The sequence below is a fragment of the Clostridium sp. AF28-12 genome (assembly GCF_003435225.1).
In the GTDB taxonomy this organism is placed as follows: domain Bacteria; phylum Bacillota; class Clostridia; order Lachnospirales; family Lachnospiraceae; genus Pilosibacter; species Pilosibacter fragilis.
Genome location: NZ_QWGJ01000012.1, coordinates 57,672 through 115,342, shown reverse-complemented (window position 1 = coordinate 115,342; position 57,671 = coordinate 57,672). Strand labels below are relative to the sequence as shown.

Annotated in this window: 48 protein-coding genes and 1 tRNA gene (1 of these 49 only partly in view); 13 read left to right on the top strand and 36 right to left on the bottom strand. The window is 49.6% G+C overall.

Going from position 1 to position 57,671, the window contains the following annotated elements; translation table 11 throughout:
• Positions 1-438: 438 nt before the first annotated feature.
• The 7 genes from DWY93_RS11325 to DWY93_RS11295 form a co-directional block, all read right to left on the bottom strand.
• Positions 439-2,799, bottom strand: a complete 2,361-nt coding sequence (locus DWY93_RS11325; RefSeq protein ID WP_117470651.1) for a UvrD-helicase domain-containing protein — start codon at positions 2,797-2,799, stop codon at positions 439-441.
• 348 nt (positions 2,800-3,147) lie between these two features.
• The gene (gene ilvD, locus DWY93_RS11320; RefSeq protein ID WP_343220745.1) at positions 3,148-4,887 is read right to left on the bottom strand and encodes a dihydroxy-acid dehydratase; all 1,740 of its coding nucleotides are present in this window, start codon (positions 4,885-4,887) and stop codon (positions 3,148-3,150) included.
• 214 nt (positions 4,888-5,101) lie between these two features.
• Complete coding sequence (locus DWY93_RS11315; protein WP_117470649.1) at positions 5,102-6,457, bottom strand: gluconate:H+ symporter; 1,356 nt, start codon at positions 6,455-6,457, stop codon at positions 5,102-5,104.
• A 365-nt stretch (positions 6,458-6,822) separates the two neighbouring features.
• Positions 6,823-7,560: a FadR/GntR family transcriptional regulator gene (locus tag DWY93_RS11310; RefSeq protein WP_117470648.1), complete on the bottom strand. Its 738-nt coding sequence runs from the start codon at positions 7,558-7,560 to the stop codon at positions 6,823-6,825.
• 173 nt (positions 7,561-7,733) lie between these two features.
• Positions 7,734-9,401: a Na/Pi cotransporter family protein gene (locus DWY93_RS11305; RefSeq protein ID WP_015554935.1), complete on the bottom strand. Its 1,668-nt coding sequence runs from the start codon at positions 9,399-9,401 to the stop codon at positions 7,734-7,736.
• A gap of 205 nt (positions 9,402-9,606) precedes the next feature.
• Positions 9,607-10,320, bottom strand: coding sequence for a peptidoglycan recognition family protein (locus tag DWY93_RS11300; RefSeq protein ID WP_117470647.1), 714 nt, complete (start codon positions 10,318-10,320; stop codon positions 9,607-9,609).
• Positions 10,321-10,487: 167 nt separating this feature from the next.
• Positions 10,488-11,144: a Crp/Fnr family transcriptional regulator gene (locus tag DWY93_RS11295; protein WP_117470646.1), complete on the bottom strand. Its 657-nt coding sequence runs from the start codon at positions 11,142-11,144 to the stop codon at positions 10,488-10,490.
• 298 nt (positions 11,145-11,442) lie between these two features.
• On the opposite strand from DWY93_RS11295, the gene DWY93_RS11290 reads away from it, so the two are divergent.
• Positions 11,443-12,198, top strand: coding sequence for a 4Fe-4S binding protein (locus tag DWY93_RS11290; protein WP_117470645.1), 756 nt, complete (start codon positions 11,443-11,445; stop codon positions 12,196-12,198).
• Between the two features lie 120 nt (positions 12,199-12,318).
• Positions 12,319-12,822 (top strand): hypothetical protein, encoded by a 504-nt coding sequence (locus DWY93_RS11285; protein WP_117470644.1) that lies wholly within the window; start codon positions 12,319-12,321, stop codon positions 12,820-12,822.
• A gap of 93 nt (positions 12,823-12,915) precedes the next feature.
• On the opposite strand, the gene DWY93_RS11280 is transcribed toward DWY93_RS11285, so the two are convergent.
• On the bottom strand, positions 12,916-13,740 hold the full coding sequence (locus DWY93_RS11280; RefSeq protein ID WP_117470643.1) for an EFR1 family ferrodoxin: 825 nt from the start codon (positions 13,738-13,740) through the stop codon (positions 12,916-12,918).
• Positions 13,741-14,265: 525 nt separating this feature from the next.
• On the opposite strand from DWY93_RS11280, the gene DWY93_RS11275 reads away from it, so the two are divergent.
• On the top strand, positions 14,266-15,177 hold the full coding sequence (locus DWY93_RS11275) for an Rpn family recombination-promoting nuclease/putative transposase (RefSeq protein WP_117470642.1): 912 nt from the start codon (positions 14,266-14,268) through the stop codon (positions 15,175-15,177).
• A 124-nt stretch (positions 15,178-15,301) separates the two neighbouring features.
• On the opposite strand, the gene DWY93_RS11270 is transcribed toward DWY93_RS11275, so the two are convergent.
• Together DWY93_RS11270 and DWY93_RS11265 are read right to left on the bottom strand one after the other, a co-directional pair.
• Positions 15,302-16,423: a DNA/RNA non-specific endonuclease gene (locus tag DWY93_RS11270; RefSeq protein WP_117472299.1), complete on the bottom strand. Its 1,122-nt coding sequence runs from the start codon at positions 16,421-16,423 to the stop codon at positions 15,302-15,304.
• Positions 16,424-16,590: 167 nt separating this feature from the next.
• Positions 16,591-16,998 (bottom strand): ribonuclease Z, encoded by a 408-nt coding sequence (locus tag DWY93_RS11265; RefSeq protein WP_117472297.1) that lies wholly within the window; start codon positions 16,996-16,998, stop codon positions 16,591-16,593.
• A 412-nt stretch (positions 16,999-17,410) separates the two neighbouring features.
• On the opposite strand from DWY93_RS11265, the gene DWY93_RS11260 reads away from it, so the two are divergent.
• Positions 17,411-17,483 (top strand) — tRNA-Ala (locus DWY93_RS11260).
• 251 nt (positions 17,484-17,734) lie between these two features.
• Here DWY93_RS11260 and DWY93_RS11255 read toward each other — a convergent pair.
• From DWY93_RS11255 to DWY93_RS11235, 5 genes are all read right to left on the bottom strand, one after another.
• A complete protein-coding gene (locus DWY93_RS11255; RefSeq protein ID WP_347466060.1) occupies positions 17,735-18,889 on the bottom strand; it encodes an N-acetylmuramoyl-L-alanine amidase in 1,155 nt (384 codons plus the stop codon).
• Between the two features lie 158 nt (positions 18,890-19,047).
• Positions 19,048-21,216, bottom strand: coding sequence for an SH3 domain-containing protein (locus tag DWY93_RS11250; RefSeq protein ID WP_242990599.1), 2,169 nt, complete (start codon positions 21,214-21,216; stop codon positions 19,048-19,050).
• A gap of 197 nt (positions 21,217-21,413) precedes the next feature.
• Positions 21,414-22,364: a DUF1177 domain-containing protein gene (locus tag DWY93_RS11245; protein ID WP_117472293.1), complete on the bottom strand. Its 951-nt coding sequence runs from the start codon at positions 22,362-22,364 to the stop codon at positions 21,414-21,416.
• A 200-nt stretch (positions 22,365-22,564) separates the two neighbouring features.
• Positions 22,565-23,542 (bottom strand): TAXI family TRAP transporter solute-binding subunit, encoded by a 978-nt coding sequence (locus tag DWY93_RS11240; RefSeq protein WP_181968538.1) that lies wholly within the window; start codon positions 23,540-23,542, stop codon positions 22,565-22,567.
• Complete coding sequence (locus DWY93_RS11235; protein WP_117472289.1) at positions 23,539-24,825, bottom strand: galactokinase family protein; 1,287 nt, start codon at positions 24,823-24,825, stop codon at positions 23,539-23,541. Before DWY93_RS11235 ends, DWY93_RS11240 begins: the two co-directional genes overlap by 4 nt.
• Before the next feature lie 361 nt (positions 24,826-25,186).
• Between DWY93_RS11235 and DWY93_RS11230 the strand changes: the two genes are divergently transcribed.
• The gene (locus DWY93_RS11230) at positions 25,187-26,119 is read left to right on the top strand and encodes a TIGR01212 family radical SAM protein (RefSeq protein ID WP_117472287.1); all 933 of its coding nucleotides are present in this window, start codon (positions 25,187-25,189) and stop codon (positions 26,117-26,119) included.
• Positions 26,120-26,489: 370 nt separating this feature from the next.
• Here DWY93_RS11230 and DWY93_RS11225 read toward each other — a convergent pair whose 3' ends face one another.
• The 6 genes from DWY93_RS11225 to DWY93_RS11200 form a co-directional block, all read right to left on the bottom strand.
• A complete protein-coding gene (locus tag DWY93_RS11225) occupies positions 26,490-27,332 on the bottom strand; it encodes a DegV family protein (RefSeq protein WP_117472285.1) in 843 nt (280 codons plus the stop codon).
• A gap of 429 nt (positions 27,333-27,761) precedes the next feature.
• On the bottom strand, positions 27,762-28,943 hold the full coding sequence (locus DWY93_RS11220; RefSeq protein WP_117472284.1) for an iron-containing alcohol dehydrogenase: 1,182 nt from the start codon (positions 28,941-28,943) through the stop codon (positions 27,762-27,764).
• Positions 28,944-29,133: 190 nt separating this feature from the next.
• Positions 29,134-29,556: a hypothetical protein gene (locus DWY93_RS11215; protein WP_015554951.1), complete on the bottom strand. Its 423-nt coding sequence runs from the start codon at positions 29,554-29,556 to the stop codon at positions 29,134-29,136.
• Positions 29,553-31,103 carry a DNA methylase gene (locus DWY93_RS11210; RefSeq protein WP_242990598.1) on the bottom strand — a complete coding sequence of 517 codons (1,551 nt, stop codon included), beginning with the start codon at positions 31,101-31,103 and terminating at the stop codon, positions 29,553-29,555. Before DWY93_RS11210 ends, DWY93_RS11215 begins: the two co-directional genes overlap by 4 nt.
• A 46-nt stretch (positions 31,104-31,149) precedes the next feature.
• A complete protein-coding gene (locus DWY93_RS11205; protein WP_117470633.1) occupies positions 31,150-31,794 on the bottom strand; it encodes a DUF4317 family protein in 645 nt (214 codons plus the stop codon).
• Between the two features lie 364 nt (positions 31,795-32,158).
• Complete coding sequence (locus DWY93_RS11200) at positions 32,159-32,377, bottom strand: hypothetical protein (RefSeq protein ID WP_015554955.1); 219 nt, start codon at positions 32,375-32,377, stop codon at positions 32,159-32,161.
• 327 nt (positions 32,378-32,704) lie between these two features.
• On the opposite strand from DWY93_RS11200, the gene greA reads away from it, so the two are divergent.
• Positions 32,705-33,187 (top strand): transcription elongation factor GreA, encoded by a 483-nt coding sequence (gene greA, locus DWY93_RS11195; protein WP_015554956.1) that lies wholly within the window; start codon positions 32,705-32,707, stop codon positions 33,185-33,187.
• A 97-nt stretch (positions 33,188-33,284) separates the two neighbouring features.
• Complete coding sequence (gene lysS, locus DWY93_RS11190; protein ID WP_117470632.1) at positions 33,285-35,225, top strand: lysine--tRNA ligase; 1,941 nt, start codon at positions 33,285-33,287, stop codon at positions 35,223-35,225.
• Between the two features lie 182 nt (positions 35,226-35,407).
• On the opposite strand, the gene DWY93_RS17180 is transcribed toward lysS, so the two are convergent.
• The 9 genes from DWY93_RS17180 to DWY93_RS11150 form a co-directional block, all read right to left on the bottom strand.
• Positions 35,408-35,575 carry a hypothetical protein gene (locus DWY93_RS17180; RefSeq protein WP_015554957.1) on the bottom strand — a complete coding sequence of 56 codons (168 nt, stop codon included), beginning with the start codon at positions 35,573-35,575 and terminating at the stop codon, positions 35,408-35,410.
• A gap of 30 nt (positions 35,576-35,605) precedes the next feature.
• Positions 35,606-36,448 carry an LPXTG cell wall anchor domain-containing protein gene (locus tag DWY93_RS11185; protein WP_117470631.1) on the bottom strand — a complete coding sequence of 281 codons (843 nt, stop codon included), beginning with the start codon at positions 36,446-36,448 and terminating at the stop codon, positions 35,606-35,608.
• Between the two features lie 39 nt (positions 36,449-36,487).
• On the bottom strand, positions 36,488-37,492 hold the full coding sequence (locus DWY93_RS11180; RefSeq protein WP_117472282.1) for a hypothetical protein: 1,005 nt from the start codon (positions 37,490-37,492) through the stop codon (positions 36,488-36,490).
• Positions 37,493-37,538: 46 nt separating this feature from the next.
• On the bottom strand, positions 37,539-39,374 hold the full coding sequence (locus tag DWY93_RS11175) for an isopeptide-forming domain-containing fimbrial protein (RefSeq protein ID WP_117470629.1): 1,836 nt from the start codon (positions 39,372-39,374) through the stop codon (positions 37,539-37,541).
• A gap of 76 nt (positions 39,375-39,450) precedes the next feature.
• A complete protein-coding gene (locus DWY93_RS11170; RefSeq protein WP_015554961.1) occupies positions 39,451-40,167 on the bottom strand; it encodes a class C sortase in 717 nt (238 codons plus the stop codon).
• The gene (locus tag DWY93_RS11165; RefSeq protein ID WP_117470627.1) at positions 40,148-40,291 is read right to left on the bottom strand and encodes a hypothetical protein; all 144 of its coding nucleotides are present in this window, start codon (positions 40,289-40,291) and stop codon (positions 40,148-40,150) included. The genes DWY93_RS11170 and DWY93_RS11165 overlap by 20 nt, the downstream gene beginning before the upstream one ends.
• 788 nt (positions 40,292-41,079) lie before the next feature.
• Positions 41,080-41,514 carry an AP2 domain-containing protein gene (locus DWY93_RS11160; protein ID WP_117470626.1) on the bottom strand — a complete coding sequence of 145 codons (435 nt, stop codon included), beginning with the start codon at positions 41,512-41,514 and terminating at the stop codon, positions 41,080-41,082.
• Positions 41,460-41,792, bottom strand: a complete 333-nt coding sequence (locus DWY93_RS11155) for a hypothetical protein (RefSeq protein ID WP_015554964.1) — start codon at positions 41,790-41,792, stop codon at positions 41,460-41,462. Before DWY93_RS11155 ends, DWY93_RS11160 begins: the two co-directional genes overlap by 55 nt.
• Before the next feature lie 244 nt (positions 41,793-42,036).
• Positions 42,037-42,984, bottom strand: coding sequence for a LysR family transcriptional regulator (locus DWY93_RS11150; protein WP_242990597.1), 948 nt, complete (start codon positions 42,982-42,984; stop codon positions 42,037-42,039).
• Positions 42,985-43,116: 132 nt separating this feature from the next.
• Between DWY93_RS11150 and DWY93_RS11145 the strand changes: the two genes are divergently transcribed.
• Positions 43,117-44,496, top strand: a complete 1,380-nt coding sequence (locus tag DWY93_RS11145) for an MATE family efflux transporter (RefSeq protein WP_117470661.1) — start codon at positions 43,117-43,119, stop codon at positions 44,494-44,496.
• A 49-nt stretch (positions 44,497-44,545) separates the two neighbouring features.
• Here DWY93_RS11145 and DWY93_RS11140 read toward each other — a convergent pair whose 3' ends face one another.
• From DWY93_RS11140 to gap, 6 genes are all read right to left on the bottom strand, one after another.
• Positions 44,546-45,451: an RsmB/NOP family class I SAM-dependent RNA methyltransferase gene (locus DWY93_RS11140; protein ID WP_117470625.1), complete on the bottom strand. Its 906-nt coding sequence runs from the start codon at positions 45,449-45,451 to the stop codon at positions 44,546-44,548.
• 114 nt (positions 45,452-45,565) lie between these two features.
• Complete coding sequence (locus tag DWY93_RS11135) at positions 45,566-45,991, bottom strand: PPC domain-containing DNA-binding protein (RefSeq protein ID WP_117470624.1); 426 nt, start codon at positions 45,989-45,991, stop codon at positions 45,566-45,568.
• Between the two features lie 253 nt (positions 45,992-46,244).
• The gene (locus DWY93_RS11130) at positions 46,245-47,129 is read right to left on the bottom strand and encodes a DegV family protein (protein ID WP_117470660.1); all 885 of its coding nucleotides are present in this window, start codon (positions 47,127-47,129) and stop codon (positions 46,245-46,247) included.
• A 533-nt stretch (positions 47,130-47,662) separates the two neighbouring features.
• Positions 47,663-48,412, bottom strand: a complete 750-nt coding sequence (tpiA, locus tag DWY93_RS11125) for a triose-phosphate isomerase (RefSeq protein WP_117470623.1) — start codon at positions 48,410-48,412, stop codon at positions 47,663-47,665.
• Between the two features lie 274 nt (positions 48,413-48,686).
• Positions 48,687-49,910 carry a phosphoglycerate kinase gene (locus tag DWY93_RS11120; RefSeq protein WP_021905278.1) on the bottom strand — a complete coding sequence of 408 codons (1,224 nt, stop codon included), beginning with the start codon at positions 49,908-49,910 and terminating at the stop codon, positions 48,687-48,689.
• A gap of 317 nt (positions 49,911-50,227) precedes the next feature.
• The gene (gene gap / locus DWY93_RS11115) at positions 50,228-51,247 is read right to left on the bottom strand and encodes a type I glyceraldehyde-3-phosphate dehydrogenase (RefSeq protein ID WP_015554972.1); all 1,020 of its coding nucleotides are present in this window, start codon (positions 51,245-51,247) and stop codon (positions 50,228-50,230) included.
• 335 nt (positions 51,248-51,582) lie between these two features.
• Between gap and DWY93_RS11110 the strand changes: the two genes are divergently transcribed.
• The 5 genes from DWY93_RS11110 to DWY93_RS11085 all read left to right on the top strand — a co-directional run.
• Complete coding sequence (locus DWY93_RS11110) at positions 51,583-53,265, top strand: ATP-binding protein (RefSeq protein WP_117470622.1); 1,683 nt, start codon at positions 51,583-51,585, stop codon at positions 53,263-53,265.
• Positions 53,253-53,939 carry a response regulator gene (locus DWY93_RS11105; protein WP_015554974.1) on the top strand — a complete coding sequence of 229 codons (687 nt, stop codon included), beginning with the start codon at positions 53,253-53,255 and terminating at the stop codon, positions 53,937-53,939. The genes DWY93_RS11110 and DWY93_RS11105 overlap by 13 nt, the downstream gene beginning before the upstream one ends.
• 236 nt (positions 53,940-54,175) lie before the next feature.
• Complete coding sequence (locus DWY93_RS11100; protein WP_015554975.1) at positions 54,176-55,426, top strand: sodium/glutamate symporter; 1,251 nt, start codon at positions 54,176-54,178, stop codon at positions 55,424-55,426.
• Between the two features lie 414 nt (positions 55,427-55,840).
• The gene (locus DWY93_RS11095) at positions 55,841-57,091 is read left to right on the top strand and encodes a sodium/glutamate symporter (RefSeq protein ID WP_117470621.1); all 1,251 of its coding nucleotides are present in this window, start codon (positions 55,841-55,843) and stop codon (positions 57,089-57,091) included.
• A gap of 212 nt (positions 57,092-57,303) precedes the next feature.
• Positions 57,304-57,671 carry the 5' portion of a TAXI family TRAP transporter solute-binding subunit gene (locus tag DWY93_RS11085; RefSeq protein ID WP_117470619.1) on the top strand. The gene runs 646 nt beyond the window's last position, so the window shows 368 of its 1,014 coding nt (coding positions 1-368); it begins with the start codon at positions 57,304-57,306; the stop codon falls past the right edge of the window.

Below are 57,671 nucleotides of genomic sequence, written 5' to 3'. Positions count from 1 at the left end.
CATATTCTTTACAGAATCACTGCGCATCCTCGCGGAGCGTTTATCTCAGTCGGAGACCTAACTCCCACTGAGACTAATTTGTTATTACTCACCACCTGAAGAGGTGGAGGCTTCTCGACTGAGATAAACATGATAAAATAAAACTGCTGTCGCACCTCCAGCAGAAAGGAGGCGGTATTTATAGATTACATAAACACTTTCCTTGTCTCTGTCGCGGCAAGCATAGTTGGCTACTATGTTTGCAAATGGCTGGATAGGGACAACCGACAGTAACAGCCTAAACGGTTCGGCTCACCGCAAAGAGCAAGAAAACCCCCGGAGGTGCCACTCCGGGGGTTTTCGCGTACTCATAGACATATAAGCACTTTCCTTAGCTGTTTTTAATTATATGCGATTGCCCCCAAAAAATCAATACTAAATTTCTTTTGGCTAATTTATTTACAGCTTCTTCAGCTTCGCAAAGGAAGCAAACATCTTCCTTGTCCCGATCGCCGCATGATCAAAATCGACTGTGACCTCGAAATCTTTTCCGCCGTCCGCGATGGATTTCACGGTTCCGTCACCAAAACGCATGTGATGGACGCGGTCACCTTCGGAGTAATCCAAAGACTTCGGTTTTTCTACGGTGAACGCCTTTCCGAAGGTCGGCGTGTTCTTCGGCGCCGCAGAAGTCCCGGAGGCATATGGATTCTTATAGGCATCGGATTTCTGTCCAAAAAGACTCACACCCGCCGGACGGTTCTGGAATCTTCCGGTGTGACCGTCAGCCGCTTTTCCGTCCGCGCCGGAAGCCTTCGCCCACGGAAGTCCCGCTTCCTCCGGAAGGTTCCTGTACGCGTCTGCCATTTTCTTCCATCCGGTCTTTGAGTCATCCTGATCCGGACGTTCCAGGCACACATCCGGGATCTCGTCAATAAACCGGCTCGTTCTCGCGTACTGCATCTCGCCCTTCACCATACGGCTCTTTGCGGCGGTCAGCGTCAGGCGCTTCTCCGCCCTCGTGATCCCCACATAGCAGAGACGGCGCTCCTCCTCCAGTGCCTCCGGTCCTTCCATCAGAGACATCATACTCGGGAAAAGACCATCTTCCATTCCCGCAAGATACACATACGGGAACTCCAGACCCTTTGCGGAATGAAGCGTCATGAGGATGATCCGGTCCTCGGATTCGTCCATACTGTCAATGTCCGCAACCAGGGCAACCTCCTCTAAAAATGCAGACAGACTCGGTTCCTCGGCGCTCTCCCAGTAGGAGACTGCCTTGTTGATCAATTCCTCAATATTTTCCATTCTGGACTCGGCTTCCACCTCGCCCTCTTCCTTCAGCTCGTCACGATATCCTGTCTTATCAAGGATCGCCTCGATCACATCCTTGATCGGAGTCTCTTCCTTTAACATCTTCCGGAACTCGCTGATCTGGTCTGTAAATACTCCGATCTTTAACGCCGCTTTTCCGATTCCCGGAACAGCCTGCGCCCTCTCCAGCGCCTCATAGAAACTCATATCGTTTTCCATCGCGAACATGTTCACCCGGGCGACACTCATAGCTCCGATTCCGCGCTTCGGAACATTGATGATCCTCTGCACAGCCAGGTCATCCCGCCCATTGGCGATCGTCTTTAAATAGCAGAGAACATCCTTGATCTCTTTTCTCTGGTAGAAGTTTACGCCGCCCACGAGACGATACGGGAGATTGTACGCAACACATTTCTCCTCGAATATACGGGACTGGGCATTCGTGCGGTAGAGGATCGCGTAATCCTTCCATGGTCCGCCTCTCTTCACGATATCCCGCACGATCCACTCCGCTTCCTCAAAGGAAGAGCTGAACTCCCGGAACACCGGCCGCTCTCCGACCTCGTTCTCGGTCCAGAGCGTCTTATCCTTTCTTCCGGTGTTGTTCCTGATCACCTCATTCGCCGAATCCAGGATCATCTTTGTGGAACGGTAATTCTGCTCCAGCTTGATCACCTTCGCCCCCGGGAACGTCTCCTCAAAGCTTAAGATATTTCTGATATTCGCACCGCGGAACCGGTAGATCGACTGGTCATCATCGCCCACCACGCAGATATTCCGGTATTTTGCCGCTAAAAGGCTCACAAGCTTAAACTGTACCGTATTTGTATCCTGATACTCATCCACCATAATATAGCGGAAACGGTCCTGATAATACTCCAAAACTTCCTGCTTTGACTGGAACAACTCCACGGTCTTTACAAGAAGGTCATCGAAATCCAGGGCATTGTTCTTTTTTAAACGTTTCTGGTACTCCATATAGAGCTCCGCAATCCGTTTCAGTCTCGAATCCCCCTCAGCCTTCGCGCTGAGCATAAATTCTTCCGGACTGATCATCTCGTTCTTTGCGGAGGAGATCACGCCGAGGACACCCCGTTCTTTTAATACCTTTGTATTCACCTCAAGATCCTTGAAGATCTGTTTCATCAGGGTTTTTGTATCATCGGAATCATAGATGGAAAAATCCGTCGTGTAGCCGATGTTCTCAATAAATCTTCTTAAGATCCGCACACAGAGGGAGTGGAAGGTGCTGACCCAGACACTGTCCGCGCCGTATTCCACAAGGCTGTTGACACGGTCCCGCATCTCTCCCGCCGCCTTGTTTGTAAAGGTGATCGCCAGGATATTCCAGGGCTTCACACCCTTTTCCTCTATTAAATAAGCAACCCGGTGCGTCAGCGCCCGTGTCTTTCCGGATCCGGCGCCCGCCAGCACTAAGAGCGGACCTTCCGTAGTGAAGACAGCTTCCCGCTGCATCGGATTTAATGTATCGTAATTGTTCATTCTGTTCCCCTTTCACGTTTCCGGAGGCTGACGGTTCTGCACGTATCTCCCACATACTGAAACCGCCGGTATTCCGACAACAGATACCATCATTCTACCACAGGAACACTCGTTCGTGCAATCTTTATTATATGAAAAGTATGTGTCTGTTCCTGTATGCGGATAGGAATTTTCTGAACTGATAATTCCGTAACAGTACAGTGGCAGCAGTAGATTTTTCCGATTGGGAATGCGAAATGGTAATGATATAAAAACGCCCCGGATCAGAGAGAACTGTCATCTCACGATCCGGGACGCTTCTTTTGCAAGCTGGCAGCCAGCATTTACTGCCAGTCTCATTTTATTTTTTTAGAATTCCAGATATGCACCTTTCATCGGGCTTGCCGCATGCTCACTGAACATACGGAGCACACCGCTCTTGTAGCGGAGCTCTCTCGGCTTCCAGTTTTTCTTTCTCTCGGCAAGGACCGCGTCGATCTCTTCCGGAGTCTTTCGCTCGCCCTTGATACCGATGATGTTTAACTTTCTCTCCATCACATCGACCTCGATAAGATCGCCTTCCTCAACGAGCGCGATCGGGCCGCCATCTGCCGCCTCCGGGCTGCAGTGTCCGATAACCGGACCTGTGGATGCACCGGAGAATCTTCCGTCTGTGATCAGGGCGATGGAACGGCCAAGCTCCTTATCGCTGCTGATGGCCTCGGAGGTGTAGAACATCTCCGGCATACCGCTTCCCTTCGGTCCCTCGTAACGGATGAAGACTGCGTCGCCTTTCTCAACCTTGTGCTTTAAAACGGCATCCAGGCACTCTTCTTCGCTGTCAAACGGTCTTGCCTTGAGGACTGCCTTGAACATCTCCTTCGGGCATGCGGTGTGCTTGATGACCGCACCTTCCGGAGCAAGGTTTCCGCGCAGGATCGCGATGCTGCCGTCGGTTCCGATGGCCTTGTCAGCCGGACGGATGATGTCCTGTCTTGTGATGGAGATTCCGTAGCGCTCGTTGAACTTCTGAAGCCATTTTTCACAGCGCTCATAGAATCCGTTCTCTTTTAATTCCTTTAAGTTCTCGCCGAGAATCTTTCCGGTCACGGTCATGACATCAAGGTGAAGGTGGTCTTTGATCTCCTCCATGATCGCCGGAACGCCGCCTGCATAGTAGAAGCACTCTGCCGGCCACTTTCCTGCCGGGCGGATATCAAGAAGATACTTCGCGCCGCGGTGGAGTCTGTCGAAGGTGTCACCTGTGATCTCGATTCCAAGCTCATGAGCGATCGCCGGAAGGTGGAGTAAGCAGTTTGTACTTCCGGAGATGGCCGCATGTACAAGGATCGCGTTTTCGAAGCTGTCCATCGTCACGATATCACTCGGACGCATGTTGTCCATCTTCGCAAGCTTAACTGCCTGTTTTCCGGCCTCTCTCGCGTAGTTTAAGAGATCCGGGCTTGTCGCAGGCATCAACGCACTTCCCGGGAGGGCAAGACCAAGAGCCTCGGCCATGATCTGCATGGTGGATGCAGTTCCGATAAAGGAACAGGCGCCGCAGCTCGGACATGCGTTATGTTTTGCCCAGTTTAAGCGGTTCTCGTCGATCTCACCGCGCTCATACTGGGCGCTGTACATGCCAAGCTGTTCCAGGGTCAACATCTCCGGACCCGCATTCATGGTTCCGCCCGGAACAACAACAGCCGGAATATTCACGCGGAATAAGCCCATGAGGTTTGCCGGCATTCCCTTATCACAGCTTGCGAGATATACCCCTGCATCGAAGGGAGTCGCATTTGCGTGGATCTCGATCATGTTCGCGATCATCTCACGGCTTGCAAGGCTGTAGTTGATTCCATCGGTTCCCTGGCTCTCGCCATCGCAGATATCGGTGCAGAAATATTTCGCGCCGTGACCGCCTGCCTCAGCGATTCCTTTTTTTACTTCATCTACAAGGATATGGAGATGTCCGCTTCCCGGATGGCTGTCACCTGCCGTACTCTCGATGATGACCTGCGGCATCGCAAGTTCTTCCGGTTTCCAGCCCGTTCCGATCCTTAAAGGATCAAGCTCCGGTGCAAGTTTTCTCATTTCCTGACTCTTCAGACATTTCATGATATTTCCTTCTTTCTTTGTGGGGTGTTACTCGTTATTGAGCGAATAATATCTTTTATTGGAACTGTTTTTCAATTTTGCCTTCTGTTTTAAGTTTTCTTACGGTCAGCGCAGTAAATGCGCAGACCTACTGAATAGTTACTTTTGTCCTTTCTCCGCGTTTCGAATGCAACGCAGCTCTGGGCTGCGTACCTGCATCTTTCTACTACGCAAAGAATGAAATTACAAGTGCTACAAGGAATCCGGTCACACCGACTAAGGTCTCCATGATGGTCCAGGTTTTCAAGGTCGTCTTCTCGTCGATTCCCACGAGGGATCTTACCAGCCAGAAACCAGAATCATTAAAGTGGGAGCATACGGTGGAGCCGCCCGCTACTGCCGCTACGGTACATGCCAGATATAACGGGGACAGCTCACTGATTCCCGGAAGTGCCGCAACGATACCTGCCGCCATGGTCATGGCAACGGTCGCGGAACCGACACTGATGCGGACAAGGACTGCGATGATAAATGCAAGGACAACGATCGGAAGATTCATGGATGCAACCGCGTTTCCGATCACATTTCCGAGACCGGAGTACTGAAGCACATAGCGGAGCACGCCGCCGCAGGCGGTAACGAGAAGGATGAGGCCGGTCGGCTCTAAGGACTTTGTCATAACCTTCTCAAGCTCTTTCATCGTGTAGCCATGCTTTAAGCCAAGACCAAACATGGCCGCCAGAGTCGCGAGTAACAGTGCTACGAACGGCTCACCTAAGAACTCAAAGATCGGAGCAACACCGGCTAATGCCGGAACAACGCCGCAGATGGAGTCCAGAATGATGAGCACTAACGGGATCAGGATGATCCCAACGATCAGCCAGAAGCTCGGAAGCTTGGACTCATCAATCTCTTCCTGATTTGCCACACTCTCCGGTACCGGAACATAAAACTTCTTACCACAGATGGATCCCCAGACCGGACCGGCTATGATCATCGCGAAGATTCCGCAGAAGATTCCGACTAAGATGACCCAGCCAAGATCTACATTTAACATCGTTGCTACGAGAACCGGACCCGGTGTCGGCGGAATGAACGCATGTCCAACCGCAAGTCCCGCAAGGAGCGGGATCACATAGTGAAGAGAGGAACGCTTTGTCTTCTTTGCAAGGGAGAATGCTAACGGGATCAGAATGATCAGTCCTGCATCGAAGAATACCGGCATCGCGATCACGAGACCTGTGATTCCAAGCGCCCACGCGGCCTTCTCGTCACCGAATTTCTTTACCATCGTGACGGCGATCGTCTGTGCGCCGCCCGAGACCTCCAGGATCGCGCCGAACATGGATCCTAAGCCTACAAGCAGGGCGATTCCTTTTAACGTGTTTCCAATTCCATCATTGACCGCCGCGATAATATCTTTCGTCGGCATTCCCGCAAGAAGTCCGATGCTGATCGCTCCGATCAGGATCGCGATCATTGCCTGCACATTGAATTTAATGATCAGGACGAGCAGGATCACAAGACCGATCAGTGCTGCCAGGACAAGGCGGGTCGGGTTGAGTACAACTCCTTCAGACATAGTGAATTTACCTCCCAGTGTATTTGTTTTGGTTGTTCCGCGCAAAGATCCGTTCCATACCCCTGAACCGGACTGCTCTGCGCTTCATGGTTGCATTTGGAAATAACAGTTCATATTTTGTTTTTCCTGCTTTCCGCTTTTTCATCAGACATGTCAGGCTGTTTAGTAAATTCTTTAATGCATTTGTCTGATGTCTTATGTCTATGGGCTTAATCTAACATTTTTCTGTGGTATTTGCAATACTTGTCTGATGTATTTTGTCTTTTCTCTTTTTCGCACAAAAAAAGCAGGGGAAAATTGTGCACTATTTTTCCCTGCTCTCAGCATTCTTATTCCACTCGAATGACTTCAGACATTTTACTCTTCTACTGTTCTTTCTTCTCTTCCGTCTCGACCTGCGCCTCATAGGCCGTCCGACGTTTCAAAAGCTCCTGCCTGTTATACGTCAGATGCATCACCATGGCACACCGCGCCCCGGTGGAATCATGATTTGCGATGGCTTCCGTGATGGCCCGGTGGGTCGTGATCGTCTCTGTCCGCAGTGAGCGCCTCGTCAGGTTCACGAAGGTATTGATTCCCGAATTGATGATCGGGATCAAGGACTCCATGACCTGATTCTTGCTGCACCGGGCGATCCAGGTGTGGAACTCGATGTCCTTCGGCATATGATCCTTGTCCGCCAGATATAGTTCCTCCGTCTCCTTACACAGCCTCTTTAAGGTCGCGATATCCTCGTCCGTCGCGTAAACTGCCGCCTTAGCGGCAATCTCCGGCTCTAAGATCAGGCGGACGTCAAAGAGATCCAGCGCCAACTTAAACCTGTCATGGAGCTTTGCGTTAAGCCTTAACGGATCATCCTCCGCAGGCGTCAGACTGCTGACATACGTTCCCGCTCCTCTCCGCACCTGCAGAACTCCTTTCGTCACCAGACCTTTTACCGCCTCGCGGATCGTGCTTCGTCCCACCTCAAACATCTCCGCAAGTTCAAACTCGTTCGGAAGCCGGTCTCCCACCTCCAACGGTTTCTCTTTTATATACTCTAAGATCCGGTCCTCGATCTGGCTGCCCAGAAGTTTCCGGTCATCTTTTTTCTTCGTCTCCATAGTTTCCCCCATGTTCTGTTACAAGTTGTCTGATGTCTTCATTATACGGAAGATCGCATATGCTGGCAAGCTGATTTTTCCAAATGACCGCAAATACTAAAAAAATCCCGCACACAGTCCGGATATTATCCAGAATCTGTATGCGGGATCAAAATCATCAGATGAAATGCGCTTTACAGCTCATCCTTCACATATCCGGCCACATTATAGGCATGGTCGGAGATACGTTCCAGATTGCTTAAGATATCTAAGAACACAACGCCGGCGGACGGGTTGCACTCGTTCTTGGAAAGACGCTCGATGTGCTTGTCGCGCATCTCCTCCTCGAGAGTATCCACACGGTCTTCCAGCTTGCTGACCTGACGGATATCCTCCATTCCGCCATCCTGGCGGGCAGCGACTGCATGGTCCACAGCTCCGATGGCCGCGCTTGAAATCTCTTTGAGATCCTCGATCCCGGTCTCTGAGAAAGCGAGTCCATGTTCCTTCAGGTACTGTGCCGCCTCCGCGAGGTTTTCCGCATGGTCGCCCACACGTTCTAAATCGCTGATGCTGTAGAAGAGGTTGCTGACCTGAACCTTCTGCTTCTCGTTTAAGGACAGGTTGTTGACCTTAATGAGATATTCGGTAAGCTTCTTATTTAAAATATCGATCTCTGCCTCGTTCTTAAAAACCTCATCAAGACATTCATATTTGTTTTCCACAAGGACGCTTGTTGCAAGCTTTAAGTTTGCAAGGGCCATCTTACCCATATGAACGACTTCCATCACACCGACTTCAAGGGCAAAGGTCGGGGATTTGAAGATACGTTCGTCGAGAACCGGAAGCTCGTCCTCCTTTGTTTCCTTCTTCGCCTCTTCCTCGCCTGTCTCACGGACGATCAGACCGGAGAACGCAACGAGCTGTTTCGCGAACGGGAATAAGAGCAGGGTGTTCGTCACGTTAAAGAATGTATGGAACACCGAGATCTGGAAGGAATTGATGCTGCTCTGGGCAATATCCGGGCGCATCATGGAAATGATATACATACCGATTCCGAATACGATCGCACCGAAGCTGTTGAAGGTCAGGTGGATCACAGACGCACGCTTAGCGTTGCGGCTTGTACCGGCACTGGATAAAAGCGCAGTCAGGCAGGATCCGATATTCTGTCCAAGTGTAATATAAATCGCGGCATTTGCGGATACCACTCCACTCATCGCCAGAGTCTGTAAGATACCGACAGAAGCGGTGGAGCTCTGGATGATCGCAGTTACAAGGGCACCTACAAGAATACCGAGGATCGGGTTCCTTCCGAGTACCGCAAACGCCTTCGCAAAGATCGGGGCATCCGTGTACGGTGCTACCGAACCTGACATGAAGGTCAGGCCCACAAACAGGAGGCCGACACCGATACAGATCTCACCTGCCAGACTCTCCTTTTTCTTCTTGGAAAACATCAAAAAGGCTGCACCGATGGCAACTACGAGCGGTGCGAAAAACGACGGCTGCAAAACCTTCATCGCATCCCCCAGAGAGTTTAAGGAAACCATCCATGCGGTGATCGTTGTACCGATGTTCGCGCCCATGATGACCCCGACTGCCTGGGTCAGATTCAAAATTCCGGCGTTTACGAAACCAACCACCATGACGGTTGTGGCTCCGCTGCTGTGCAGGATTGCGGTGATCAGAGCGCCAAGACCGACTGCCAGAAGTCTGTTGTCCGTCACCATTCTCAGGAACTTGTTCAGCTTACTTCCCGCCGACTTCTGCATGCCGTCACCCATGATGCTCATACCGTAAAGGAACATGCCCAGACCGCCGAGGAAGCTGAAGATACTTTCCAGATATCCGATATTCATAATGCCTTCTCCATTCTCTTTTGTCGCTGCCTGTTGTCTTAACACGGCGGCGTGGCAAAAGCGCAGTTTCGATCCGATTCTGCAAAATTTGCCTTCGTGTTCCATCATATCATAGAGCACACGCTTTTTTCAATTATAAATATAATATTTGTAAATTTTAGGTAAAGAATACAAAATGAATTTCGAATTTTTAGTGAATGTCCCGTTACTTCTTCAGAATCTTTATCGCTTTCTTTACATCCTTATGGAAGTCCTCCCATTTCTCCGGATAATCCACAAAATATTTCGGGCAGATCTTTCCCGTCACGTCGTAGTGGCGGATCACGTCATCCGGCTTCAGATCAAATTCCACACAGAGGTACGCGCATAAGTTTACAAGCGTCTGATATGTACTGTCATAAAATTTTCCGGTCTCATCCGGGTGGCAGCACTCGATGGAGATCGTGTCACTGTTGCGGTTGTTGGATGCGTAGGCCACCTCATTTAACGGGACGCACTGGACGACCTCACCTTCCAGACCGATCACAAAATGGCTGCTGACAGAGGTGGTCTTCGAACCTGTCTGGTCCTTTAATCCCTCAAAATAATTCCGGTTTTCCAGAGCGGTGCTGCAGGGATTTGCGACATAGTGTACCACGATGCCGTTTACTTTCTCAAGTGGGATCTGCGGCCGTGAGTACTCATTCGGGGTCAGTAAATTCACATTCACATACTCCGGAACCGCCACATCCGCCGGATTTACCTGTTTCCTCCCCGTAAGCTTCTTTGTCACGAGCACAGCCGTGACGATCACGGCGATCACGATCACGGCGGCCAGTCCGCCTACGATCATGCGGCGGGTCCGCTCCTGCTTTCTTCGTCTTCTCCGGTTTTCCTCCCGCCGGATCCTTCGCTCTTCGATCTCATCTCTGTATGGCATTGTTCTTTCCTTTCTTCTATATATAGAATTGTGATGTCTATTCCGCAGGTCTATGCACTTACTGGGCTGACCGTAAGAAAACCTATGCCGGAAGTCAAAAATCCCATCGGCACAGCCGATTTGGAATGGATTTTTGCGCGTAACCGCGAGGACACTGAACAGTTACATTATAAAAGCGTAAAAATATTCTTCTCAAATTCAATCAGCCCGTCTTTTTTCATCCTGGAGAGCTCCGCAGACAATGCGCTCCTGTCCACCGCGAGATAATCCGCGAGCTGCTGGCGGTTAAAGGGGATTCCGAAGGTCTTTTTCTTCTGTTTTTCAGACTCAAAGGATAGGTACGCCATCACCTTTTCCCGGATGGACCTCTGTCCCATGTGGTCGATCTTCCGCGTCAGCATGAGATTTTTCTTTGCCATAATATAAAGAAGGTTGTGGATCAGGCGGTTGTGGTGGGAGCATGCCGGGGTGCAGACGTTTAGGATCTTTCCGATGTCCAGAAACAGGATCCGGCACTTCTCCGCCGCCTCCACATTTACCATCAGAGACTCGCCAGGCATACAGGCATAGGCCTCTCCGAAGAGCTCGCCGCTCCCAGCATGTCCAAGGACCTGCCTGTTTCCCCAGAAATCGTCCCGGGAGATATCGACACTTCCGGAGAGGATGAATCCCATGGAGCGGATCGCAGTTCCTGCAAGAAAGACCGCGTCGCCTTTTTCGTATTTCTTTTCGACTGCGGAGAGACATTTCAAGATGCTCTCCTTTTCTTCCGGGTGGATTCCGGCGAAAAGCGGGGAATCCGGAATTTCTTCTTTGTGGATCATAGTTTTCCTTTCTTTCACCTAACACGGGCGGCCATTTACACTTTCCTGTTTCCTTCATCCATAACGGGCAGTCTTTTGCACTTTCCTGTTTTCATATCTGAATGTACCACATTGCGGATTTTTCGTTGGAAATACAACATACTTTTTGTCATCATTGTAGTATATTGACGATACAAAAGTCAATACATGACACTTACAAAATCTGCCACGATCCGCTTTTTCCGGATGCATGGCAGCAAATACACCGCAATGAAAATCACTGAGACAATATTTACACGCTTTGAAAGGGGAACTTAAATTGAAAAGAACGATCGTAAAAATTGATGAAGAAAAATGCAACGGCTGCGGAGCATGCGCAGCGGCCTGTCAGGAAGGCGCAATCGCGATGATCGACGGAAAGGCGAAGCTGATCCGCGACGATTACTGTGACGGCCTTGGAAACTGTCTTCCGGCCTGTCCGGCGGACGCCATCAGCTTTGAGGAGCGCGAGGCTGCCGCTTATGACCATGAGGCGGTTCTGGCACACATGGCGGCAAGAAAAGCTGCTTCCCTCATGCCGACAGAGGCACCGTCCCCGAAGCCGGAATTTACAGGATGCCCGGGAAGCATGAGCCGCACGATCACACATGCCTCCGCGCCTGCATCTAACAACGCAGCGATTCCGGGACACACTGCACCTGTCTCCATGGAGAGCAGACTATCCCAGTGGCCGGTTCAGATCAAGCTCGTCCCGGTCCGCGCCCCGTACTTTGACGGTGCGAAGCTTCTCGTTGCCGCGGATTGCACCGCTTACGCATACGGAAACTTCCACAACGATTTCATTGACGGACATGTGACACTGATCGGATGTCCGAAGCTGGATTCCGTAGACTATTCCGAGAAGCTCACGGAGATCATCCGCAATAATGATATCCAGAGCGTGACAGTTGTTCGCATGGAGGTTCCGTGCTGCGGAGGAATCGAGGCGGCTGTGAAGAACGCGCTGATGGCAAGCGGGAAGTTTATTCCGTGGCAGGTATATACAATCGGTACCGATGGACGGATCTTGAAATAAGATCTCGTCCCTGCCAGTTCTTCTGGAAAATCCCATCGGCATAGCCGATCTGGAATAGATTTTTCCTTGTAACTACGAAGGTACTGCATCGACATTTTTATATTTAAGAAGGGAACCTATATGTCTCTCTCAACTACTACAAACACCTCTGGCCGCACCCCGGAGCAGGACGCTGTCATCTGCGCCCTCATCGGACTCGCCCGCGCCGCGGAGGCAAAGGAAATCCCGGCTGGAACTGCTCCGGTCCTTTTTGCAGCTCTGGCATCCGTGGCCCCGGGCGGCTCGCTCTCCTCTTCTGCCGCCAATGACCTTGTGGAACAGATCCACAAGCAGAAATCCATTGTCTCCCCAGACTGCGCCGCTTGCCCATCCCCCTGCGGAAGGACTGCGGACTTTCTTCCGAAGGACTTAAACTGCACCGACAACGGCCTCTTCGAGGACCGGAACCGGCTGCTCGCAGAACTCAGCCAGCACGCGAAAGAGGAATGGAAGCGCATTCTCGCGGAGCAGGAAGATCCGGAGATCACACGACTCTTTATGGACTGCGTGTTCATGGCGGGATATGCATATGAAAAGGAGCTGTTTGCGCCGTATTTTGAAAAATTGGCGGCACTGAATGACTGAGAAAAAAAGATTGATACAGGGAGCCTATGTTCGCCCTCTGTATCAATCTTTTGCATTGATTTTTTATGCATTTTTTATACAATCATAGAATCATCAGATAAACCACTCTGCCTCAGCCCGTCTCTGGTAATTCTGCTTTAGCATTTCCACATGAGATAAAAATGCCTCGTCATCAAAATACTTTGCGCCTGCCGGACATGCCTTGATGCAGGCATGGCACTTGATGCAGATTCCGGTGCAGGTATCCGGCGCGTCCTTCGGGATGGATCCCATCGGACAGACTGTCGCACAGCTTCCGCACTTCGTGCATTTTTCCGGGTCTGTCTTCGGTTTCGCCTTTAAGAACACTGCAGGTTTTCCATCCGTTCCAAGCGGTGTATAGTAGGCAGTCACCGGATCATCGCCGCGGACCTCGATCTTTGCCGGGATCTCCGTCATATCAGCAACTTTCTTCGCGACCTTCTCACCAAATTCCGCGATCTTCGCGAGATCATCCGCATCCGGACGTCCTGTCGCAAGCTTATTGCTGAACACATGCTCTGTCGGGATTCCAGCAGCTGCGATCGTATGGAAGCCGTGAAGCTCCAGCTCATTGCGAAGCTCGATCAGACCGTTGTCAAAGTTTCTGTTTCCGAATACCGATACTGGTACTGCAAATGCGCCATTTCCCTCAAAAGCGCTCTGCACATACGGTAGCATCTTATTCGGAATTCTTCCCGCGTAGACCGGTGTGCTGAAAAATACAAGATCCTCACTTTCAAAGCTCGTAACACCTTCCCGGTTCTCCGGAAGTGTAAAATCAAATGTCTCCATCGGCACAGAAAGAACTTCCGCCGCCTTTTTCGCCATCGTTGTGATTACTTTTTTCGTGTTTCCTGTGGGGCTGAAATATACCGCCCATACTTTTGTGATCTTCATAATACCTCACCTTTTCCCTTGATATATGATTCTTTATTAGCAGATAAAATCTGCTTTATGAATTTCTTCCCATCAGTATAGCATATTGCAATGCAAAAAGAAACCTCCTTCCCACAAAAACAGAAGCCCCTGGAATTTTACTTCCGGGGACTTTTCCATTTTCTGTTTCGTGAAATTTACAGTTCCGGTGCCTCATCGAGTACGAACTCTACGCTGGCATCTTTCTTGATTTCTACGGTGTCTTCAGCTTCCTCGATTTCGGTGGAATCTTCTGCTTCTGTGTCCTCAATGAGTTTATCAATTTTTAATATTTTTTAATACCCAACTACATTGCCATCCCCACTCCTACATGCTAATATAATCCCAAGCAAGGTTTCTAACGAATTCTATGATCTATTTTCTATTCTGGCCATTACGGCATCTGAAGACTCTTTGCTGAAATCACCCAAACAACTGGCAGGGAGTCGGGGATGTCTCGTATCAATTCCTCTCCTGCCCAATTTTCCAGGAAAGGAAGGTAACTGAATGGAAAATCAAGTGATCCATGCTCTCATCTCCACTGAAGAGTATAGGGAATCGCCCGATTTTATGAATGTCAATCTCAGCGATTTCGCCCTGTTTCTCGCGGTAATGAAGCACAAGGAGGCGCAGGAATGCGTACTCAGTATTATCCTGGATGAACCAGATCTCAGGCTTACACAGGTAAGGGTTGAGGACGTTATTCTCAACAAAAACGGAAGACGCGGAATCCGGCTCGACGCCTGGGCATTGGCGGAAGATTCCAGGCAATTTGCTACAGAGATGCAGAATGATGCGTCTGAGGACGATCTCAGGAAGCGCTCCCGGTATTATCAGGGACTTCTTGATACACCGGCGCTAAAGGCAGGAAAACACACAAAATACCGCCACTTGCCATCAACGATCGTGATATTCATCACCCAAACTGATCTCTTCGGAATGGATCGCGCAATGTACACATTCACAGAGCGCTGTCACCAGATTCCGGGGATGGAACTGGGGGATGAGACAATGAAGATATTTTTGAATATGAGCAGTAAGAACGAACGGGATGAACTCGTGAGTCTTCTTCAATATATGAAAAACTCTACGCTCTCCAATCCCGAGATTATTATCCTTGATGACAGGATCCGCAGGCTGGACGCAATTGTTACTGAAGTAAAGCAGAGTGAAGAATGGGAGGATGCACATATGAGTATTTTATCTACTGGTATTGACATCGGACGTAAGGTAGGCCATGAAGAGGGCCTTGAAGAAGGGCGCAAAGAAGGGCGCCTTGAGGGAATCCATGCGATCATAAATGTTCTAAAAGAACACAATCTTACCGATTCCGAAATCATTCAGCAGCTATGTAAATCTTTTCGCTTAGATACAGGCACTGCAGAAAAAATGTTTCATGATTTCTCACATCATGATTAATCTCTGATATTTCAGTTTAATCTTATGTCAAATATGGACTGAATAAACGCCCGGCTCCATACACTGATTGCATAAAGCCGGGCGTTTGATATTGTCTTAATTTTATATGTTTTTGAAATATTCTCTACGGTTTACAACTTTTACAAGCTTCATATCCCTCATCAATCAGCTTCTCCCGCTCCCCCGTATACTTTTTTCGGTTCTCAGACTTGATATTCTTCACAGAATCGCAGTCCGTGCGGTGGAATTTCATGGTCTTCGTGTTGAGGATATAGGTTCCGCTCTCTTTTCCAGAGGTTCCTGCATCGTTTTTTCCGGTACCTCCAGATGCCCCTGATGAATTGTTTCCAGTAGACGATGTACCTGACGTTTTTCCGGTACCTGACGCACTTCCACTTTGACTGCCTCCTGTACTTCCGCTCTTCGCCAGTTCACTCTTTCCCGTCGCGTAGTCGATCGTGACTCCCGGCTGAACATTGTAGACGTAAACACAGAACAGGACTCCGTCGCCTTCGTCCTCCACCGATTCCGCTTCCATCAGAACGCCGGATGCTACGAGATTGTCTCCCTCAAAAACCGGTGTCACGCGGTACATCACATGGTTTCCGGTTTCTTTTACATAGTCGGCTGTCAGGTTCTCAAACGGCAGCATTCCCTGAACATTAAGGTATCTCGTACCCGTGATCAGATTCTTTTCGTTCGCGTTCTCCGCAGTCAGCTGGTATCCGATCAGATGGCATCGGTTATACAGATATTTTCCATCCACAAAATCATATTTCGCATTGATCCACCCTGTTGGCTTTACCTCTCCGATGGAACCCCGCTTTTCCGTCGGCATCGTATCGGTACTGACGGAGGCATAAGCCACACCGCAGCGGCCTAATGAATCCAGATCACTGTAGCTTTCAAAGGAGACATCCGTCAGGTCGTCCTCCGTAAAATACGGAACATTTCCATTGACCGCCACATATGGGGAGTCCGTATACTCCGGAATATCGGAGAGACGGAATTCCCCGGTTGCCGACGGGTTTCCTGCCATCCCCATTGACGTTTTATTTCCCTGTCCGCTGCTGTTCCCGGCACCAGAGTTCTCTGCCGCCTCAGCAAGGCTTCCAAGGATATTTCCCGCCGCATGGGCAACATCTGCCGCCACACTGGCATTAGCGGCCGCATCGCCCTCACAGGCCGTTACCGTCAAAGAGACCGCCGCGATCACGCAAAGCAGCCATTTTCTTAAATTCTTCATATTCTGTCATTCCCCTCTGTTGCCATATTTTCTATCGCAGTCCGCCGTTCCGCCAAGTGCTCTGTACATGCTCCCCCCGTCCCAATCTCCAATATCCCGCTATATTTTCTGAAATATCGGAATTGGAACTGTCTCCAGCGCCATTCTGCCTATCATACATTCATATTTTAACAGGTATACCGCTCTCTGGTAATTTTCTCATGGGAAGATCCCGCAAATTCTTTCGTCTCCACGCACTTCCACACGCTGAGATCCACCGGAAAATACACATCCGCGGGATAATCCCTGTTCCAACGGTAGAGATAGATCTCCTCGATCCGCTCCACACAGCCGGAGACATCCGCATTCTCCACAAAGCAGAACTCCCCGTCCCCCGCAGCATCGAGAAACGTCTCATCCACCCGTATTTTCTCCGCATCACTCTCCGCAAACTGTTTTCTGCTGTAGGCATTCATCCAAAGTTTTTTTCCATCCGTAAGTTCCAGAATATCTGCCCGCAGGATACGATCCTGGCTCTGGCGGCGGTGATTGAACATCATTCCATTATGGTCATCTACGCATACGATCAGTATCATTTGATCCCCTCTTTCCGTTTCTTTTCTATATGGGTATTATACACTATGTTTCCGTTTATGTAAACATATGTTCGGTATCTCTTTCCTGAAAATCTTACCGTTCAGCTCTAGTTAGTTAAAAGTCAAATCTGCAGTAACTGTTCAGTAGGTCTGCGCACTTGTTGCGCTGACCGTAAGAAAACATAGGCTGGAGGGCAAAAATCCCATCAGCGAAGCTGATCTGGAATGGATTTTTGCGTGTAACTATGAAGGTACTGAATAGTTACAATCTGCGTTAAAAATCCCTGAAAGCCCTTCGCTGGTCTGGATAATGTTGTGGCTGTGCGGTAACTTTTTTTCATTTTTCCCATGGAAAATCTTGACATCTGTCCCCTGCGGTGCGATAATAATGAGGTCAAAAAAATATCGTTATGGGCTTGTAGCGCAGTTGGGAGCGCACCACATTCGCATTGTGGGGGTCGTCGGTTCGAATCCGATCAGGTCCACTGAAAAAACACCATTTCCATTGAGAGATGGTGTTTTTTATATGGAAAGAGTCCCCCCCCGTAGTTTTCAACATCCTCGCATTCACCTGCGTTAATCTACATCTTCGCGCAAATGCACATTTTCGTCATGTAATTTTTTTTGATTACCAGGAAGTTCCGGTATAACCTCCCATTAATTCCAAAAACCGCCGCCAGGTATTTTCCCCAGCAGCGGCATTCCATTCATTCTGTCTTGAACTTACGAGCCCGGATCACTGTCCAAAATAACTGTTCACACCGACAACAAGCCCATCCGCCAGTTTTCCTAACGTCGCATCATCATGAGCAGATTTCCCATCCCCCAGTTCGATATCAATACTCGGAACCGTAGAATACGACGTCTGGGTCAGATCCATCTCCATGGATCCCGACGAGAAGATCTTCACACCGTTCTGCTTCAATCCGCCAACCAGCGCGCTTCCAAGCTTATTGTGGGACTCCCAGTGGGACGCCACCGGCTCCATGGCACGATAGGCGGCATTATTCGGCACACTCATGTAAAACGCTCCCTTGTCCGTCTTCGTGGAATCCCAGTGCAGGGCGATATGGCAGTCTGCCTTGTTGTTCGCCATGACGGTTCTCGCCACATTGTCGAGCTGCACATCACTTCCATCACGGATCATCAGCACATCATATCCCACCGCCAGAAGCTTATCCCGGAAGATCTGCGCCATACGGAGCGTCACGGTACTCTCCGCCGTTCCATCCGCGAACGTCATTCCGCCGGATACCGCAACGGCCTTCGTCGCTCCGGCTCCTGTAGTTCCGCCTGTCACCTTTGCCGTTTTGTCGGGATGGCAGAAGGTCTTTACCTTCGATCCGCCGGATGTACCATGTCCAGCATTTACGGCAACCACCTTGTTTTTGCGGTTTGCAGTCCCATTGTGATAGAATACCGCACATCCGCTGTTGATTGCGGACATCCCCGCATATTTCCAGTTGGGATCCATTCCGACCTGATAAGCCTTATCCACATACGCCTTTAAGGAGTCCGGGACTGTCACAGTTCCATCGGCAGCAACTGTGGATGTTCCGCCCGCAGTTGCCGCCCCCGTTTTCGCAGTGCTGCTCTGCGGCTTGCTGGTGGTCAGATAGCGGCTTGCCACATAGACGGTCGTCTTCGCCCCGCCGATCTGCACCTCGCTCCACTCCCCATTGTTTTTCACTCTGGAAAGTTCTGTCCCGCGGGGCAGTGTTCCGAGAACCGCCCCTGATGCTGTGGAGGGCTGATTCCTGTAATTTAATTTCGACGCGTTCACATAAACCGTATCCGCAAACGCCGTCATCGGTACCGCTGCGGCGAACAGGATGCCAAGTCCTGCGCAGAGACCTGCCGCATGTCTATTAATACCCTTCTTTTTCTCCATATTCTTTCCTTCCCATGCATTCCAGAACTGATCCACCCGGAAAAATTTTAATATGTTCCAGCTTCCCAGTCTGAGGAATTCATTTCTTCCAAATTTACTTTTCTTATCGAGACAGCCCGGCATCTCTACCGGGCTGTCCGAAATCTTCCAATTTTCAATTAATCACCAAGTACATTCACGATCTTCGCCGGAGTACGATAGTTCCAGGTAGAGATCTTGATACCGGACCTCGCGTTGGACGCATGGCACACCTGACCATTACCGATGTAAAGTGCCACGTGGTTGATTCCGCCGCTGCCGGAGTAGAATACAAGGTCACCCGGACGCATCTGGCTCGAGGTGATCGACTTTCCGCATCCAGACTGCGCGCCGGAGTTATGCGGCAGGGATACACCGAATTTCGCCATGACAGACATCGTAAATCCGGAGCAGTCCGTTCCGTTTGTCAGGCTCGTTCCACCATAGACATATCTGTTTCCGACGAACTGTACTGCATAGTTTGCGATCTGGGCACGTTTGGAGGAAACACTTCCGGACTTCGATCCGGCAGCCCCGTCGTTTGCGCTGTTCTTCTTACCGGAATTATTCTTTGAACTGTTCTTTGAACTGTTCTTAGAATCATTCTTCGAAGAGGTATCTGCAACCTCAACCACCGGCGTATACTTGATCGCCTCTTCCAGACCGTACTTAACGTCAACATAATCGCTGGACAGATATGCGTCCTGATCATCGATCTCGATCTTTACCCAGCCATCCTGCTGATCCGCTACAAGGAATCGCTCGCTGTTGGAGATCTGTGTGTAGATCGAAGAATTCGTGTTCGGCTCTGTGCGGACATTGACGCCGTCCGTGTTGGAGATCGCCATCAGCTTTGCAACCTGAAGCGCTTTGTCCTTCGCCTGCTGTCCTGTCAGGATATACTCAGATTTTACATAACCGGTAATGTTTCCGGAACGGATCTTGTACCAGCCCGACGTGGAGGTGTCCAGGATATCACAGCCTGCGTTGCTCGGCAGCTTCGCGATGATCTTGCCCTTCTTCTCATCCGGATTGTCGCGGACATTCAGGTAATTGGACACATTGGATACACCGAGATTATCATAAAGGCTTAAGACCGTCTGTCTCATATCCTGCTTGATCGCCTCATCCAGAGCGTATTTTACGGTGACATAATCCGCAGAAATATATCCGGAAGAAATCTGGATCCAGCCGTCCTGCTGCCCCCTGATGTCATATCTTTCGTTTTTAAATACCTGCTCCACAACATTCGCATCCGCCTTCGGCTCTGACCGGACATTTAACTTATCCGCATCGATCACGGCACGCTCAGCCACATTTTCCGCAGCCAGTTTTTTCGCCTCATCCCCGGTATAGACATACTGGGAGCTTACATAACCGGTCACACCGCCGGATGAGATCTTATACCAGCCATCTGTGGAGGTATCCAGAATCTCGCAGGCACCGCCCTTCGGCAGCTTTCCTATGACCTCACCGAAGCTCTCCGGGGTCTTTCTGACGTTCAGATAGCCTGAGACCTCCGCAATCCCAAGATTTGCATAGCTGTCCACAATACTCTGGACCGTCTTTTCATATTCCTTAGACGCAATCTCCTCGGCAGAAAGCGTGGTCTCCAGAACAATATTTCTCTCCCCGGTGCTCTCAGATGCAGCCTCTGTTGTCTCTAAGGAAGCCGCTGCGGTCTCAACCTTCATCCCTCTGGAAAAAGTGTCCCTGTGATTTCCGATCACAGTTCCTGCAACCGCAACCACCGCGACCACTGCAACAGCCGCTCCTCCTGCCGCGAGGATCTTCATATACGGCATCGCCGCCTTTTTCTTTTTGATCTCACGCAGTCTTAAGATATTTTCACGCTGACTTGCCTGATGCTCTTTTTTCGGGCGCACGGGCTGCAGTTTTTCCCTTCGGTTTCCGGAACGTCTTCCCGCAGAACGGGATCTCTGTCCCTCTGTCTCCGATTCAGCGCTGTCGGCTTCTGCAGCCTTTGACTCCGGTTCTGTGCTGTCGGCTTCTGCGGCCTCTGCCTCCGGCTCTGTGTTGTCGGCTTCTGCGGCCTTTGACTCCGGCTCCGTGCTGTCAGCCTCTGCGGCCTTTGCCTCCGGCTCTGTGATGGCGGCCTCTGCGGCTTCGACCTCCGGTTCTGTGCTGTCGGCTTCTGCGGCCTTTGCCTCCGGCTCTGTGATGGCGGCCTCTGCGGCTTCGACCTCCAGTTCTTTTCCGGATTTCTCCGCCGGGATCTCCGGGATCACCGGCTCCATCTGATCCGGAACGTCTTTCTTAGTTTCTTCTATCATTTCTCTGTCTGACATGTATGTTCTCCATCACCCCGTCCCATAGACGGTTATCGCATATTGTTACAATTTTTGCTCTACCCGTAATTGTAACAATCCCGGCAGAACCTGTCAAATTTTTTCCGCCGGGATTTATGATAAATTTCTGTCAAATTTCTTAAAAAAATTACATCTGCTGCCGGAATCCGGCTGAGACCCGGATCTTTTCCCGAAGCTTACGCCTCTTCACTCTTCTTTCCAAGCGTCTGGAAGTGTTCCATGCTGCCGTAAAGCTCCTTGATCCGAGCAAACTCCTCCTTGTCCAGAAAACTCAGCTTTCCTCTTCCGAATGCCTTCGCCGACTCGATCATAAACCGGGCTGCCTCATCCAGATCTTCCATATGGGTAGCTCCCGTTGCACATCCGGCAACGGTCGTCTCTGTCGTGATCGCAACGCCTACCACCGGGGCTTTTGTCGCCGTCGCAGGCTGCAGGATGCTGTTTAAATGGAAGATTCCATTTCCATAAGGCGTGATATCCTGCTGTGTCAGAGCAAATACATAAGGAAGTTTTCCTGTTGTCATCTGCATCACATCGAGAAGATCCTCGCTGACTCTCAAAATATACCCCTGACATACCGTCGGTGAGATTGCGAATCCACGGTGGTTGATGATCCTGTTTCCCTTTGTGGTATCCACAACCAGAACTGCGTCCAGATCGTCCGTCACTTCCTCCTTATTCACCTGCCAGGTCTCCACCGGGGAGTTCATAAACGGCACCGGTTCATGGGGAGCTGTCGGAGCGTCCGGGCAGACATGGGTAGATACGAATACGTCGCCCTCAAGGAAATCACCCTTTGCCTGCATTCTGAGAAGCTTTGCGGCAACCGCTAACGCTGTCAATGCGCCGTCACCGTCGGAGACAAACCCGATCTGTTCCGGTCTTGCCCCCAGACCGCCGAGACGTCCGAGAATGCCGATCGTTCCAGCGTTTCCGCCCTTTGATTTTCCGTTTTTTCCCGGAATCAGGATTCTCACCATGTCTGTATGGCCTTTTGGTCCTTCAAGCGGATACGTTTCCACCTGACACATGGGATCGATGGATCTAAAATACTCCACCACCTCGCTGCCGGACGCTGATGCGCTGTCTAACATGTCAAATAATTCGATCAATTCTTTGTACAACATAGGACATCTCCTTTTCCCGGTCTCTTATAAGACCGCTTGTTATTTTGAGGGATATTGCAACTGTTCAGTACCCTCACAGTTACGCGCAAAAATCCATTCCAAATCGGCTGCGCCGATAGGATTTTTGCCTTCCAGCCTAATTTTTCTTACGGTCAGCGCAGTAAATGCGCAGACCTACTGAACAGTTACGGAATATATTACTATTTGAAATATCCCTGCTCCTCATAATACCGTTTTGCCCCGTCATGAAGCGGAATCGGGATCTTAGAAGCCCGGAACTCCCTGTCATCCATCGCCCGCATAAACGGTTCTCCGGCTGTATACACCGGTCCGTTGACCTCCAATGCCCAGGCGATCTCATGAACAAGGTCTTCATCCATATCCGCAGACACGCAGACAAGGACTTTTTCGCAGAAGGTCCCGACCTCATCGTCCTGATTTTCATAAGTTCCTGCCGGAACTTTGATCTTACTGTACTCCGGATGGCCGTCTAAGATCTCATCCAGTTCTTCGTCCGTGTAGGATAAGAACCGGATCCCATCCTCCGCCGCCAGCTCCTGGTAAGCCGGGACAGGGGACTCCGTGAACGCATGGATCCCGTCAGCCCACTGGTCCCGGCCCCCGTCGGCTCCACCCTGGATCCCATAATACCAGATCTCCGTGTTCTCCTTGTCGATTCCAAGGACATCGAACACTTCTCCGGATACCTTTGCCGTCTCAGAACCTTCATTTCCCACGGCAAGCGGATGCCCCTTCAGTTCCTGTACCTTCGAAAGTCCCAGTTTCTTCGGGGATATCCACGTGGAGACGATCGGATAACATGCCGCTACTGCACGAAGTTTTTCCTTTTTTTCTCCCTCACAGGCACCGGTTCCCGTATACGCCTCGTAAGCTGCCCCAGCCGGAACGATCACGAGATCATATGTCCCGTCAAACAGATGCTCTATATTCATATAGGCGCCTTTTGACGGCCAGGTCTCCACATAGACTCCGGGAACTGTGTTGCTGATGGTCGCCGCCGCGGCTTTTCCAGCCCGGTCAGTCACGCTGTCCTCAGTGAAGGTCCCCATAATGAGTTTTCTCGTCTCCCCCATACCGGGATCCGGCTTTGAGCATGCAGTCAATACACCGGAAGCGGCAGCTATAAGAATCAGGCTCCGTGCGTGTCTCCGATTCATGCGATATATCCGTCCACGCATACCGCTCCGTACGGGCGGATGCTCATACGGTATGCGCTTCCCTCTCCCATTGCCTTTTCAATATAAGCGATGTACTCGTCTGTCACGGAATTCGGCAGCATCGCCATAATAACGCCCGCAAATCCGCCGCCGTGAACACGGCATGCGCCGCAGCCTTTTTCCTTAATAAATAACTCTGTGAGTGCTAACGCGGAAGTGATCCCCTGCTCCTCAGATCCCGGAACATAGCAGTTCTGGAGCCATTTCCAGGAAGAATTTCCGGATTCAGTGATCAGGCTTAAGAATTCGTCAAAACGGTTCTCCTTTAATGCCTGAACCTGTTTTTCAACACGCTTGTTCTCCTCAAAGAAGTGAAGGGCACGTAAGAACGCGCGGTCACCCGCCTCTTTTCTCACTTTCGCCGCATTTTCGATCACTTCCTGTTCCGTGATATCCGCGCAGACTTCCTTTCCAAACACGGCTGCCACCCTCTTCATCTCATTCGGGATGGAGGAATACTCAGCGCTTAAGTCCGCATGACCTTTTCCGGTCTGGACAATGATCAGACTGTGATCCTGAGCACCGAAATCATAGTTGAGTTTCTCAACAACCGGTTCTAAAGGATTCTTGAAGTCGATGGTGATCATGCCGCCCACCGCGCATGCCATCTGGTCGAGAAGACCTGAACCTTTATTCCAGTATTTGTTCTCCGCGTATTTGCCGACATGGGCATATGTAACGACGTCCACTTTTCCGTCATTGAAGAACTCGTTGATCATGGAACAGATCAGCATTTCGTAGGAAGCGGAGGAGCTGACTCCGGCGGCGCTGATCACGTTGCTTGTAATGTAAGCGTCGAAACCGCCGATCTTGTATCCCATCTCTTGGAATCCAGCTAACATTCCCTTTGTAAGATCAATGGTTCCGGCCATCTTGTCGCTCGGCTTTAAATTTTTGATATTGATCGTGAATTTCTGGCTGTATGTCTCACTGATAATGTGGATCTCATCGGTTCCGTTTGCCGCCGCGCAGGCAACACAGTCAAGATTGATGCTTCCAGCCAGAACTTTTCCATTATTGTGGTCTGTGTGGTTTCCGCTGATCTCGGTACGTCCTGCGGAAGTGAAAAGACTCACCTGATCCCCCCCGAATGACTTTTCAAATCCCTCAAGAACATGCTCATAGCGCTTTTCATTCTCAGCGGCACCGTCCCCATACATTTCTGTAAAAAATCCGGTCGCTTTCGCGCTCTGTAATGCTTTCTTTGCAGCTTCTCTATCCATAACCCCAGTTCTCCTTTTCGATCCGCTTTGGCGGATATTTTAATTTTCTTCACAGCCGGCATCTTATGTAGAAGCTTTGCTGTGTTTTCCGGGTTACTGTACCCACAGTTACTGTACACGGGTAGGAATTTTCTGAACTGAAAATTCCGTACAATACAGTGGTGGTAGTGGATTTTGCCGATTCGGAATGCGAAGCATCGGCAAAATCAGTTACTGTTTGCGCAAGGCGTGAACAGTAACTACGCGCAATGCAGGCGCAGTAACTTTTCCGGAAATCAGGTTGAAAAGAAACCTCTTATTATTATATAATACCTCGTATATGTGTTGCAAGGAAAACTTATTTTTTGAAAGGATCTGTTTTATGCGTCAGACAGACTGGAATGGCAAACCGTACCACTCTCTCGACTATGAATTAAAAAAGATATTTGGGAAAAAAGTCTATAAACTCGCTCTGGACGGCGGCATGACATGTCCAAACCGGGATGGCACACTGGGAAGAGGCGGCTGTATCTTTTGCAGTGCCGGCGGATCTGGTGATTTTGCAGAAAAGCAGGCCGGATCCCTTAGAGAGCAGGCTGACCTTGCGAAGGCCCGCGTCAGCCGGAAGATCTCAGGAGATGACGCTGCCTATATCGCGTATTTCCAGTCATACACAAACACTTATGCCCCACTCTCCTATCTGAAACAACTCTTTTCTGAGGCAATCTCTCTCCCGGAGATCTGCGCACTCTCCATCGGTACACGGCCTGACTGCCTCCCGGATGAAACCGTAGAGCTTCTTTCCCGGTTAAATAAAGAAAAACCAGTCTGGATAGAACTCGGTCTGCAGACGATCCATGAGGATACGGCAAAACTCATCCGCCGGGGATATGCGCTCCCCGTTTTTGAGGATGCCTACCGCAGGTTAAAGGCTGCCGGACTCACGGTGATCGTCCATGTGATCCTCGGACTTCCCGGAGAGTCGAGGGAACAGATGCTGGAAACCGTGAATTACCTTGGGAAGCTCCATGTGGATGGGATCAAGCTGCAGCTCCTTCATGTGTTAAAAGGGACAGATCTTGCCGATCTTTATGCATCCGGCGGGTTTCACACACTGGAACTGCCGGAATATCTGGAACTGATCGGTGACTGCTTAAAAATCCTCCCACAGGAAACTGTGATCCATCGGATCAGCGGCGACGGGCCAAAGTCGATCCTGATCGCACCGGAATGGAGCGGGAATAAAAGACTGGTTTTGAATTCCATTGCAAAATATTTAAAGGAACATCATATTTTTCAGGGGATGGACCTGTAACTGCTTTCTCATTTCGATAAAATGAATGTGCCTTGTCACATTCCTGCGCCTCGTGCGGTCGCTTGCGACAGTCTACATCTTCGCGCGAGTGCGCATCTTTGGCACGTCAGTGCCTTTTTATGTAACAGGGAATTTCTCAGAATTTCCTGCTACATAAAAAGGCGTTAAATCCATCATCCGGATTTTTCTCCGGGTGGATCGAACGCCTTTCTCATTTCTCTTCCGTTATTTATACTGCCACGTAACTATTCAGTACCTTCATAGTTACGTGCAAAAATCCATTCCAGATCAGCTTCGCTGATGGGATTTTTGCCTTCCAGCCTATGTTTTCTTACGGTCAGCGCAGCAAGTGCGCAGACCTACTGAACAGTTACACTGCCACAATGATTCCGCCGTCCCCTGCATAAACGGTAGCAAGTCCGGCTGTCTCGGTCACAATGATCTTTTTGAACTTTGCGGCCTGTTCAAATTTTTCTTTTACATACTGGGCACGTTCCGGCGCATTGCAGTGAGCGATCGTAAGACACTTATCTTCCACTGTTCCTGCATCTTTCACAACGATCTCCACCATTCTCTGAAGTGCCTTCTGGATTCCGCGGGCCTGATCCAGTTTGATGATCACGCCGTGATCCGCACCCATAACAGGCTTAATGTTTAATTTTGTCGCGAAGAACGCCTGAAGTCCGGTGAGTCGTCCGTTCTTTCTCAATGTATCCAGAGTTTCCAGAACGAAATACGTCTTCTGTCTGTCGCGGTACTCGAGAGTTTTCTTTACGATCTCTTCAAACGGAATATCCTGCTCACAGAGTTCCTGAACATAAAGCGCGAGATTTACTTCTCCGGTAGAAGCAGACTCAGAATCGATCACCACGATATTCTTCTTTCCGGTTCCAAACTCTTCCTCATAAAGATTCTTTGCGAGAACCGCACTGTTATAGCATCCGCTCAGGTGGGAAGAGATCGTAATAACAAATACATTCTCCTCCTCGCAGCAGTAAACTTCCTTAAATGTCTCTGGAGACGGGCAAGCAGTCTTCGGACACTCCGGGCTTTCCTTTACGATTTTTAAGAATTCCTTCTGGTTAAAATTCTTATCGTCAACAAACTGGTGGTCTTCCACCATAAGCGTAAACGGGATCAGGGTAAAATGCGGGTCCTTCCTCTGCTCCTCGGTAAGATCCATGCAGCTATCCCCAATAATTCTATAATTCATACTGCTTCCTCCAGCTCTATTCCCTATCACAGTTCTCATTTATTTTTCCCTGTGATGTAGTATTCAATACCATATATTATAGAGTGGCTTCTACAGAAAGTCAATAGAATGATAGAAAAACCTCGCTTGATATGTCCTGGAAACGTTACTGTACACGGGTAGGAATTTTCTGAACTGAAAATTCCGTACAATACAGTGGTGGTAGTGGATTTTGCCGATTCGGAATGCGAAGCATCGGCAAAATCAGTTACTGTTTGCGCAAGGCGTGAACAGTAACCTGCAAACAGAAAATCTCTGCCGGATATTCCCGGCAGAGATTTTCCCAATTCGATCTCCATACAAGATCTGATTACACCACAATATTTATATTATGTGGATAATCTTTCCAGCAGCTGCTTAGCACCCTCACAGCCGCATCTCAAATTATCGTCAAAAGTCAACTTCAGTTCCGTAATATGTGCAGGTAAGCAGCTTCGCCATATTCGCAGGATCGATCTCTCTCGGGTTCGATCCGGTACATGCATCGCCAACCGCGAGTTCCGCGATACGGTCCACCTTCTCCTTAAATTCGTCCTCATTGATACCGAATTCTTTCAGTGTCTTCGGAATATTCAGCTTCTCATTGAATTCATTGATCTTCGCGCAGAGACTGTTGAGCAGGGCCTGTCTGGATCTTCCCTCTAATCCCATTCTTCTTGCGATCTCCGCGTAACGGTCAGCTGCGACGGTATCCTTCGCGTTATACTGGATGACATACGGAAGATAGATCGCGTTCGCGCATCCGTGCGGAATATGTCCGGTGGAGAACGCAGCTCCCGTCTTGTGGGCCATAGAGTGAACGATTCCAAGAAGCGCATTGGAGAATGCCATTCCCGCGAGACACTGCGCGTAATGCATCTCCTCTCTCGCATGGATATTTCCATTGTAAGATGCCGGAAGGTATTCCAAAACCATCTCGATCGCCTGAAGTGCCAGCGGATCCGTAAACGGTCCATTTAATGTGGAGACGTACGCCTCGATCGCATGGGTCAGGGCATCCATACCGGTATAGGCAACCTGCTTCACCGGAAGTCCCATCACGAGATCCGGATCTACGATCGCAACGTCCGGAGTAATATTAAAGTCAGCCAGCGGATATTTCACTCCTGTCTGATAGTTTGTGATAACTGAAAACGCGGTCACCTCGGTAGCTGTACCGGATGTGGACGGAATCGCCGCGAATCTTGCTTTCTGTCTCAGTTCCGGGAAGCTGAACGGAGTGATCAGGTCTTCAAATGTAGTCTCCGGGTACTCATAGAACGCCCACATCGCCTTCGCCGCATCGATCGGGGAACCGCCGCCCATGGATACGATCCAGTCCGGCTCAAACTTGCGCATCGCTTCCGCGCCTCTCATAACGGTCTCCACCGACGGATCCGGTTCTACGCCCTCAAAGACTTCAACTTCCATTCCGCCGTCTTTTAAGTAATGAACAGCCTTGTCAAGGAATCCCTGGCGTTTCATAGAACCGCCGCCTACTACGAGAAATGCTTTCTTTCCCTTCAGATTTTTCAGTTCTTCCAGACATCCTTTTCCATGATAAATGTCTCTCGGTAATGTAAATCTTGCCATACGTTCTCTTCTCCTTTCACAATTCTGTCATTACAGACAGGGATCTCACGTTTCCGACCTGTGTTTCACAGGTTTTACTAAGAACCAACCACGCTTCGTTTTCCTAAGCTTTATACACATTATACCATTGTTAAATTATTAACGCAAGTATTTTGTTGTTAATTTCATAACATTTTTATATCGTCTAACTTTACTTTTCATGAGCAGTGAATGCGAGATCAAAAATATCTTCCAGCAGAATTCTTTCCCCTTCCTCTAAAATCAAACAATGACTCTCCTCGTCCACTCTCTTTATATGACCAGAGATCGTCCGATATGCTCCTCCGTCCTTCTTTTCATCGGGTACAAAAAAGGTTACTGTGATTTCCGGACGGGATTCCTGTTTTTCCAATAGAAGCCGCAGATTCTCATTCAGTTTTTCCTTTTCATATTCATCCAGCTCGATCCGCTTTTCTGTAATACGTTCCGTCTCTTTTAATACTGCGCCAAATCCGGTGAGCGCAGCAAAGGGAGCAAACTGGGCTGCCCTGTCCCTCACCGGCATCCGGGTATGCTTTGATTCTCCCGGATATGGAAGATCGATCATATCCCGATATTTCTCCCATGTACTCATGCCCTGTGACCTCCGATCTGGCTGTTCCGCTTTACCGCGGTCGCGCCCTCTTCCAGATTCATTCCCTTTAAGACCGCATTCTTTCCGAACTTTTTCTTGATCTCCAGAACCGCCTGCTGCATCCGTTTTTCCCGCGCCAATTCTTCCTCTTCCTTCTTTTTCTGCTCCACCTGTGTGCCGTAATCGGTAAAGAGATTCAACTGTTCGTACTCCTGCACTTTCTGTTCCGTTCCCTCACAGACCACATGGTTTGCGGAAATCGCGATCCGGCGCACAAGAAGCTTTGGATTCATGATCTCATCGTAGAGCTCCATAACCGCCTCCGTGATCCGTTTCGTGGAGGAAGTTTGCCCGCCAAGATTTCTGGAGCCGTGGGAGTGTTTCGGGATCCGTCTTCCATAACGGTCCGTGGATATCTCCCCGTTGTAGTTCTTTCTGAGTTTTGAATCCGTCAGGTTTTCGATATCGTATCCCACCGTCAAGACCACCTGGTCCGCTGTCAGCTTTTTCTCCACAAGATCCAGAGCCAAAAGGTCCGCCATCTCCCGCACGACGAGCCTTGCCTTCTGGACGGTATATGGACAGGCAAGAACCTGCCCGGATCCGACGCTGTGGTTTTCCGGCTGGTACGCCTTGACATCCGCGATCGTACACGGCTCATACCCCCAGGCATGGTCGATCAGAAGTTCCGCGTTGACACCGAACATCCGGTACAGAAGATCTTCGTTATAATAATCGTTTTCCTTTCCGAGGGAGCATCTGGCGATATCCCCCATCGTGTAGATTCCCCGTTCTTCCAGTTTTTTCGCGTATCCCCGGCCCACACGCCAGAAATCCGTCAGCGGACGGTGTCCCCACAGATATCTCCGGTAACTCATCTCATCCAGTTTTGCGATACGCACTCCGTCCGCGTCAGGTTCGATGTGCTTTGCCATAATATCCATCGCGATCTTTGCAAGGTACAGATTCGTTCCGATCCCCGCAGTCGCCGTAATTCCGGTTTCTTTCTGCACATTCCGGATCATCCGTGTCGTCAGCTCATGCGCCGACATATGGTATGTCTCAAGATAGGAAGTCAGGTCGATAAAGACCTCATCGATCGAATAGGAATGGATATCTTCCGGTGCCACATATTTTAAATAGATCTGGTAAATTTGTGAACTTTTCTCCATATAGTGGGCCATCTGCGGCGGCGCAGCGATAAAATCCAGCGCAAGATCCGGTCTTTTCGTCAGTTCAACCGCATCACAGGAACTTCCCGTGAATTTTCCACCGGGGGCCCGCCGCCTTCTCTCCCGGTTCACCTCTTCCACCTTCTGCTCCACCTCAAAGAGGCGCGCGCGTCCGGGAATCCCATACGCCTTTAAAGAAGGCGATACCGCAAGGCAGATCGTTTTCGATGTCCGGCTCCGGTCCGCGACGACAAGGTGCGTCGTCATCGGATCCAGTTTTCGATCCACCACCTCAACAGAGGCGTAAAATGACTTCAGATCGATCGCTGCGTAAATTCTGTTTGATCTATCCATCTTGCTCATTCTATCCGCCATAGCCCGTCTCCCTTCCGACATCAATTTCCATTTCCCCCACATACCTTCACAAAATATATGCACTCACTGGCAAGATCAAATTTAAAAAATCCCTATGCGGCCGCGCCGGATCCGCTTCAAACACCTGAATCCGCCCATTATCCGGTCCCCGGTCCTTAAACGCCGGAAACATAAATCCGCAGACCGGCATCCCCGGCTCATAATCTCCGCTCACCGGGCACACCGCACAGATCAGGAACCGGTAAACTTCCTCCGATTCCCAGAGGCTTTCCTTATCCTTTGCCTTTCTCGGAACATCATAATTCCCGTGAAAGAAATAGACCGCATAATCCCCCGACGCCGGATATTTTTCCCCAAACACTTCATAAAAAATATCAAGCAGTGCATCGTTTTTCAGCTCACACTCCCGCAGTGCGCAGAGCAGCTGCCACACACTCCCGGGCTTTTTCTCCTCCCCCGAAAAGACATATTCCTTCAACGCCACATTCGTCTCCGAAAACGGGATCGTCTTCGCGATATCAAGATTCTTCTGCTGATCTGGCAGGGAGAGCTGACGGAAATTCTTATTAAATGTCCCGTCTACAAACCCGTCCCTATCCAGATAAGCCCCTGCAATCCGGTCAAAGCAGTTTCTCTTCAATGTCATTCTTCTCGTAAGCTCCAGCATATCCTCACGGTTGATCTGATTCATATATTTTCTCCGTTTTCTCTGTTATTTAGTCTTAGCTTTTATTCAGTCTTATCTGTCATCTTCCAGCACTCCAAAAAACCTACAGAACCTGTCACCAACATCCCTTACTAATACATAGCCACTAAATGTCTCTGCGGCTTTCCTAATATGGTTTATCTCGATTCCAGACTCAATTCTCTCCCTAAAATCTTATGTTTCCATTATACATTTAGAACATATGTTCGTCAAGTTTTTCTATCTTTTCCTTCTTACAAGACTTACAGGACCTGCTGCCGACAGCCTCTTCCAACTTCATCGCAACAAAAAAGACCCCGCAGAGCATTCACACGCCCCGCAGGATCTCCCCAATTTCTCTTTTCCAAATTTAAATGGAATGCTGTCTCACATACTCCCAGGTATAAGTGCCGCTTTTTCCCTCATCCTCAAGGATAAACGGTGTGATCTCCTTATATCCCTCATCCTCCATCATATTTGCCGCCTCAAGACATGACTCAAGGTTATTTTCAAAATCTACGGAAATATATGGATTCTTGTCGGAATCTCCGTTGCCGTCCTGATCTAAATGTGCAATCGCGTACTGCATATTGGTAACTTCCTTTCTCATAAATATTTTTGATCAACCTGATTATAGCATAGCGCGGATAGGATATCAAGTAAATATCAGTAATTATTCCTGTTTTTATCTTGTCTGTTATTTCCTGTCCTTTCCCTGTTTTCTGTTTCTTCCTAATAAGATGCAGCCTCTGTCCATACGAGTCATTTTTTATCAAAAGATACCGTGAAAATCCTCAAAAACAAAGCCTTTCGTCTTCTTGACAATCCCCAGTGTTCACGCTATAATACAGAGAATGTAAAGCTAAAAATTATAAAGGGTCATTCTGCCCCGAAACAATAAGAAAGGTAAGACGTCATGGCTGATAAGAAACATATTTTAACTTATGCAGGACTGAAAAAATACGAGGATGAGCTTCAGGATCTGAAAGTAAACCGCCGTCGTGAGATTGCCCAGAAGATCAAAGAGGCAAGAGAACAGGGAGACTTATCCGAGAACGCCGAGTACGATGCTGCGAAAGACGAGCAGAGAGATATTGAGTTAAGAATCGAAGAGCTCGAGAAGCTGTTAAAGAACGCGGAGGTCGTTGTTGAGGACGAGGTAAACCTTGACAAGATCAACGTCGGATGTATCGTAAAGGTTTACGATGTCGATTTCGACGAGGAGATGGAATTCAAGCTCGTTGGTTCCACAGAGGCAAACAGCCTTGAGAATAAGATCTCCAACGAGTCCCCGGTCGGACACGCGCTGATCGGAAAACGCGTTGGTGACGTTGTTGACGTTGAGACACAGTCCGGAGTTATCCAGTATAAGGTACTCGATATTAAAAGAGTCGATTGATCGCCGCCGTGTACAGACGGGAAGCTTCCGGACTGAAAATTCTGTACACGACCGTATCGATCATACACAAAGACTACAGTGAAGGAGAAATAGAAAAGTGGCTGAACAGCAGAATCAGAACAAGAATGCAAATGCAAAAGAGCAGGATATCCACCAGCTCTTAAAGGTGCGCCGCGAGAAGCTTTCTGAGTTACAGACAGAGGGCAGAGACCCGTTCCAGATCACAAAATATGATCAGACAGCTCACAGCGCAGATATCAAGGATCATTACGCAGAATATGACGGAAAGGAAGTTTCCATCGCAGGACGTATTATGTCCAAGCGTGTCATGGGTAAAGCTTCCTTCTGCAACGTCCAGGATCTCAAGGGCAACATCCAGTGCTATGTATGCCGCGATGACCTCGGTGAGGATTCCTACAAAGACTTCAAGAGAATGGATATCGGCGATATCGTCGGCATCAAGGGCTTTGTATTCACAACAAAGATGGGCGAGATCTCTGTTCATGCCCATTCCGTAACACTTCTCTCCAAGAGCTTACAGATCCTTCCGGAGAAGTACCACGGACTTACAAACACAGATACCCGTTACCGTCAGAGATACGTTGACCTGATCATGAACGAGGACGTTAAGAAGACATTCGTTATGCGTTCCAAGATCATCAGCTGCATCCGCAGATACTTAGATGACCTCGGATTCCTTGAGGTCGAGACTCCGATGCTCGTCGCAAACGCAGGCGGTGCTGCCGCGAGACCGTTCGAGACACACTATAACGCTCTCGACGAGGATGTAAAGCTTCGTATCTCCCTTGAGCTCTACTTAAAGAGACTCATCGTCGGCGGTATGGAGCGCGTTTACGAGATCGGCCGTGTATTCCGTAATGAAGGTCTTGATACAAGACACAACCCGGAATTTACTCTTATGGAGTTATATCAGGCATACACGGATTACCAGGGAATGATGGATCTCACAGAGGATATGTTCCGTCATATCGCAAAGCAGATCTGCGGATCCACAACGATTCCGTACGCAGATGTCGAGATCGACCTTGGAAAGCCGTTCGAGCGCCTTACCATGATCGACGCGATCAAAAAATATACCGGTATTGATTTCAATGAGATCACTACGACTGAGAAAGCAAAGAAATTAGCAGATGAGAAGGGCGTTCACTACGAGGATCGTCATGTCCGCGGCGACATCATCAACCTCTTCTTCGAGGAATTCGTTGAGGAGCACCTGATCCAGCCGACCTTCATCACAGACCATCCGATCGAGATCTCCCCGCTTACCAAGAAGAAACCGGGTCACCCGGAGCAGGTTGAGCGTTTCGAGCTCTATATCTATGCCCGTGAGATGTGCAACGCATACTCCGAGTTAAACGACCCGATCGACCAGAGAGAGCGTTTCAAAGCACAGGAAGCAGCACTTGCTGCCGGTGATGACGAGGCAAATACCACTGACGAGGACTTCTTAAATGCCCTTGAGATCGGTATGCCGCCGACCGGTGGTATCGGATACGGTATCGACCGTCTTGTTATGTTATTTACAAACTCCCCGGCGATCCGTGACGTACTGCTCTTCCCGACAATGAAGTCCTTAGATTCCGACAAAAAATCTTCCAAGTCTTCCGTAGCCGCTCCGGCAGCAAAGACTGTTGAGAAGATCGATTTCTCCAACGTTAAGATCGAGCCGATCTTCAAAGAAATGGTTGATTTCGAAACATTCGCAAAATCCGATTTCCGCGCAGTTAAGATTTTAGCCTGTGAAGCGGTACCGAAGTCCAAGAAACTCCTGAAGTTCACATTGGACGACGGAGAGCGCAAGGACCGCGTGATCTTAAGCGGTATTCACGAGTATTACGAGCCGGAAGAGCTGGTTGGAAAGACAGCAATCGCGATTGTGAACCTTCCGCCGAGAAAGATGATGGGAATCGATTCCGAAGGTATGCTGATCTCAGCAGTCCATGAGAAAGATGGCCATGAGGGACTGAACCTCCTGATGGTCGATGACAGAATCCCGGCCGGTGCAAAGTTGTACTAATAACGAAACAATCTACTGTGCCCGGGTGGTTCCTTACGGAGCCGCCTGGGCACATTCTTTTTACATTAAAATACGCATCACATCGCCATTGATCTGATAACGGGAATGTGATGCGTACTTTTTTCATATGAATGTCTCCTGATCGCGGGTTACAGGACCCGCGATTTTACCATTCAGCCGTTCTACTTCGTGATCTGGAAGGACCGGTTGATCGGGGAGGCCAGATAGTTACCGCCAAGGACAACGACTGTCATGGTATAACGTCCCGGTTCTGTCGGCGGAGTTGTGGTGCTGGAGTATGCTCTCCATTTGCTTGTAAATCCGGAGGGATGAAGCGTTTTCTTTTTCATATCTGTATCCTCATGTTTCTCTTTAATTTTTTATTTTTCCTTACTTCTCTTTTTCATCACAAGACCTGCCGCCAGAAGGACCGCGCCTGCGGAGAGCAGAATCCCTACCGGCCACCACAGCTGCCCTGTCTGGGGAAGCTTCTTTTCATCCTCCACGGTTGTCTCCGTAGATGTCTCTGTTTCACTCTCTGCCGTACTCTCCTCCACTCTGGTTTCCGACTGTGTCTCCGCATCTGTGATCGTCACCGTCTCGTCAGCCGCTGTTGTGATCGTCGGCTTCTTATTCGGAGTCGGATCCCAGTCGTCATCATCGCTGTCATCATAATAACGGGTCGGAGAGGTCGGATTCGATGGATCCGTCGGGTTTGTGGGTTCCGTTGGGTTTGTCGGGTTTTCCGGTTCCTCAATATCACACTTGATATCTGCTTCCGCCGCGGCACCGCCCGCTTCCACGAGAACTGGTGCCAGAATGTAGGTCTTGCCGCCAACGGTCATCGGATCCCCCGTCACAAGGTAGAGAGCCTCTCCATCCGGAAGATTCCGAAAAACCACATGCTTTCCGCTTCCCGTTCCGGTCCGGTAAGGCTGGATCCCCTGCGCCTTCGCAAAATCTGCCAGAGTGATCGCAGCCTCTCTTGAACCACCCCCGGAAACATCCGCACCGGATGCCTGAAATTTCTCATTCAGCACATAGACACCCGCCTGTTTTTCTGCAACCCGATAGAGATATACCGTCATTCCGGCCTGTTCTGTTTTTATGTTCAGACTGCCCCGCTGTGCCGCGTAGGACGGATTTTGAAATATCACCATCCATACCGCAAGCACGGCAAAAATAAAGCCCAGGATCTTATTCTTTTTCCGAATTCCTGTCATCTTGGATTCCTTCCTTCTACATCGATTTCTGTATCTGATCTACATGCTTCTTTTTCTCTTCCATGCTGCTGCCGCTGTGCCCATAAACAGGAGTCCCAGACCCGTGAACATTCCCCGTCCCATTCCGCCTGTGGACGGAACCTTCTTATCGAGGACCGCACCTTCCACGGAGTCATGTTCTCCATCGTTGACCCAGGCTTCGTTAAACAGCTCGTCCCCCTGGATCGCGTCGTCTGTCACGACCGCTTCATAGGTCACTGTAATCGGATTTTCACCCGTCAGATCTTCATAATCGATGATTCCGGTATTAAAGAGTTTTACAAGATCAACCTCAACCCGGAATGCGTTGGAACCACTGGCTGTTACCGTGTAATACCCGGAAGGAACTTCTTTTCCATCCCTGCCCGCAGTCACACGGAGCGTACCGTCGATAAACTTCAGATACCGGTTCATCTCATCGTGGAAGACCATGGTCTCCACAACAGAATCCGGGATCGCATATTTTTCATCTGCTAAAAGGAACTGTCTGGCAATCTCATTGTCGTAGTTGTCCCTGATTACGCTTCCCGCTCTTCCGGCACCGGATGCGCTGTACACGCGGACTGTCTCCGCACCGGACGCACTGTGTACGCGGACTATTCCCGCGCCGGACGCACTATGTACGCGGACTTTGCGAATCTCCCTTGCGGAGTTTGCCGGTGAGGCGTTGGATGCCGTTACAACATAGCGTGCAAGCAGCTTTGGAAGACTGGAGGTCAGTGTAAACTCGATCTTCTTTCCCTGACTTACGGTTCCGATCTCATCCTCGCCGTCTGCCTTTTTATCGATCGGATAACTTGTCGTCTCGTAGATGTCCGCGCCATGAGCCGCCTTGATCTGGAATCCCGTCTCATATCCGCCGGAGGCTACCGATACGATATGACGGTTTTCCGGAAGGTCATCATCTACCTTCGCCACAGCCGCCAACGAAGAAAATGCCATGGCAGCCGTCATCGCAGCAGCGGCTGCGGTGACGGTCATGAAACTTTTCCATGATTTTTTCATGTCTCTACCTCGTTCTCATAACTAGCAACAATCCGAAAAGTCTGAATTACTGTTCTTCTTTCTTTTTCTTACCTGTCACGATCACAGCACCTGCTGCAACTCCCATCAGGGCGATTCCTGCTGCTGTGAAGGCTTTTGTTCCAACTCCACCGGTGGACGGAACATCTGGATCGATGACCGGGCCGTCAACGATATCCTCTTCGCTGTCGTTGACCCATGCACGGTTCTCCACCTTGTCTCCATTGATAACACTGTCTTTTACCGTTGCGTCATAAGATACGACGATCTGTGCCGCATTCTTCAGCTGATCATACGAGATCTGACCATCATTAAACGCTGCCACAAGTCCTACTGTTACCCGGAAAGTCTCACCTTCAAGATCTGTACGCACCATGTAATATTTCTCCGGCAGTTCCACAAGCTTTCCATTATTCATGATTTCGACTTTCAATGTAGCCTGATTAAGAGAAAGATTACTGCTCATCTTATCATGGAATATCAGCTGATAAGACTTCTTTTCTATAATATATGGTCTGTCATCATCTGGTCTGTCGTCATTTGGAGTACGTCTTTTTACCTGCGCTGACAGTGACTGCGGCAGATTGGATTCCAGTGTAAAAGAAATAACATCTCCTGGCCTTGCTGCCTCGATACGGTCCTGACCATCCGCTTTTTTGTCCACCGACGGTTTACTTTCCTTATCGCTGTCCCAGTAAATTCCATCTTTAAAATAAGTGAACGTTTTGATCAGATTGTTTTCATCAATTCCCGTAATGCTCAACGTTCTGGATCCACTTTCATTCGCTGCATCCACCAACTCCTCGATCTTTGCTTTGGATCCATCCGGATTTAATCCGGCATCAATGCCAAAATCTTCAATTCCTGTCACTCTCCAGCAGCCTTCGCTGTTCTCCGGCGCATGATATGTCGCATAAAATTCAATGGTTCCCGGCTCCACCGCCTCAACATAAAAACTGTTTGCGCCCATCTCATTGGAGGTCAATACTGGTGAGATCGTTTTCCCGTTTTCTCTCAGATTCACAAGTCCCACAAGTGCATTCACAAATGTGTTTCCAGAGATATCCGCGCGAACAGCCCCTGTATTACTCTGATCCTGAATCACTACTTTGGCGCGCAGATCATCCGTACCGGTTACCTTATTATTCTTAAAACTCAGCACTCCGCCATCCGAGCCGCCGCCAAAATATCCATGAATAGCAAAGCTACAGTCACGGAACGTATTCCCACTGACCATATTTCCAGATTCCGGAACTACAAAATTATCTCCAAAGAATTCAACTGCCTGCTTAAAACCTGAAATTTTACAATTTTTCACATCAAATCCCGGACTGTCAAATAAAATACCATCCGCAAATTGTGAATCTGTTCCCTTGATCGTACAGTTTTCAACATGAAGAGAAAAGCCAGTTCCACCTACTGCGCCATTGTGATTGGAAACCGCTGCTGTAAACTTTCCCTCTTCAGCCGGTACATTTCCAGCATCAATTGTAAGTCCTTTTAAAGTAATATTACTGCCAAACGCGTTAATTCCGCCAGCATCTGAAAGGTTGTCTGCCACTGACGCATTCATCACCTGAATAACGCTGTTTTTCTCTCCCTCAACCGTGATGTTCTTAAAATCTGCCGGAATTGTAAATCGGTCATATGTACCAGACTTTATTTTGATGGTCCACCCATCTTTATTTCCGTTCCCCGAGATCTGATTTATGGCCTCCTGGATATCCCCGGCTCCATCCTTCGCGTCAGCAACCGCTGTCTTTGACTCCAGATCGAGAGTTGCCCCAAAAGCGGTTCCTGAAAATGCTGTCATCGCTGCTGCCGCTGTGCAGACTACTAAAACCTTGTTCATTTTCTTTTTCATTTTCGATTCCCTCCATGTCAATTTATGTCGAAAAAAGCTCCGTTTTCACTTTTTGTGAACCGGCGCATTTTTTCCATCATTCTTCCGGTTCTGTTACCCGGTGTCCGCGGACAAGGAGCCTGTGGGTATTTACCCCATACGGAGTACAGGTATAAAGCGTCACAAGGTCTTTTCCGTTCTGGACATAAAGTTCTTCCGTCTCTTCCGGAAGTGTTACGAGGATCTGATCCACCTCATACGTGAATGTCTCGTTTAAGACATCCAGAGTGAACCGATCTCCCACTTCCAGTTTGTCCAGGTCAGTGAACAGTTTCGCCTTCACAAGACCGTTATGGGCGGCCAGCACACAATGGGTATTTTCACCGCCCACCGGCAGGCTTGTCCCATACCAGAAACCGGCGCCCGACTGAAGCGCCCGCTCTTCCGTTCCGTGGTAAATGGGAACGTGGACCCCGATCTTCGGAATGTCCACATATCCCATCATCCCTGTTTCCCATGGATCCAGAAGGTGGTCAAGCTCCTCCCGTTCCTCTGCGGGAACCAGAAACTGTTCCTCTTTCTTTGCAAGTCTTTCATTGTACTCTCTGGCCGCCTGGATCATTCCTTCGCAGTCGATCCCCTGAAACCGGTCATACGCCGCGATCGCCTTGTTGAACTGATACTGATAGTACCAGTCACAGATATGCGGGTACAGAAAAATTCCCAGTCCCAAAAGAAACATGACTGCTATGAGGATCCCGCGCCCGGTGAGCCATGAAGGTTTCCTGCCGGAATTACCGGATCCATGCTCCATTTGCATCTACCTGATATCCATCCGGTGTTGTGGTGTTCGCAAGTATTGCGCCAAGTGTTCCCTTGTCGGATGCTGTGTTGAAGTAATACCACTTGCCGTCGATCTCATGCCAGCCGGTGTACATGTGTCCTCTTGTGTTGTCCCGTTATCCTCCGTGAACTCGCCGCCCTCTAAGATCCAACGTCCGGACTTACCAGCTGCGTTTGTGGCTTTGCCTCTTGTGGAGGTGCTATAGTCATAATCACTGCCACTGCCGCTTGATCTCCACTTGTAGGTGATCGTGAAGGTCGTTCCACCTTTTCCTACAATATATCCAACCGGGAATTTATCCCAGGTCTGATCGCTGTAACTGCTGCTCTTACCCTTGGATGCAGGAATATCCGCAAGCGTGAGTTTCGTTCCAACCTCAAAGGTCTTTGTAAGTTCTGTCTGACCGTTCTCAGTAAATGTTCCGTTATATGCAGCTGTCTTGTTAAGCTCAATATCCGGGTCTGCTTCTGTTGACGCTGTTCCATCAAAGTTATGTTTCTTTGCAGCCGGTGTCAGCGTACCAGATGGTTCACCCGACACATCCGCCAACGACACTCCCGGCACAGACCCAACGACCATACAGGCCGTCATGAGTGCTGCCATAACACGTTTTTTCATTCCGCGCTTCTTCATCTCTCTTTTCCTCCTTCTTTGAATCGTGGATCGTAACTGTATCTCTGTCGAACAGTTACTGTGAGTCAATATTTCAATTGCTGCACACAGGATTCTTCTGCCTCTGTATGCTCACAAAGCTCCTCCTTTCCCCCTTGCTCCTTAAAAATTTATAAAAATCACTCCCTAAACTGCATTCTATGCAGCAAAGCTGCCCGGTATTCCTGCGGTTGGAAGTGTTTTTATCAGTATTGTGATCCCCCTGCGTCCTCAGGAATTTTCTTCGCGATATTTCGCTAAAAATGGATCATATAACCGCTTTTCCGCGTCCAGCCGCGCCTGAACTGCCTCCTCATAGGTTGCGAAGCTGCCAAGATTGTAGGACTTTCCCTGAAAGCCAATGGATGCTCTCCATCGGTTGTTTTCTCTTCTGTATACTCCGCGATGACTGGAAGTATTATTGGAAAATGTCTTTCTGCACGCGATCCGCTCCACACAGGTTCCGTCCATAAAATGGATGGTTTTCTTCATATTTACCTTTCTCTGTGCTTCCTGAAGACAGCCGCAGCTTCTTGTGACCCCGGAGCGGAGATTCTCTTTTTGGCAGATACATTGTTTTCCACAGTCACACTGGCAAAGCCAGTAGTCACTCATCCTGCCCGGACGATCCGCGCGATCACCTTCGGACGATCCACTTTGCTCCATCGTACCTTCCTTTTTTCTGTCAGCTCCGCTGCAGGTCCCAGAACCACAAGCCTGCCGTACCGCTGTCCGGTGAGATCAAGGCGTTTTTCCTGGAGTCGGATCCGTCTCCTGCAGCCACAGTTCTTCGTATGTCCGTTTTTCAGGTGTGAATCTTCTACGGTGCATGTATTCCCGCAGTCCCACTGACACCGCCAATAGGTTTTCGGTTTCCCTGAAATCTTCACTTTTTCAATTACCACGAGACTTCCGTATCGTTTTCCGATCATACATTTTTTCATTCAAAAAAGCCGTCCATGACATAATGTGTATTATGTCATGGACGGCTTGTCTTAGACGATCCTTCATCGTTCTTATATGAAATTTTCATACTTTTTACGCTTTCTAAAGTTAATTTAAAAAAGTATCCGATCTGCGAGTCTGCTTCCAGGACCGCATGTTTTTTTGAAAATCACTCGTCTAATCTGCCTGCAAAAGCTGCTCGCAAGATTTTTTCAAGATTCATGCATTCCACGAATACATTTCTCAATTCCAAAATTCCAGAAATTCCTGTATTTCCGACGAAATCCGACTTTTTCTCCAGGCAAGAAGGACCTCTGTTGTAAAATCGGCATCACAGACCTCACATGCTTTCAGCTTATCAGAAAGTTCCAGCATCGAAGTCGGCAGGATCGCGATCCCCATTCCCCGTTCCGCCATCGTGATCGCGGTCCTTGCATCTTCACAGGCAAGGTAGATATCGCAGACAAGTCCCGCCTCCTCAAACTTCGAGGCGATATATTTCTGAAACCGGTGGGACAGGATCAGGGGCTGTTCCGAGAGCTCCTGCAGCTGAAGCGATGTGCGTCCTTTTAAAAGAGGGAACTCCGGAACTGCCATGGCGAGAAGGCGTTCCTCGGCCAGAGTTTTCGTCTCACAGCCCCTTAACGTAATTGGCGTGCGCAGGGTCGTGAGGTCAAGGATCCGGTTCTCAAGCTGATCCCTCATCGTGAATGTAGATCCCTCGTGGATATCAAAATGGATATTGGGATGGCTTTTTGCAAAACGCATCAGGTAATGGGACATCATGGACACGGTGGACGGAGTCATTCCGATATGGATCGTCGCCGCCTGACTTGATTTTATGACCTCACGCTTCGTTACCTCCGAAAGCATCAGGATCTTTCCCGCCTGTTCGTAGAGCGTTTTTCCTGCCTCCGTCAGTGTGATATGCTTCATACCGCGGATAAAAAGCGGCACCTGAAGTTCCTCCTCCAGCATTTTCATCTGGTAGCTTAACGGCGGCTGTGTCATATGAAGCTCCCTCGCCGCCCCACTGATGGTTCCGGCGTCAACGATGGCCCGGAAGTATTCCAACTGTCTGATCTCCATCATCTCTCCTGTCTGACCGGCGATCTGCGGACCTCCACTCTCGCAGCGGTGCGAATTGTGGAATTCGGATCCCGGATCGTAAAAATCATAGTCTGAATACAAAGAATCTTCTTATATTATATAGATTTTATTTTATTTCTATACAAAAACAATAATTTACATATATTATAGGGGATGCTATACTTGAAACGCAAGAGAAAATTTAGAAAGGATCGAATCGAATCTACCATACATATGAAACGTATTGATTTTGAAAACGGAACCATAACGGGCAATATCCTCGGAGCCGCGCTCCCCATGCTGATTGCCCAGATCTTAAACCTTCTATATAATATCGTGGACCGCATCTACATCGCGCGGATCCCGGAGATCGGAACAGCCGCTCTCGGCGCGGTCGGCTTATGCTTTCCGATCATTGTCATCATCACAGCCTTCAGCAATCTCTTTGGAACCGGCGGTGCACCGCTCTTCTCGATCTTCCGCGGGAAAAAGGACCCTGACACAGCAAGGCGCATTATGAACACTTCTTTTACAATGCTCTGTGTCTGCGCGGTGATCCTGATGGCGGTCGGCTTCCTCTTCGCCCGCCCGATCCTGATCCTCTTCGGCGCTTCCGCTGAGGCCATCGTTTACGCCTATCCGTATATGATGCTCTATCTGATCGGAACCCTGCCGTCGATGATCGCGGTCGGCATGAACCCGTTTATCAACGCCCAGGGCTACTCCAGCATCGGCATGTTATCCGTCGCGATCGGTGCCGGAACGAACCTTGTGCTTGATCCGCTCTTTATTTTTGCCCTCGGACTCGGCGTCCGCGGCGCAGCCATCGCCACCGTGATCTCCCAGTGCCTATCTGCCGCCTTCGTCGTGTTTTTCCTCACGAAAAAATCCGAGTTGAAGCTGCGGTTCCTTCATAAGAATGAGATCCCGGAATGTACCGGACACGCGAAAAATATCCTCAGCCTCGGTGCAGCCGGATTTATCATGCAGCTCACCAACAGTCTCGTAACGATCTGCTGCAACAATATTCTTTCCGTCACCGGCGGCGATATCTATATCTCCGTCATGACCATCATCTCCAGTGTGCGCCAGCTTGTTGAGACTCCGATCCACGCCATGGTAGAGGGAACCTCCCCAATCCTGAGCTACAACTACGGTGCCCGCAGACCGGGACGCGTGCGGAAATCCATTCTGATCATGAGTCTCCTCGTTTTCGGTTACACGGCCGTCATGTGGAGCATGATCATCCTCATCCCGGAAACGCTGATCCGTATTTTCAGCTCGGACGCGACGCTGATCCAGGATGCAGTTCCGGCGCTGAACATGTATTTTGCGGCTTTTATCTTTATGGACCTCCAGTACATCGGTCAGGCGGTATTTAAATCCCTGAACAAGAAGGTCTTTGCGATCTTCTTCTCCCTGCTCCGCAAAGTATTCATCGTCGTACCGCTGACCTACTTTCTCCCCTACGCCATGCATATGGGAACCGACGGCGTATTCCTCGCTGAGCCGGTCTCCAATGTCATCGGCGGAACCGCCTGCATTCTCACGATGCTGATCACGATCATGCCTGAGCTGAAACGGATCGAGGTTGAGAACCGCAAGGCGGAATAAAAGCTTAAAGCGTTTTTTTGCAAAAAAATAGAAGTTCCTCGCGGAGCTTCTATTTTTTTCTGATCTTCGCCACAAAAAATCCCTCAAACAATTCATCCGGTCCCACGAGGAGTGTCCCCGGCATCGCGTTCGGAAGTAACGGAAGTTCCTTCGTCCACTCTTCCCCGATCGGTACAAGTTCTCCGCCTGAACTCTTTAACACGCGCTTTAAGAGACCTTCATTCTCCTCTTTTAAGATTGAGCAGGTGGAGTAGACCATCTCATGTCCGGATTTTAAGAGCTTCAGCGCTTTTTTTAACAGTTCTTCCTGCGTTCTCGCGGATCTTTCCACAAGTTCCTTTGAGATTTTTGTCCGGCAGACACCGTCCCGCACTTCTACGGTTCCGCTTCCGCTGCAGGGCGCGTCTAAGAGGATCCGGTCGAAGGAAAAGAAATCATCAAGCTTTCTTGCGTCCTCCACCATCACGTAGGTTCCGGATGCCCCCTGCTTTTCCAGATTGTATTTTAACTTTTCCGACCGCGCCTTATTCTTCTCGCAGGCCGTGATCTGCGCCTGATTTCCCGTCATCGCCGCCATCTGGGTCGTCTTTCCGCCCGGAGCGGCAGCCATATCGAGGACGGACTCTCCCGCCTTTGGACCGAGAAACAGCGGCGGCAGCATGGAGGAAAGGCTCTGGAGATAGATTCCGCCTTCCTTATAGATCGGAAGTTCCTGGATCTCCGGCTCCCTTGCACCCTCGATGATCATCGCGTCCTCATACCATGATACATTTTTAAACGCGATCCCGGCACCGGTAAGTGCCTGCTCCACCGAGTTCCGGTCCGCCTTTAGGGGATTGACCCGGAGTGTCACCGGGCGTCTCGCCTGATATCCCGCGAGGATCTTCGCGAAAGCTTCCTCTCCATACTGTTTTTTCAACATCTCTTCCAGAAATCCCGGAATCATCTGTTCCATAACCTGCTCCTTATCGATCTTTTCTTATCTCTTATCACAATTCACAAAAATATGTAACGATTCAGTACCTTCACAGTTACGCGCAGACCTGCTGAGAAGTTACCTTTCTGCACTTTAACACTTAAAGTTAAAGACATTGAGTCCTGTCTCCTCATCTTTTACACGATCCACAACTCCGTCAATCACCGTAATCACCATCTCGCAGGTTGCTCCGATAATGCCATGACTTAAATGCCCGCCGTACACATTGCCCTTCGCGTCGGCTGCCGCCGCGTGGATGTGGCTGTAATACTTGCCGTCCATCGTGTTGATGGTTCCTGTGAAAGAAACGATTTCAAACATTCCCTCGAAATCATTTCCCATAAACTGACGCCTTTCCAGATCATAAATTCCTACGGTCATGGAAGAAAATGTACCTAATGCGCTGACGCTCGCAAGCTTCACATCCTCAAGCATCGCGATGCGCTTCATCTTCTCAAGAACGTCCTCACCCTGATCGATCCTTGCTACGATCGTATTTCCAAATCTACGGTATTCCATCATTACCTCCTTCTATGCGCACCTACACCTCCCTGCCTGCAGACCTTCGCCCTGCTGCAGGATTGTGTTTTCCGGTGTGCAAAACAACATTCATTTTTTATGGTCTGTCTTTTATTATAAGACAAATTTTGTATACACGCAACACTCACAGAGCTTACAACTTCTATCTGAAACTCACCTCTGAAACTCTTATCGAATTCCGCAATCAGCTTCTACCCGGCGCACATGCTGCAAAAGAACCATATCCCCGGCATTACACTCTCTTATAATCCGGTGCCACCGCGCACCCGATTCCCATTCCACCCGGTCCGATATGACAGGATACGCCGAGGGACAGATTATCGTAGAGAAGCGGAACGCCCGGAAATGCCTCCCTGATCTCCTCGACCCATGCCGCATTCTCCTCGTCCGTTCCGCTGGAGGCCGCCAGAAGGTGAAGGGCGCCGTCATTTAACGCGTCCTGAAAGTTATCCCGGATCTCTGCCTGCATGGCCTCGATGGCCGCCTTCTTTGCTTTTACGATCCCGTGACATTTCTTAAAGGAGTCCAGCTTTCCTGTCTGCAGCTTCAGGATCGGCTTGATATTAAACACAGATCCCAACGCCGCTGCCGCTGGTGTCACTCTTCCGCCTTTCTTTAAGCACTCCAGCGTCTGGAGCGCGATATAGATCATCATCCGGTCTCCCGCCCTTTCAAGAAGATCACGGATCTGTTCTGCCTCATATCCCTTTTCGATCATATCCAACGTATCTAATACCATCTGGTGGAGCGGAGCCGCAACCTGTCCGTCATCTACAACGAGAACACGCCCCTCATACGCTTCATCCTTCGCCAACATCATCGCCGTCTCGTAGGAACCGCTGAGACCGCTGCTGATCGGCATATAAAGAATCTTTTCAAACTGCTCCAGCGCCTTATCCCAGATTTCCATCACCGCAGTCGGGGATGGCTGGGACGTCGTAATATCCGCCCCGGCCGCCAGCTTCTCAAAAAAAAGTTCGCGGGACAGTGTAACGCTCTCATAAAAACACTCCCCATCGATGTAAAACGGCATCGGCAGGACAAAAATCCCAAGTTTTTCCGCCTCTTCCTGGCTGATGCTGCTGTGACTGTCTGTTACGATTCCAATCTTCTTCATATAGGTATTTCCTCTTTCATTCTCTGATCCGACGCAGCCGGATTCCTGTAAAATCAAATCATTTTTGTCTAAAATATTTTGAACATCTAAATATCGTAACATTTTCATTCTTTCCAGTCAATAGGGTGGACGCAAAAAAATGACAGATTGTCACTATTGTAAATTGTAAACAAGTGAAAACACGCTTCGCGAGTTTCCCCTTGTTATCGCGACAATCGCCAAGGTCTCGCGCAAGCGCGGACTTTGGCTCGTTGTTCGCGTAAATAAAAGGCGCTGTGTCACATCCTATTTTCCATGACACAGCGCTCAAAATTTTTTCTGTTATTTCCCTTGCAGTTTTATGTAAACTGCATATTCATACAGCCGGGAATCTCTTCCTGCATATATGATACTTATTTGGTAACTGTTCAGTAGGTCTGCGCACTTGCTGCGCTGACCGTAAGAAAACATAGGCTGGAAGGCAAAAATCCCATCAGCGAAGCTGATCTGGAATGGATTTTTGCACGTAACTATGAAGGTACTGAATAGTTACCTTATTTGTAATTTACGATCTTTCCAAAATCAGCCTTTAAGGACGCGCCGCCGACAAGTCCTCCGTCGATATCCGCCTGCGCAAAGAGCTCTGCAGCGTTTCCGGCGTTTACAGATCCGCCGTACTGGATGCGGATCGCTTCCTTTGTTGCCTCGTCGTAGATCTCACCGATGCACGCACGGATCGCTCCGCAGACTTCCTCAGCCTGCTCCGTGGTAGCTGTCTTTCCGGTTCCGATGGCCCAAATCGGCTCGTAAGCGATCACAGCAGTCTTTGCCTGATCTGCTATCACGTTCTGGAACGCGATCTTCACCTGTTTGCGGATCCAGTCCAGAGTGATTCCCTGTTCTCTCTGAGTAAGAGTCTCACCGCAGCAGATGATCGGGGTCAGTCCATGCTCGAATGCCTTTAAGACTTTCTTATTGACAGTCTCATCTGTCTCAGCGAAGTACTCTCTTCTCTCGGAATGTCCGATAATCACATATTTTACGCCGGCATCTGTCAGCATGTTCGGGGAGATCTCGCCTGTGTACGCGCCCTTCTCCTCGAAATACATATTCTCAGCGCCAACCTCGATATTGGTTCCCTCGCATGCCTTTACGACAGGAATGATGTCGATAGCCGGTACGCAGAATACAACGTCCGCTTCCTCCGTCTTAACGAGCGGCTTTAATGTCTCAACGAGTGCCACTGCCTCGGACGGAGTCATGTTCATTTTCCAGTTTCCAGCGATAATTTTCTTTCTTGCCATGGTTCTCTACCCCCATATATACCAATTTTATATCACAAAATCCGGGACGGGATCGCCGTCCCGGATCTGGAATCTCGGACACTATAATATTTACAGCCAGGAAAGTAAATGCGTACATTTGCTCCCCACCGTGCATCTTCTTGTTTTTATTTCATAAAAACAAGAAGCCGGGGGCGCGCCCCCTATGCCTGAAAAGACCTGAAAAGGCTTATGCAAGCGAGCTTGCAGCGCCTTTTCATGCCTTTTCAGGCGCACTGTGTACTGGTTTCATTCATTATTTGTCATCCGCTGCAGCAACGCCCGGAAGCTCTTTTCCTTCCAGGAACTCCAAGGATGCGCCGCCGCCTGTGGAGATATGGCTCATCTTATCACCGAAGCCGAGCTGATTGACTGCTGCCGCGGAATCGCCGCCGCCGATGATCGTTGTAGCGTCTGTCTCAGCAAGTGCTTTCGCAACCGCGATGGTACCTGCAGCGAGAGTCGGGTTCTCGAATACGCCCATCGGTCCGTTCCATACAACCGTCTTTGCACTCTTTACAGCTTCTGTGTAGAGCTTGCAGGTCTCCGGTCCGATATCAACGCCCTCTTTGTCTGCCGGGATCGCGTCCACGGAAACGTACTCAACCTCAACCGGTGCGTCGATCGGGTTCGGGAACTCAGCAACAACAGTTGTATCTACCGGAAGGAGAAGCTTCTTTCCAAGCTTTTCTGCCTTCTCCATCATCTCCTTGCAGTAGTCGATCTTTGTATCGTCAACTAAGGACTTACCGATCTCCTTGCCCTGTGCCTTTAAGAAGGTATAAGCCATACCGCCGCCGATGATGAGGGTATCACACTTCTCAAGCAGGTTGGAGATCACATTTAACTTATCAGCAACCTTTGCGCCGCCGAGGATCGCTACGAACGGACGAACCGGATTCTCAACCGCGTTTCCAAGGAACGCGATCTCTTTCTCCATCAGGTATCCGACTACGTTGGAGCCGCCCTTTGCGGAGATGAATTTTGTAACACCTGCTACGGAAGCGTGTGCTCTGTGGGAGGAACCGAATGCATCGCATACATAATCGTCTGCGAGATCCGCGAGCTCTTTGCTGAACTTCTCGCCGTTCTTTGTCTCCTCAGCGCCACGGAAACGTGTATTCTGAAGAAGGACTACGTCCCCTTCTTTCATAGCATCCACTGCCTTTGTTGCAGCTTCACCGGTTACATTGTAATCAGAAACGAATACAACTTCCTTTCCAAGCTTTGCGGAAAGGCTCTTTGCAACCGGTGCAAGGGATTCTCCCTCGTTCGGTCCGTTTTTAACTTTTCCGAGGTGGGAGCAGAGAATTACCTTGCCGCCATCGTTGATCAGCTTCTGGATCGTCGGGAGAGCCGCGTTGATACGTGTCTCATCTGTGATCTCGCCGTTCTTAAGCGGTACATTGAAATCGCAGCGGACTAAAACTCTTTTACCTTTTACGTTGATATCATCAACTGTTTTCTTATTTAAAGACATGTCGGAATTCCTCCTTGATATTTTCTGACAGACATCTTCCTGTCTTCCGACCCACGGCAGCCGCCGGAGTCTTACGCGGGAGGCGGGCTTTCGCGCGCTTTCCGTGTAAAAAAGAATGTGCCTTGGCACATTCTCGCGCCTCGTGCGGTCGCTTGCGACAGTTTACATCTTCGCACGAGTGCGCATCTTTGGCACGTCAGTGCCTTTTTATGCAACAGGGAATTCCTCGTAATTTCCTGTTACATAAAAAAGGGATCCGGTCCTCAACAGACCGGACCCCTCAGTGAGTCTAATTTGTCACAATTTCTGTGGACCGATTAAGCATTTAACAGTTTTCCGAAGTGCTTAATTGTACGAACCATCTGGCTTGTGTAGGAGTTCTCGTTGTCGTACCAGGATACAACCTGAACCTCAGATGTGTTCTCGTCGATCGGGAGAACCATTGTCTGTGTTGCATCGAAGAGAGAACCGTATCTCATACCAACGATATCGCTGGAAACGATCTCATCTGTGTTGTAGCCGAAGGACTCGTTGGAAGCTGCTTTCATTGCTGCGTTGATGGATTCCTTTGTCGGCTGGCCCTTAACAACAGCTGTTAAGATCGTTGTGGAACCTGTCGGTGTAGGAACACGCTGAGCAGAACCGATGAGCTTACCGTTTAATTCCGGAATTACAAGGCCGATTGCCTTTGCAGCGCCTGTGCTGTTCGGAACGATATTGATCGCTGCTGCACGGCTTCTTCTCTTATCGCCCTTTCTCTGCGGTCCGTCAAGTGTCATCTGGTCGCCTGTGTAAGCGTGGATCGTGCACATAATACCGGACTGGATCGGGTAAGAATCGTTTAATGCCTTTGCCATCGGAGCAAGGCAGTTTGTTGTACAGGAAGCAGCGGAGATGATGTGGTCATCTTTGCTTAATGTCTCGTGGTTTACGTTGTAAACGATCGTCGGAAGATCGTTTCCTGCCGGAGCGGAAATGATAACGTGCTTAGCGCCTGCATCGATATGAGCCTGTGCTTTTGCTTTGGATGTGTAGAAGCCTGTGCACTCAAGAACAACGTCTACACCGATCTCGCCCCACGGAAGCTCTGCTGCGTTTGCTTTCGCGTAGATCTTGATCTCTTTGCCATCAACAGTGATAGAATCCTCACCGTAGGATACTGTATCCGCAAGAGCGTATCTGCCCTGTGTGGAATCATATTTTAAAAGGTGTGCGAGCATCTCCGGAGAAGTTAAGTCGTTGATCGCAACGATCTCGAATCCTTCTGCGCCAAACATCTGTCTGAATGCAAGACGGCCAATACGGCCAAAACCATTAATCGCAACTTTAACTGCCATTTTTCTTTTCCTCCTAGAAAATGATGTGTGGTCGTTTCATAACCATTCAGCATGTCCGCACGTTTCACGGAACATAAAGGATACTCTGAAACGCCAAACAGTTATGATTGTTAAATATTAATCAACCTTGGTTTTATTGTACATAATTCTGCCAGAAATAGCAAGTCCTTTTTACAAACTTTTCCCAATATGAATCGAAGATTTTCTCCTTTTTTCGGCAAAAGCCGGGAATCCCTCTTTTTTTCGTCATCTTTCCTCTTGAAACTCCTTCTTTTTTTTTTTATACTAAGGCATAAATATCAATACCCTGTATTCCACTATGGAGGACACGTTTCATGATGCAGAAATTTCGAAAACTATCCCTGGAGAGCCAGTTGTTTTTCAGCTTTATGGCAGTGTCCGTCTGCCTGCTGCTCCTCTCCTTAAGTATAACCCTTTTTTCGACGATTACACGTCAGCGTCAGGAGATCGATAAAAACATCAGCGCCCTCGCCGCCTATGTCGCCTCCATGGACAATGTTGTCTCCATGCTGGAAAACGGTTATCCGGACGGATCCGCCAATGAAGCTCTGGATTCCCTGTCTGAAAATTTTCCCGATCTCAATGTCATAGCCATTTATAATACGACCGGGCTGCGGTTCTACCACACAAACCGGAAGGAGACGGGGGAAACCTTCGTCGGCGGCGAGGAGGAGGCAATATTAAAGGGAAGCCAGCCCTATATCACCATCGGCTACGGTACAAACGGTTCCCAGCGGCGGGCTTTCCATTCGATCCGGAACAGCGACGGAGCGATCATCGGATTCGTTATAGCGTCGGTCTTCAACACCTATATCTCAGAGCAGATCCACGAAGTCTTTCCTACCTATTTATTAGCAGCAATGATCATGCTGCTCGTCAGCATTCTTCTGGCTCACGGACTCGTCTCCCTTCTCCGGGATTCCCTGATGGGACATCATCCGACGGAGCTTCTCGACCTGTATCTGCGTCAGGATACCGTGCTGAATGCACTGGAGGAGGGGCTTGTCGCCACGGATTCCACCGGTTCCGTGGTCTACGCAAATCAGGCGGCAGAAAATCTCTTTCATGTCCTGCCTGAAAAACCGGAGGATCCGCCTTCTGTCTCCCCGGACGATGGGACTTCCGGACAGGAACGGACTGAACCTCTTATGGAAGGACGCACTTTCAGGGATTTCTTCCCGGAATCCCAGGCAGACCGGGTCCTCGCGTCCGGCACACCGTCCTACCACCGTGCCTGCACCTGTGAGAACCGAAGACTTCTGGTCAGTGAGATTCCGGCAGACACCCAGACGGAGCATCCGGTGATCCTCACGATCATCAATGACCAGACGGAGATGGAGACGGTCATGGACGAGCTCACCGGAGCAAAGGCGATGCTTGACACACTGCGCGCCTTCAACCACGAATTTTTAAATAAGCTCCACGTGATCCTGGGCTACCTCCAGACCGGTCAGACGGAGGAGGCCATCAACTTCATTATCAACAGCAACCTTGTCTCCAGCCAGTCGATCCGCCAGACTGCGGACTGTCTGCGCGTATCAAAGATCTGCGCCCTTGTGATCGGAAAAATGATGCATGCCGCGGAGCTCGGCATCCTGCTCACCGTCTCCCCGGACAGCCGCTGTCTGGAAAAGGATCTCCTTCTTCCGGTCGAAAACTATATCACGATCGTCGGAAATCTTCTCGAAAATGCCATCGAGGAGCTTTCCGCAGGCAGCCCTGAGATCCGGGAGATCACACTCGGGATCTACTGTGACCCGGGCTGCAATATCATCACCTGTGAGGACACCGGGCGCGGGATCCATCCGGATCTGATCGACAGGATCTATGAAAAGGGCGTCTCGTCCAAGGGCACAAACCGCGGGACCGGACTTTTCCTGATCAAACAGCTTGTAGACAGCGGGAACGGCGAGATCTCCATCGAGACAGAACCGGGAGAGGGCACCTGCTTTACCATCACATTTACGGAAAGGAAGCATACACCATGTACCATGTAATCATCATCGAGGACGATCCGATGGTCGCCTCCATCAATAAACAGTATGTCGAGGTCACTCCGGAATTCCGGGTGGACCGGATCTTTAAAAACGGGTCGGAGGCGCTCCCCTACCTGAAGACGAATCCCACTGACCTGATCATTCTCGATTACTATACTCCTGTCATGAACGGCGGTGAATTTCTCGATGCCCTCCACAATGCCGGCCTCACACCATCCGTCATTATGGTCACCTCCGCGAACGATACGGATATCGTCCGCTCCCTGTTAAATCGCGGGATCACCGACTATCTCGTGAAACCCTTCGAATATACGCGTTTTAAGACAGCTCTTGACCGTTTTACCGAGACAAAGAAGTATCTGGAGCACAGCCACGGGGGACTCGGCCAGCACGATATCGACCGTCTCTTTTCCGTGAATGACCAGAGGGCAGACGCAAAGCCGTCACTCGCAAAGGGATTGAACGAGACAACCCTTGCCATGATCCGGGAATATCTGCAGAACAACCGGAATGGCTTCTTTACCAGCGAGCAGATCGCCGAGCAGATCCACCTCTCCCGCATCACGATCCGCAGATACATGAACTATATGGTAGACACCGGCGAGATCATCAGCACGATCGATTACAAGACCGGCGGCCGCCCTTCGATCAAATATGGATTCGGGCAAAAATGATTTGCCCTCCGGCGGCAGTTACGATATTTACAAAACCTGTTACTTACTTACTTAAATTGACACCATGCACAAAATCTTTTATTCTTTTTATAAAGTTTTTACACATTTTCATCAATGTAAACGGGGTATAAACAGATGGAGCGCTTTTCTTTTCATCTGTGAGCTGTTTCCGGATTCCCGGGACAGGAAAAGAAGAGCGGAATGTGTAAGGCAAAAAAAGGATAGGAGGATATTTTATGGAAAATATCATCAGCTATTTCGGCACCTACACACCAGCTGCCGATGGCGCAATCGCAAATTTTAAATTTGAGTATTTATGTACTCTCGGCTTTGCAGCAATCGTAATCTTCCTCGGACGCGCAATCGTCGCACATTCCGCGGCATTAAGAAAATATGCGATTCCTGCTCCGGTTGTTTCCGGTATCATCTTTTCACTCCTGATTTCCGCGATCAAGATGACCGGCACAGTCAGTATCAGTTTTGACGCAAAGGTCATGAAAGACCTCTGTCAGAACCTCTTCTTCCTCTGCGTAGGCTTCGGCTTCAGCGCAAAGATGTTAAGACATGCAGGCGGAAAGCTCTGCGTCATGATCGCATTTGCTGCCTGCCTCCTGATCACCTGTCAGGATGTTCTCGGTGTTGCGATCGCTCACCTGATCAACTTAAATCCGCTCCTCGCTCTTCAGTGTTCTTCCTCAGCGATGTCCGGTGGTGTTGGTACCGCATCTGCCTTTGGTCCGATCTTCGAGGGCTGGGGTGCACAGGATGCTACAACGATCGGTGTTGCGGCAGGTACTCTTGGTAACGTTATGGGCTCCCTCATCGGTGGTCCGGTTGCGGCTTTCCTGATCGCAAAGCACGGTTTAAAGGCTGACCCGAACGATAAGCCGGAAGCAAAGGCAACCGGCAAGGCACCGGAGCTTGACAACACAAAGATGATCATGATGTTCGCAATGTGCTTACTTCTCGCAGCTCTCGGCATGCCGATTTACTGCTTACTCGACAATATCCCGATGATTGAGATGCCGAAATTCATCGGCTGCCTCTTCGCAGGTGCCATCGCAAGAAACGTCATGGAAGCTGCAAACATCAAGTTCTATGTTCCGGAGGTTGACGCCATCGAGCATATGTTCCTGGAGCTTTACCTTGCACTTGTTCTTATGACAACAGACTTCACAAAGCTTGCCCCGGTTGCAGGCCAGATGGGTATCATCCTCGTAGCACAGGCGATCCTCATGGCTCTGTTCGGTATCTTCGTTTCCTTCAACCTCTTTGGCCGTGACTACGGCGCAGCCGTTATGACAGCCGGCAACATCGGTTGGGGCTGCGGTTCCGGTCCGAACGCAGTAGCGAACGAAAAGGCTGTTATGGATCAGTACGGATGGCATAACATCGCATGGGTTCTTTACCCGTCCTTCGCTGTTATCATCGATGATATCTATAACCCGATCTTCCTTTCCATCTTTGGTGGCTTATTCAAAGGCTGATCGCAAGTCGTATCCCATATACAGTTTTTGATCTTGAAACATACCCCTCTTATATCCGCCCGGAGAGATTCCCACTCTTCCGGGCGGATTTTTTGCGCAAAGATACCGGCTGCGCGGGACGCTCAAAGATGTCAAGTCCTTTCCCGCTAATTTTCCGTATAGCTTTATATTCTCTCTGTATCCGTTTTTGTAAGTTTTTTACTGTATTTTTGTTACTTAAGTTACAATTATTGGTTAATACTTATTAAAATTGCATTTTATTTGAAAATATTTTATTCTTTTTTCATAAAGATTTTACCTTCCCAAACACCTCCGGCAGATTCCTCTGTGGGGAAATAAAACAGTTCCATTCACTGTTTTATTTTCGGGAGTCTATCGGAACACACCTACTAAAAAAGGATTGGAGGAACTCTTATGGAAAGTATCATCAGTTATTTCGGCACCTACAAACCGGCAGCCGACGGAGCAGTCGCCTCTTTCAAGTTTGAGTACCTGTGTACTCTCGGTTTCGCGGCCATCGTGATCTTCCTTGGCAGGGCCATCGTTGCCCGTTCTGAGGCGCTCAGAAAATACGCAATCCCGGCGCCTGTTATTTCCGGTCTGATCTTCTCGATCATCGTATCCTGCATCAAGGGTGCCGGAATCGTCGGAATCTCCTTCGACGCGACGATCATGAAGGATCTCTGCCAGAACTTATTCTTCCTCTGCGTAGGCTTCGGCTTCAGCGCGAAGATGTTAAAGCACGCAGGCGGAAAGCTCTGTATCCTCATCGCATTTGCAGCATGTCTTCTGATCACCTGTCAGGACCTCTTAGGATACGCACTGAGCCAGCTCATCGGAATGCACCCGCTCTTAGCGCTCCAGTGTTCTTCCGCGGCGATGTCCGGCGGTGTCGGCACCGCGTCTGCGTTCGGCCCGATCTTTGAGGAATGGGGCGCGCCGGATGCCACCGTTGTTGGTGTCGCGGCAGGTACCATGGGAAATATCATGGGTTCCCTGATCGGCGGTCCGGTTGCAGCCTTCCTGATCGCAAAGCATGGCTTAAAGTCTGATCCGAACGACAAACCGGAAGCACACGCAACCGGCAAGGTTCCGGAGCTTAACAACACGAAAATGATCATGATGTTCGCGATGTGTCTTCTTCTCGCAGCGCTCGGAATGCCGATCTACTGTCTGCTTGACAACATCCCGATGATCGAGATGCCGAAATTCATCGGCTGCCTCTTCGCAGGTGCCATCGCGAGAAACGTCATGGAAGCAACCGGAATCAAGTTCTATGTGCCGGAGGTTGACGCTATTGAGCATATGTTCTTAGAGCTCTACCTTGCCCTCGTACTTATGACCACCGATTTCACGAAGCTTGCTCCTCTTGCAGGACAGATGGGCATTATCCTCGTAGCACAGGGCATTTTCATGGCACTCTTTGGAATCTTTGTATCCTTCAACCTCTTTGGACGCGATTACGGTGCAGCTGTCATGACAGCCGGAAACATCGGCTGGGGCTGCGGTTCCGGTTCCAACGCCGTCGCAAACGAGAAAGCGATCATGGACCAGTACGGCTGGCACACTATCGCCTGGGTTTTATATCCATCCTTTGCCGTTATCATCGACGATATCTACAACCCGATCTTCCTCTCCATCTTCGGAAGTCTGTTCCGGAGTTGACAGAGCCTTACAATATTTATTGGTTTCTCATTTGTATAACCCTCTTTTCCGGTCGGAGATCCCCCCTCTCCGACCGGTTTTTGTTTGTTTTTCTAAAATACATTGTATCTGCCACAGATTTTATGTTATACTCTAAAGATGTAAAGTTACAAAAGCTGTCCGGAGCTTTTTCCGGTTTTACAGCCTGAACACACAAGGAATAGGATATCTTCATGCATAAATTTTCACACATAATTTCTTTGTTCCTCCTCTGCACCGGTCTCGCGCTTGGCGGATGCGGAAAGGCTTCCGCGCCCCCGCAGGACCAGACAGGGGCAGCATCAGATTCATTAAAAATCCTGACGATCGGAACTGCCGACAGCGGCGGGACCATGTACCCGGTCGGAAAAGCGATCTCCGGGGTCGTTGAGGATGCTGACTCCACCCTCAAACTGAACATCAGCGCTTCCACGGGCTCCGCCGGGAATGTCCGTTCCCTCGAACAAGGAAGCATCGATCTCGGACTCGTCAGCGGTGACGTGGCCTTTGCCGCGGTAAACGGAAGCGGGGAATTCAAGGACGCTCCGTTTAAAGGACTCAA

Bases quoted from the DNA above. Each gene is read 5' to 3' on its own strand.
- DWY93_RS11220 (WP_117472284.1), bottom strand. From the start codon at position 28,943: ATGGCAAGATTTACATTACCGAGAGACATTTATCATGGAAAAGGATGT.
- DWY93_RS17180 (WP_015554957.1), bottom strand. From the start codon at position 35,575: ATGAAAAAGAAAACGCTTCATCCCTCCGGATTTACAAGCAAATGGAGA.
- DWY93_RS11160 (WP_117470626.1), bottom strand. From the start codon at position 41,514: ATGGAGCAAAGTGGATCGTCCGAAGGTGATCGCGCGGATCGTCCGGGC.
- DWY93_RS11185 (WP_117470631.1), bottom strand. From the start codon at position 36,448: ATGACAGGAATTCGGAAAAAGAATAAGATCCTGGGCTTTATTTTTGCC.
- gap (WP_015554972.1), bottom strand. From the start codon at position 51,247: ATGGCAGTTAAAGTTGCGATTAATGGTTTTGGCCGTATTGGCCGTCTT.
- tpiA (WP_117470623.1), bottom strand. From the start codon at position 48,412: ATGGCAAGAAAGAAAATTATCGCTGGAAACTGGAAAATGAACATGACT.
- DWY93_RS11215 (WP_015554951.1), bottom strand. From the start codon at position 29,556: ATGAGTACATGGGAGAAATATCGGGATATGATCGATCTTCCATATCCG.
- DWY93_RS11165 (WP_117470627.1), bottom strand. From the start codon at position 40,291: ATGTACACCGGCTGGCATGAGATCGACGGCAAGTGGTATTACTTCAAC.
- DWY93_RS11240 (WP_181968538.1), bottom strand. From the start codon at position 23,542: ATGAATCGGAGACACGCACGGAGCCTGATTCTTATAGCTGCCGCTTCC.
- DWY93_RS11275 (WP_117470642.1), top strand. From the start codon at position 14,266: ATGGAAAATCAAGTGATCCATGCTCTCATCTCCACTGAAGAGTATAGG.
- DWY93_RS11305 (WP_015554935.1), bottom strand. From the start codon at position 9,401: ATGAATATCGGATATCTGGAAAGTATCTTCAGCTTCCTCGGCGGTCTG.
- DWY93_RS11180 (WP_117472282.1), bottom strand. From the start codon at position 37,492: ATGAAAAAATCATGGAAAAGTTTCATGACCGTCACCGCAGCCGCTGCT.
- DWY93_RS11100 (WP_015554975.1), top strand. From the start codon at position 54,176: ATGGAAAATATCATCAGCTATTTCGGCACCTACACACCAGCTGCCGAT.
- DWY93_RS11315 (WP_117470649.1), bottom strand. From the start codon at position 6,457: ATGTCTGAAGGAGTTGTACTCAACCCGACCCGCCTTGTCCTGGCAGCA.
- DWY93_RS11310 (WP_117470648.1), bottom strand. From the start codon at position 7,560: ATGGAGACGAAGAAAAAAGATGACCGGAAACTTCTGGGCAGCCAGATC.
- DWY93_RS11280 (WP_117470643.1), bottom strand. From the start codon at position 13,740: ATGAAGATCACAAAAGTATGGGCGGTATATTTCAGCCCCACAGGAAAC.
- DWY93_RS11200 (WP_015554955.1), bottom strand. From the start codon at position 32,377: ATGCAGTACGCGATTGCACATTTAGATCAGGACGGCAACGGAGATTCC.
- DWY93_RS11270 (WP_117472299.1), bottom strand. From the start codon at position 16,423: ATGAAGAATTTAAGAAAATGGCTGCTTTGCGTGATCGCGGCGGTCTCT.
- DWY93_RS11325 (WP_117470651.1), bottom strand. From the start codon at position 2,799: ATGAACAATTACGATACATTAAATCCGATGCAGCGGGAAGCTGTCTTC.
- DWY93_RS11145 (WP_117470661.1), top strand. From the start codon at position 43,117: ATGAAACGTATTGATTTTGAAAACGGAACCATAACGGGCAATATCCTC.
- DWY93_RS11135 (WP_117470624.1), bottom strand. From the start codon at position 45,991: ATGGAATACCGTAGATTTGGAAATACGATCGTAGCAAGGATCGATCAG.
- DWY93_RS11175 (WP_117470629.1), bottom strand. From the start codon at position 39,374: ATGAAAAAGAAAATGAACAAGGTTTTAGTAGTCTGCACAGCGGCAGCA.
- DWY93_RS11225 (WP_117472285.1), bottom strand. From the start codon at position 27,332: ATGAATTATAGAATTATTGGGGATAGCTGCATGGATCTTACCGAGGAG.
- DWY93_RS11250 (WP_242990599.1), bottom strand. From the start codon at position 21,216: ATGTCAGACAGAGAAATGATAGAAGAAACTAAGAAAGACGTTCCGGAT.
- DWY93_RS11095 (WP_117470621.1), top strand. From the start codon at position 55,841: ATGGAAAGTATCATCAGTTATTTCGGCACCTACAAACCGGCAGCCGAC.
- DWY93_RS11110 (WP_117470622.1), top strand. From the start codon at position 51,583: ATGATGCAGAAATTTCGAAAACTATCCCTGGAGAGCCAGTTGTTTTTC.
- DWY93_RS11130 (WP_117470660.1), bottom strand. From the start codon at position 47,129: ATGAAGAAGATTGGAATCGTAACAGACAGTCACAGCAGCATCAGCCAG.
- DWY93_RS11285 (WP_117470644.1), top strand. From the start codon at position 12,319: ATGTCTCTCTCAACTACTACAAACACCTCTGGCCGCACCCCGGAGCAG.
- DWY93_RS11265 (WP_117472297.1), bottom strand. From the start codon at position 16,998: ATGATACTGATCGTATGCGTAGATGACCATAATGGAATGATGTTCAAT.
- DWY93_RS11295 (WP_117470646.1), bottom strand. From the start codon at position 11,144: ATGATCCACAAAGAAGAAATTCCGGATTCCCCGCTTTTCGCCGGAATC.
- DWY93_RS11230 (WP_117472287.1), top strand. From the start codon at position 25,187: ATGCGTCAGACAGACTGGAATGGCAAACCGTACCACTCTCTCGACTAT.
- DWY93_RS11255 (WP_347466060.1), bottom strand. From the start codon at position 18,889: ATGGAGAAAAAGAAGGGTATTAATAGACATGCGGCAGGTCTCTGCGCA.
- greA (WP_015554956.1), top strand. From the start codon at position 32,705: ATGGCTGATAAGAAACATATTTTAACTTATGCAGGACTGAAAAAATAC.
- DWY93_RS11205 (WP_117470633.1), bottom strand. From the start codon at position 31,794: ATGAATCAGATCAACCGTGAGGATATGCTGGAGCTTACGAGAAGAATG.
- DWY93_RS11300 (WP_117470647.1), bottom strand. From the start codon at position 10,320: ATGCCATACAGAGATGAGATCGAAGAGCGAAGGATCCGGCGGGAGGAA.
- DWY93_RS11245 (WP_117472293.1), bottom strand. From the start codon at position 22,364: ATGTTGTACAAAGAATTGATCGAATTATTTGACATGTTAGACAGCGCA.
- DWY93_RS11105 (WP_015554974.1), top strand. From the start codon at position 53,253: ATGTACCATGTAATCATCATCGAGGACGATCCGATGGTCGCCTCCATC.
- DWY93_RS11155 (WP_015554964.1), bottom strand. From the start codon at position 41,792: ATGAAAAAATGTATGATCGGAAAACGATACGGAAGTCTCGTGGTAATT.
- DWY93_RS11120 (WP_021905278.1), bottom strand. From the start codon at position 49,910: ATGTCTTTAAATAAGAAAACAGTTGATGATATCAACGTAAAAGGTAAA.
- DWY93_RS11235 (WP_117472289.1), bottom strand. From the start codon at position 24,825: ATGGATAGAGAAGCTGCAAAGAAAGCATTACAGAGCGCGAAAGCGACC.
- DWY93_RS11210 (WP_242990598.1), bottom strand. From the start codon at position 31,103: ATGGCGGATAGAATGAGCAAGATGGATAGATCAAACAGAATTTACGCA.
- DWY93_RS11140 (WP_117470625.1), bottom strand. From the start codon at position 45,451: ATGGAACAGATGATTCCGGGATTTCTGGAAGAGATGTTGAAAAAACAG.
- DWY93_RS11170 (WP_015554961.1), bottom strand. From the start codon at position 40,167: ATGGAGCATGGATCCGGTAATTCCGGCAGGAAACCTTCATGGCTCACC.